Annotated in this window: 58 protein-coding genes (1 of these 58 running past the window's edge); 42 read left to right on the forward strand and 16 right to left on the reverse strand. The window is 63.7% G+C overall.

Features of this window, described 5'->3' with window-relative positions:
• The 14 genes from A7X65_RS02225 to A7X65_RS02290 all read right to left on the reverse strand — a co-directional run.
• Positions 1–814 carry the beginning of a hypothetical protein gene (locus A7X65_RS02225; RefSeq protein ID WP_156527595.1) on the reverse strand. The gene continues 1157 nt to the left of window position 1, outside the view, so only the first 814 of its 1971 coding nucleotides appear in the window; the start codon lies at positions 812–814; its stop codon lies off the left edge, out of view.
• 316 nt (positions 815–1130) lie between these two features.
• Positions 1131–1718 (reverse strand): WbuC family cupin fold metalloprotein, encoded by a 588-nt coding sequence (locus A7X65_RS02230; RefSeq protein WP_063682726.1) that lies wholly within the window; start codon positions 1716–1718, stop codon positions 1131–1133.
• Positions 1696–2361 carry a class I SAM-dependent methyltransferase gene (locus A7X65_RS02235; RefSeq protein WP_063682727.1) on the reverse strand — a complete coding sequence of 222 codons (666 nt, stop codon included), beginning with the start codon at positions 2359–2361 and terminating at the stop codon, positions 1696–1698. Before A7X65_RS02235 ends, A7X65_RS02230 begins: the two co-directional genes overlap by 23 nt.
• 25 nt (positions 2362–2386) lie before the next feature.
• Positions 2387–2779: an LIC12192 family sporadic carbohydrate cluster protein gene (locus A7X65_RS02240; RefSeq protein WP_063682728.1), complete on the reverse strand. Its 393-nt coding sequence runs from the start codon at positions 2777–2779 to the stop codon at positions 2387–2389.
• Positions 2772–3578 carry a sporadic carbohydrate cluster 2OG-Fe(II) oxygenase gene (locus A7X65_RS02245; RefSeq protein ID WP_063682729.1) on the reverse strand — a complete coding sequence of 269 codons (807 nt, stop codon included), beginning with the start codon at positions 3576–3578 and terminating at the stop codon, positions 2772–2774. Before A7X65_RS02245 ends, A7X65_RS02240 begins: the two co-directional genes overlap by 8 nt.
• On the reverse strand, positions 3575–4693 hold the full coding sequence (locus A7X65_RS02250; protein WP_063682730.1) for a DegT/DnrJ/EryC1/StrS family aminotransferase: 1119 nt from the start codon (positions 4691–4693) through the stop codon (positions 3575–3577). Before A7X65_RS02250 ends, A7X65_RS02245 begins: the two co-directional genes overlap by 4 nt.
• The gene (locus A7X65_RS02255) at positions 4683–5789 is read right to left on the reverse strand and encodes a DegT/DnrJ/EryC1/StrS family aminotransferase (RefSeq protein WP_063682731.1); all 1107 of its coding nucleotides are present in this window, start codon (positions 5787–5789) and stop codon (positions 4683–4685) included. The genes A7X65_RS02250 and A7X65_RS02255 overlap by 11 nt, the downstream gene beginning before the upstream one ends.
• An 8-nt stretch (positions 5790–5797) precedes the next feature.
• The gene (locus A7X65_RS02260) at positions 5798–6757 is read right to left on the reverse strand and encodes a transketolase family protein (RefSeq protein WP_063682732.1); all 960 of its coding nucleotides are present in this window, start codon (positions 6755–6757) and stop codon (positions 5798–5800) included.
• 10 nt (positions 6758–6767) lie between these two features.
• Positions 6768–7616 (reverse strand): transketolase, encoded by an 849-nt coding sequence (locus A7X65_RS02265; protein ID WP_082884807.1) that lies wholly within the window; start codon positions 7614–7616, stop codon positions 6768–6770.
• On the reverse strand, positions 7591–8628 hold the full coding sequence (locus tag A7X65_RS02270; protein WP_063682733.1) for an aminoglycoside phosphotransferase family protein: 1038 nt from the start codon (positions 8626–8628) through the stop codon (positions 7591–7593). Before A7X65_RS02270 ends, A7X65_RS02265 begins: the two co-directional genes overlap by 26 nt.
• Positions 8625–9236 carry an HAD family hydrolase gene (locus A7X65_RS02275; RefSeq protein ID WP_245323215.1) on the reverse strand — a complete coding sequence of 204 codons (612 nt, stop codon included), beginning with the start codon at positions 9234–9236 and terminating at the stop codon, positions 8625–8627. The genes A7X65_RS02270 and A7X65_RS02275 overlap by 4 nt, the downstream gene beginning before the upstream one ends.
• A gap of 5 nt (positions 9237–9241) precedes the next feature.
• Positions 9242–10243 (reverse strand): NAD-dependent epimerase/dehydratase family protein, encoded by a 1002-nt coding sequence (locus A7X65_RS02280; protein ID WP_063682735.1) that lies wholly within the window; start codon positions 10241–10243, stop codon positions 9242–9244.
• Between the two features lie 27 nt (positions 10244–10270).
• On the reverse strand, positions 10271–11836 hold the full coding sequence (locus tag A7X65_RS02285; protein WP_063682736.1) for a PfkB family carbohydrate kinase: 1566 nt from the start codon (positions 11834–11836) through the stop codon (positions 10271–10273).
• 83 nt (positions 11837–11919) lie between these two features.
• Positions 11920–12945 carry an SDR family oxidoreductase gene (locus tag A7X65_RS02290; protein WP_063684764.1) on the reverse strand — a complete coding sequence of 342 codons (1026 nt, stop codon included), beginning with the start codon at positions 12943–12945 and terminating at the stop codon, positions 11920–11922.
• Between the two features lie 14 nt (positions 12946–12959).
• Between A7X65_RS02290 and A7X65_RS02295 the strand changes: the two genes are divergently transcribed.
• The 8 genes from A7X65_RS02295 (at position 12960) to A7X65_RS02330 (ending at position 19489) form a co-directional block, all read left to right on the forward strand.
• Positions 12960–13697: an SIS domain-containing protein gene (locus A7X65_RS02295; RefSeq protein ID WP_245323216.1), complete on the forward strand. Its 738-nt coding sequence runs from the start codon at positions 12960–12962 to the stop codon at positions 13695–13697.
• 11 nt (positions 13698–13708) lie between these two features.
• A complete protein-coding gene (locus A7X65_RS02300) occupies positions 13709–14731 on the forward strand; it encodes a lysylphosphatidylglycerol synthase transmembrane domain-containing protein (protein ID WP_063682738.1) in 1023 nt (340 codons plus the stop codon).
• A gap of 85 nt (positions 14732–14816) precedes the next feature.
• Entirely contained in the window at positions 14817–16085 is a 1269-nt protein-coding gene (locus A7X65_RS02305) for a class I SAM-dependent methyltransferase (RefSeq protein ID WP_063682739.1), read from the forward strand.
• Between the two features lie 356 nt (positions 16086–16441).
• Complete coding sequence (gene secE, locus A7X65_RS02310; RefSeq protein ID WP_063682740.1) at positions 16442–16633, forward strand: preprotein translocase subunit SecE; 192 nt, start codon at positions 16442–16444, stop codon at positions 16631–16633.
• A complete protein-coding gene (gene nusG / locus A7X65_RS02315) occupies positions 16633–17187 on the forward strand; it encodes a transcription termination/antitermination protein NusG (protein WP_007602985.1) in 555 nt (184 codons plus the stop codon). The genes secE and nusG overlap by 1 nt, the downstream gene beginning before the upstream one ends.
• Before the next feature lie 133 nt (positions 17188–17320).
• Complete coding sequence (gene rplK / locus A7X65_RS02320) at positions 17321–17749, forward strand: 50S ribosomal protein L11 (protein ID WP_008136439.1); 429 nt, start codon at positions 17321–17323, stop codon at positions 17747–17749.
• 6 nt (positions 17750–17755) lie between these two features.
• Positions 17756–18448, forward strand: a complete 693-nt coding sequence (rplA, locus tag A7X65_RS02325; protein ID WP_063682741.1) for a 50S ribosomal protein L1 — start codon at positions 17756–17758, stop codon at positions 18446–18448.
• Between the two features lie 90 nt (positions 18449–18538).
• Complete coding sequence (locus tag A7X65_RS02330; protein WP_063682742.1) at positions 18539–19489, forward strand: 2-hydroxyacid dehydrogenase; 951 nt, start codon at positions 18539–18541, stop codon at positions 19487–19489.
• Here A7X65_RS02330 and A7X65_RS02335 read toward each other — a convergent pair.
• Positions 19486–21129: a hypothetical protein gene (locus A7X65_RS02335; protein WP_063682743.1), complete on the reverse strand. Its 1644-nt coding sequence runs from the start codon at positions 21127–21129 to the stop codon at positions 19486–19488. The genes A7X65_RS02330 and A7X65_RS02335 overlap by 4 nt on opposite strands.
• 711 nt (positions 21130–21840) lie before the next feature.
• On the opposite strand from A7X65_RS02335, the gene rplJ reads away from it, so the two are divergent.
• From rplJ to A7X65_RS02365, 6 genes are all read left to right on the forward strand, one after another.
• Positions 21841–22359: a 50S ribosomal protein L10 gene (gene rplJ, locus A7X65_RS02340; protein WP_063684765.1), complete on the forward strand. Its 519-nt coding sequence runs from the start codon at positions 21841–21843 to the stop codon at positions 22357–22359.
• Positions 22360–22413: 54 nt separating this feature from the next.
• Positions 22414–22791 carry a 50S ribosomal protein L7/L12 gene (rplL, locus tag A7X65_RS02345; protein WP_063682744.1) on the forward strand — a complete coding sequence of 126 codons (378 nt, stop codon included), beginning with the start codon at positions 22414–22416 and terminating at the stop codon, positions 22789–22791.
• Between the two features lie 484 nt (positions 22792–23275).
• Entirely contained in the window at positions 23276–27394 is a 4119-nt protein-coding gene (gene rpoB / locus A7X65_RS02350) for a DNA-directed RNA polymerase subunit beta (protein WP_063682745.1), read from the forward strand.
• 128 nt (positions 27395–27522) lie between these two features.
• Positions 27523–31719 (forward strand): DNA-directed RNA polymerase subunit beta', encoded by a 4197-nt coding sequence (gene rpoC / locus A7X65_RS02355; protein ID WP_063682746.1) that lies wholly within the window; start codon positions 27523–27525, stop codon positions 31717–31719.
• Positions 31720–31912: 193 nt separating this feature from the next.
• Positions 31913–33982 carry an FAD-dependent oxidoreductase gene (locus tag A7X65_RS02360; protein ID WP_063682747.1) on the forward strand — a complete coding sequence of 690 codons (2070 nt, stop codon included), beginning with the start codon at positions 31913–31915 and terminating at the stop codon, positions 33980–33982.
• Between the two features lie 133 nt (positions 33983–34115).
• Positions 34116–36149, forward strand: coding sequence for an ABC transporter ATP-binding protein (locus tag A7X65_RS02365; RefSeq protein ID WP_063682748.1), 2034 nt, complete (start codon positions 34116–34118; stop codon positions 36147–36149).
• Here the strand turns inward: A7X65_RS02365 and A7X65_RS02370 are convergent.
• Positions 36062–37315 (reverse strand): FAD-dependent oxidoreductase, encoded by a 1254-nt coding sequence (locus A7X65_RS02370; RefSeq protein WP_063682749.1) that lies wholly within the window; start codon positions 37313–37315, stop codon positions 36062–36064. The genes A7X65_RS02365 and A7X65_RS02370 overlap by 88 nt on opposite strands.
• 671 nt (positions 37316–37986) lie before the next feature.
• Between A7X65_RS02370 and rpsL the strand changes: the two genes are divergently transcribed.
• The 28 genes from rpsL to A7X65_RS02510 all read left to right on the forward strand — a co-directional run bounded on the left by rpsL (position 37987) and on the right by A7X65_RS02510 (position 55440).
• On the forward strand, positions 37987–38358 hold the full coding sequence (rpsL, locus tag A7X65_RS02375; RefSeq protein ID WP_007603006.1) for a 30S ribosomal protein S12: 372 nt from the start codon (positions 37987–37989) through the stop codon (positions 38356–38358).
• Between the two features lie 15 nt (positions 38359–38373).
• On the forward strand, positions 38374–38844 hold the full coding sequence (gene rpsG, locus A7X65_RS02380) for a 30S ribosomal protein S7 (protein ID WP_008136420.1): 471 nt from the start codon (positions 38374–38376) through the stop codon (positions 38842–38844).
• A gap of 30 nt (positions 38845–38874) precedes the next feature.
• Positions 38875–40947 carry an elongation factor G gene (gene fusA, locus A7X65_RS02385; protein WP_063682750.1) on the forward strand — a complete coding sequence of 691 codons (2073 nt, stop codon included), beginning with the start codon at positions 38875–38877 and terminating at the stop codon, positions 40945–40947.
• A 40-nt stretch (positions 40948–40987) separates the two neighbouring features.
• A complete protein-coding gene (gene tuf / locus A7X65_RS02390; protein ID WP_008136415.1) occupies positions 40988–42178 on the forward strand; it encodes an elongation factor Tu in 1191 nt (396 codons plus the stop codon).
• Positions 42179–42259: 81 nt separating this feature from the next.
• Positions 42260–42568 (forward strand): 30S ribosomal protein S10, encoded by a 309-nt coding sequence (gene rpsJ, locus A7X65_RS02395; protein ID WP_002712302.1) that lies wholly within the window; start codon positions 42260–42262, stop codon positions 42566–42568.
• 51 nt (positions 42569–42619) lie between these two features.
• A complete protein-coding gene (gene rplC / locus A7X65_RS02400) occupies positions 42620–43333 on the forward strand; it encodes a 50S ribosomal protein L3 (protein ID WP_063682751.1) in 714 nt (237 codons plus the stop codon).
• 1 nt (position 43334) lies between these two features.
• Positions 43335–43955 (forward strand): 50S ribosomal protein L4, encoded by a 621-nt coding sequence (gene rplD / locus A7X65_RS02405; RefSeq protein ID WP_011088150.1) that lies wholly within the window; start codon positions 43335–43337, stop codon positions 43953–43955.
• Positions 43952–44254: a 50S ribosomal protein L23 gene (locus tag A7X65_RS02410; RefSeq protein ID WP_027564406.1), complete on the forward strand. Its 303-nt coding sequence runs from the start codon at positions 43952–43954 to the stop codon at positions 44252–44254. The genes rplD and A7X65_RS02410 overlap by 4 nt, the downstream gene beginning before the upstream one ends.
• Before the next feature lie 12 nt (positions 44255–44266).
• Complete coding sequence (rplB, locus tag A7X65_RS02415; RefSeq protein ID WP_063682752.1) at positions 44267–45100, forward strand: 50S ribosomal protein L2; 834 nt, start codon at positions 44267–44269, stop codon at positions 45098–45100.
• Positions 45101–45112: 12 nt separating this feature from the next.
• Positions 45113–45391: a 30S ribosomal protein S19 gene (rpsS, locus tag A7X65_RS02420; RefSeq protein ID WP_008136357.1), complete on the forward strand. Its 279-nt coding sequence runs from the start codon at positions 45113–45115 to the stop codon at positions 45389–45391.
• A gap of 10 nt (positions 45392–45401) precedes the next feature.
• A complete protein-coding gene (gene rplV / locus A7X65_RS02425) occupies positions 45402–45788 on the forward strand; it encodes a 50S ribosomal protein L22 (protein WP_024342451.1) in 387 nt (128 codons plus the stop codon).
• A gap of 18 nt (positions 45789–45806) precedes the next feature.
• Positions 45807–46532, forward strand: coding sequence for a 30S ribosomal protein S3 (rpsC, locus tag A7X65_RS02430; RefSeq protein ID WP_063682753.1), 726 nt, complete (start codon positions 45807–45809; stop codon positions 46530–46532).
• 30 nt (positions 46533–46562) lie between these two features.
• Positions 46563–46976, forward strand: a complete 414-nt coding sequence (rplP, locus tag A7X65_RS02435; protein WP_018647247.1) for a 50S ribosomal protein L16 — start codon at positions 46563–46565, stop codon at positions 46974–46976.
• A 5-nt stretch (positions 46977–46981) separates the two neighbouring features.
• Positions 46982–47188 (forward strand): 50S ribosomal protein L29, encoded by a 207-nt coding sequence (gene rpmC, locus A7X65_RS02440; protein WP_011088144.1) that lies wholly within the window; start codon positions 46982–46984, stop codon positions 47186–47188.
• A gap of 13 nt (positions 47189–47201) precedes the next feature.
• A complete protein-coding gene (gene rpsQ, locus A7X65_RS02445) occupies positions 47202–47450 on the forward strand; it encodes a 30S ribosomal protein S17 (RefSeq protein ID WP_008136346.1) in 249 nt (82 codons plus the stop codon).
• 84 nt (positions 47451–47534) lie between these two features.
• A complete protein-coding gene (gene rplN, locus A7X65_RS02450; protein WP_063682754.1) occupies positions 47535–47903 on the forward strand; it encodes a 50S ribosomal protein L14 in 369 nt (122 codons plus the stop codon).
• On the forward strand, positions 47903–48217 hold the full coding sequence (rplX, locus tag A7X65_RS02455) for a 50S ribosomal protein L24 (protein ID WP_007603031.1): 315 nt from the start codon (positions 47903–47905) through the stop codon (positions 48215–48217). The genes rplN and rplX overlap by 1 nt, the downstream gene beginning before the upstream one ends.
• Positions 48210–48767 carry a 50S ribosomal protein L5 gene (rplE, locus tag A7X65_RS02460; RefSeq protein WP_011088141.1) on the forward strand — a complete coding sequence of 186 codons (558 nt, stop codon included), beginning with the start codon at positions 48210–48212 and terminating at the stop codon, positions 48765–48767. Before rplX ends, rplE begins: the two co-directional genes overlap by 8 nt.
• Positions 48768–48813: 46 nt before the next feature.
• On the forward strand, positions 48814–49119 hold the full coding sequence (gene rpsN / locus A7X65_RS02465) for a 30S ribosomal protein S14 (RefSeq protein WP_018647251.1): 306 nt from the start codon (positions 48814–48816) through the stop codon (positions 49117–49119).
• Positions 49120–49133: 14 nt separating this feature from the next.
• The gene (gene rpsH, locus A7X65_RS02470; protein ID WP_027554158.1) at positions 49134–49532 is read left to right on the forward strand and encodes a 30S ribosomal protein S8; all 399 of its coding nucleotides are present in this window, start codon (positions 49134–49136) and stop codon (positions 49530–49532) included.
• A 16-nt stretch (positions 49533–49548) separates the two neighbouring features.
• Positions 49549–50082, forward strand: coding sequence for a 50S ribosomal protein L6 (gene rplF, locus A7X65_RS02475; protein WP_063682755.1), 534 nt, complete (start codon positions 49549–49551; stop codon positions 50080–50082).
• An 11-nt stretch (positions 50083–50093) separates the two neighbouring features.
• Positions 50094–50456 carry a 50S ribosomal protein L18 gene (rplR, locus tag A7X65_RS02480; protein WP_063682756.1) on the forward strand — a complete coding sequence of 121 codons (363 nt, stop codon included), beginning with the start codon at positions 50094–50096 and terminating at the stop codon, positions 50454–50456.
• A gap of 44 nt (positions 50457–50500) precedes the next feature.
• Positions 50501–51094, forward strand: a complete 594-nt coding sequence (gene rpsE, locus A7X65_RS02485; protein WP_008136332.1) for a 30S ribosomal protein S5 — start codon at positions 50501–50503, stop codon at positions 51092–51094.
• A 22-nt stretch (positions 51095–51116) separates the two neighbouring features.
• On the forward strand, positions 51117–51311 hold the full coding sequence (gene rpmD, locus A7X65_RS02490; RefSeq protein ID WP_063682757.1) for a 50S ribosomal protein L30: 195 nt from the start codon (positions 51117–51119) through the stop codon (positions 51309–51311).
• 75 nt (positions 51312–51386) lie between these two features.
• The gene (gene rplO, locus A7X65_RS02495) at positions 51387–51872 is read left to right on the forward strand and encodes a 50S ribosomal protein L15 (RefSeq protein ID WP_018322273.1); all 486 of its coding nucleotides are present in this window, start codon (positions 51387–51389) and stop codon (positions 51870–51872) included.
• Positions 51873–52022: 150 nt separating this feature from the next.
• On the forward strand, positions 52023–53354 hold the full coding sequence (gene secY, locus A7X65_RS02500) for a preprotein translocase subunit SecY (RefSeq protein ID WP_063682758.1): 1332 nt from the start codon (positions 52023–52025) through the stop codon (positions 53352–53354).
• Positions 53355–53365: 11 nt separating this feature from the next.
• The gene (locus tag A7X65_RS02505) at positions 53366–54577 is read left to right on the forward strand and encodes a preprotein translocase subunit SecY (RefSeq protein WP_063682759.1); all 1212 of its coding nucleotides are present in this window, start codon (positions 53366–53368) and stop codon (positions 54575–54577) included.
• Positions 54574–55440, forward strand: a complete 867-nt coding sequence (locus A7X65_RS02510; protein ID WP_063682760.1) for an adenylate kinase — start codon at positions 54574–54576, stop codon at positions 55438–55440. The genes A7X65_RS02505 and A7X65_RS02510 overlap by 4 nt, the downstream gene beginning before the upstream one ends.
• Positions 55441–55516: the final 76 nt, after the last annotated feature.

A 55516-nucleotide genomic window follows, 5' to 3' on the forward strand; every position in this document is an offset into this window, starting at 1 on the left:
AGAAGGCCAGCACTGCGAGGGCTGTGACGACTCCTATCGCGGCGAGCCTCGACCTGATGAGATAGGTCAGGAGAAAGTAGGCCTGGATATATGTCGCCAGCGTGATCGCGATGTTGAGTCCGACTGCTCGCATAGCAGCCGACTTCCAGCCACTCCCCATGATGAGATGAAAGAACCAGCCGAGTGCCGGACCATAGTGCGAATGGTAGTCCAATCCTGGGACGAGGCCATGCGCGTAATTGTAGAGCGCAGGCCCGATGAAATAGCTAACCTTGTGCGACTCGTCCCTCACGACCGATGTCACACGTTCGAGATCGGAGGGTATCAGCAACAGGACGAGAAATGCGACCGCAAGCAAATCGACCATTCTCACCGTGAAGGGAAAATTGGTAGAGGCTTTTACGGGAGGGAAATAGTTATTGGCCCCTCGATTGATTCCGACCGTGACAGCGGCCATCGTCAGAAGGATCAACGCGTATCTGAAGCTGCCGTAATCGTTGGCGGCGTAGAGTGCAAGGTAGACCAGGGCCGCCGTGATCGTGCTCAGTGTGAGCGAGCCTGACGATTGGCGAGTCACATACAGTGCGGCCGCGGCCGCAATCGGTGCGGAGAGGAAGAAGGCTCCGTAGAACGCTTTCTTGCACACGTCGCAGTTTTTCTGCGCAGCGGACAGATCAAAGCCGTCGTCGAAATTCCATTGAAACGCCGGAAGGTGATTCTTCAACAGCAGCAACGCCACGTAGGCGACGGCACAGCCAAGGAGGCTGGCCACAACTGCTCTGGCGGCGACCGAGTATTCCTTCGTGTATTGCACTAGGAGGCCCCGTGGCCTTCAACAATCAAAATACAGAAGGAAACCGCCCCAACGGAGGCAAAAAATCTCACGCTTTCTGAAATCACGCCCCGTCCCCAATTGCCCTCAACGCAACTACTTGGATTGTATTCTACCACCCCAGCGTTCATCGAGCAATCTCGCGGTCCCGAAGGTTGCTTCCTGGTCTCGCGTGTCCGGGGGGGCGGTGCGCATACGCGATGCCGAGCAAGTTTTGCGCCCACTACACAGAGCGCACGGTCCCGTCGTCGCTAAAGGCCACGCGCGCGAACAGCATATCCGCAGCGTCGATCGTATCCTATTCAAAGCCTCGCCCGGTCAGATGCCCGGCGGCAAGCGCACCCATCCTCGCCACGTAGTCCTGGACCGCGGCAGCGTCGCTGCCATCGGGCGCCCAGTCGGGAAAGGCCGTGCGGGCCGGATCGAACGGGCCGGCGGTGGTTTCGTGAAACACCAGCCATTCCGAGGTGATCAGGATCGAGTGGAAGACCTTTTCCGGCATGCGATAATAGCAGCGCTTGCCCTGGCCGTAGGGCGCCATCTCGAGCACATCGCGAATGCTGCCGCCATCCTCGAAGATCACCACCTGCGCGGTGCCCTCGATCACGTGAAACGATTCAGGTTTGCCGAGATGCTTGTGGGGCCGGACATAGGCCTCGCGGTGATGCACGATGAGCATCTCGTGCAGGCCGGAGGAGGGATCGGGATGCGTGCACAGGCGGCTGCGCAGGCGCGGGTTGCCGGCGGCGATCCGCTTCAGCTCGCCGATCGTGGCATCGTCCGCGGTGACGATGGCGTCGTCGGAATAGTAGACTTCCGGATTCTGCGCACGGAGCGAAGTGGCCGTGCGCGAACCCGCCGTCTCATTCGAAGAAGATGAACCCATGGTCGCCCCGATAGCCGCATTTGTCATAGATCCAGGCCCATGTCCGCGGGCCGTGGAAGCTCAGGCAGGTGAGCTGCCAGTAGAGGAGGTTCGCTTTCTCGCGCTCGGTGCGGAACGATTCCACCATCAGGTATTTCGAGGTGCCGCGTCCGACGCGCTCGATCTCGCCCACCGCGCGGAAGACATCCTCGAGCGGAAGGTTGTGCAACACGCCGAGCGACACCACGAGATCGAAGCTGTGGTCGGGGTAGGGGAGCTCGACGGCGCTGCCGACCTTCAGCTGCGGCCGCACCTCCTCCTTGGCGTTGGCGATGCCGTAGTCGGAGATGTCGATGCCGGCGATGGTGAGATCAGGCACGAGCTGGGTGAACTCGTAGAGCAAATACCCTTTGCCGCAGCCGACATCGAGCACGCTCATGCCGGGCTTGATGCCATAGCGGTCGATCAGGGTCTGGGCGAGCGGGCGCCACCGTCCGTCATAGCGATAGCCGCCATAGCCGTAGCGCCGGTCGCCGTCCCAGTAGTCGCGTCCCCATTGCCGCGCAACGGTCGCCGACTCCGCCTTGTCATGCTCGACCACGCGCTGAACATAGTTCCGCTTGGTCGAAGCGTGCATCGGCTGGAGCAGGTTGACCTCGGCCATGGTCGTTAACCGGAGTGCGGTATCGTCACAGGATGGTCGCGTATTTGTTGACGAGCAGGATGTCCTCGACGGCCTGGATGTCCTTCTGCGAGGACAGCGTGATTTCCTCGACAGCGGCGTGCAGGTCGCAGCCCTCGCGCAGCACGCGGTCGTAGATCTCCCGTCGCCGTGCCTCGTCGGGCGGCAGCATGAAGATGCTGTAGAGGATCAGGCCATTCAGGCGGGGCAATTCGTCAAGGATGTCCTCGAGCACCATGTAGCTGCCCGGCATGATGTGCTCGACGGCGCTGAGCAGATATTGCAGGTTCTTGCGCCGCGCATAGTCGCGGATCACGATGTTCTGGACGTGCTGCGGGGTGCGGCTGCCGTTCAGCGGCCGGGCGCCGATATAGCCGCGATGGCCGGCTTGCTCAGCCATGGAAGCCTCCCGGCAGCTTGTATTGCATGCCGACGCGCGTCGCCGGACGCAGCAGGATCGGCTCGAAGAACTCGCCGAAGCGCTTGTCCGCGTAGGGCGACATGATGCTCTTGAACCGGCAGTTCATGCTCCAGCGCGTGCCGGGCTCCTCGTTGACGCGATTGCCGTGCATCAGGGTCTGGTTGAACAGCATCACGTGACCGTAGGGAATCTCGATGAAGGTCGCGTGCGGCTTGATCGTCTTGTACAGCTCCTCGGCGCTGCGCAAGTCGGCCATCTTGTCCTGCATGTCGCCGTTCAGCGACGGCGGCAGCAGATACATCGCCTTGGTGCGGTGGACGTCCACCAGCGGCACCCACACCACGACCTCGAACGGCGAGTCGCCCGACCAAACGTCGGAATGGGTGGCGAGCAGCGAGGAATCGTCGCCGGGCATCTGGATGCTGAGGTTGACGCGGCGCTGCATGCAGAGCTCGTTGCCGACGATGGTTTCGATCGTCGAGCGAGCGAGGCGGAAATAGGTCGGTCGGAACCACGGCTCGGCGTTGAGGCCATTGAAGACGTGCAGTCGCAGGCCGTTGAGATCGTCGACGCTCACGCGGGTATGGATGCCGTCGAGCATCGCATAGGGATCGTTGCTGTGCGGCAGCTTCAGATAGTCGGCGGCGAGTTCAGCGGCGCGCCGCTGGATCCGGTCGAGCCCGGCGCGGTCGTCGGCCGGCGTGGTGACGAAGCCGTTGTCGATGAAGCGCTGCGCCAGCGCCTGCTCATCGGCCTGGAGGAAGTCCGTATCCGTCATGCGAAGTACTCCCGCGCGGTCGCGCAGATATAGCTGATGTCGGCGGCCGAGAGGAACTGGTTGATGGGAAGCGTGAGGATCTGGTCCGCCTGCCGTTCGGTGACCGGAAACGCGCCGCGCCCGTGACCGAGATGCGCGGCGGCCGGCTGGAGGTGGATCGGGACCGGATAGTGGATCGCGGTCTCGACGCCCTTGTCGGCAAGATATTTCTGGAAGTCGTTGCGACGATCGGTCTGCACGACGAAGGTGTGGAAGGTGTTGAACTCGATGTTGCGGCAGGGCGGAATGAACAGCGGGAGCCCTGCGAGCTCGGCGCGATATTGCGCGGCGTTGCGCCGCCGGCGCTCGATCACCGAGGGCAGATTGCGCAGGCGAATGCGCAGCACGTCGGCCTGCAGCGTGTCGAGCCGCGACACGAGGCCCCATTCCTGGACGTCGCTGCGGTTGATCAGGCCATGATTGCGCAGGCGGCGAATGCGCGCGGCCATCTCGGCATCGGCGGTGACGAGGAAGCCGGCATCGCCCGCGGCATTGAGATTCTTCAGGGGATGCGCGGAGAAGCAGCCGAATGTTCCCATGGTGCCGCTCATGCGCCCGTCATAGGTCGAGCCGACGGCCTGGGCGCTGTCCTCGATCACGGCGAGGGCGTGCTTGCTCGCGAGCGCCATCAGCGGGTTCATGTCGGCCATGCGGCCGGTCAGGTGCACCGGCATGATCGCCTTGGTGCGCGGGGTAATTGCGGCCTCGACTGCGGCGGGATCGATGTTCTGGTCCGGCAGCACGTCGGCAAACACCGGCGTCGCGCCGACCGCGATGATCGCGGCGGTCGATGCCACGAACGAATTCGGCGGGGTGATGACCTCGTCGCCGGGACCGATATCGAGCGCGCGCAAAGCGAGGATCAGCGCGTCGGTGCCTGAGTTCAGCGTCACGACGTGCGGCGAGCCGAGATAGGCGGACAGCTCTTCCTCGAGCTTGCCGACCGCGGCACCGCCGATGAAGTCGCCGCGGGAGAACACGCCCTCGACCGCCTGCATGATCTCGGTGCGCTCTTCCTCGAATTGTGCGGGAAGATTGACGTACCCGATGCGGCGGCGGCCGGTGTCAGCGTCCATGGCAGAACTTCCTGACGGTCTCGATGACGCGATCCTGCTGCGCGCGCGTCAGGTGCTGGTCGACGGGGAAGCTGATGACTTCCTTGGCGTGGCGATCGGTGACCGGGAAAGTGCCCGGCGCGTAACCGAGATGCTTGAGGCCTTCCTGCTGATACAGCGGGATCGGGTAGTGGATCTTGGCCTCGATGCCGTTGTCCAGGCAGTACTTGTAGAGCTCGTCGCGACGCTCGGCGAACACCATGTAGAGGTGATAGACGTGCTTCACGTTGGGACGGCGCGTCGGAACGCGCAGGCCCGGCAGGCCGGCGAGGCCCGCATCGTAATAGGCCGCGTTCTCGATCCGGCGCCGCGTGATCTCGCCGGTCTGGCCGATCAGCCAGTTGCCGACGACGGCCTGCAGTGAATCGAGCCGCGAATTGCAGCCGAGGATCGAGATCTCGTCGCGATTCTTCATGCCGTGGTTGCGGATCAGGCGGAGCTTCTCGTTCATGCCGTCGTCGTTGGTGACGACGACGCCGGCATCGCCCCAGACGTTGAGGTTCTTGAGCGGATGCAGCGAGAAGCCGGCCGCGATGCCGTGGGTGCCGGAGCGCTTGCCGGCGAACTCCGACAGAATGCCCTGGCAGGCGTCCTCGACGACGGGAAGGTTGTGGCGCTGGGCGATCGGCATCAGCTTGCCCATGTCGGTGACCTCGCCGGTCAACTGTACCGGCATGATCGCCTTGGTCTTCTTGGTGATGGCGGCCTCGACCTGGTCGACATTCATGCAGAAGGAGTCGTCGCAGTCGACCAGCACGGGCGTCGCCCCGGTCTCCGCGATCGCGCCGACGGTGGCGATGAAGGTGTTGGCGGCGGTGATGACCTCGTCGCCATGGCCGATGCCAAGCGCCTTGAGCGGCAGCTTGAGCGCATCGGTGCCTGATCCGACGCCGATGGCGTGACGCACGCCGATCAGCTCGGCGAAACGCTTCTCGAATTCGGCGACGGGCTTGCCAAGGGTGAAATCACCGGTCGCGACCAGTCGGCCGATCTCGGCGAGGATCGGGGCGGGATCGGAGAATTGCTCGAGCAGGTAGGAATATCGAACGTCGTACATGGGGCCCGTCAGGTGGAATGGAGTTGAGGAGAGGCGGTGCGCGACGCCGCGAGCGCGTGCTCGATCGAGGTCGCAATGGCGTTGGCGGAGAGCCCGTGCTTCTTCAGCAGCGAGTCCTGCGAGCCGTAATTGTGCATGAAGCGGTCCGGCAGCGACAGCCGAAGCATCGCGGGCAGGCCGGAGCCGAGCTTGTCGATCAGCGTTTCGGCGACCGCACTGCCGAGCCCACCGGAAGGGACGTGCTCCTCGAGCGTCACCAGGAGGCGCGTCGCGCGCACCGCCTGCAGCAGCGCCTCGGTGTCGAGCGGCTTGACCGTATGCATGTGCAGGATGCCGGCACGGATGCCTTGCGCGGCCAGCAGGTCGGCCGCAGCGAGGGCGCGCTGGAGCATGATGCCGGTGGTGACCATCACGACGTCGCCGGGCGGCCGCATCAGGATGGCCTTGCCGATCTCGAAGCCGTGCTCGGCCTTGGAGACGACGGCATCGCCGCCCTTGCCGAGCCGGATATAGATCGGGCCCTTCCAGTCCAGCGTCTGCTCCATCATGCGCGCCGCTTCGTCGGCATCGCACGGGCAGATCACCGTCATGTTGGGCAGCGCCCGCATGATGGCGATGTCCTCGATCGCCTGGTGGGTGGGGCCGAGCGGCGCATAAACGAGGCCGCCGCCATTGGCGATCAGCCGCACCGGCAGATTGTGCAGGCACAGATCCACGGCCACCTGCTCGTAGCAGCGCCGGGTGAGGAAGGTCGCGATGGTGTTCACGTAAGGAACAAAACCTTCCATCGCGAGGCCGGCCGACATGCCGATGATGTGCGCTTCCGAAATGCCCTCAATCAGGTGGCGCTTCGGAAACTCCTTGCTCATGTTGCGCAAGGTGCCGGCGCCGGGATCGGAGCCGATGTAGAGCACACGCTCGTCGCGCGCGGCGAGCTTGTGGACCATGTTCATCGCGGTGTTGCGCATGGGGAGCCGATCAAAAATCGCCGACAGCGACGCGGATGGCGTCGAGCTCGCTGTCGGACAGCTTGTTCTTGTGATGCCAATCGGCGTTGGACTCCGCAGCCGGAAGACCCTTGCCCTTGACGGTATGGCAGATGATTGCGGTGGGCTTGCCGGCGACGGGCGGGATCTGCTTGAGCACGGTGCGCAGGGCGCCGACGTCGTGGCCGTTCACCTCCTGCACGGCGAAGCCGAAGCTGCGCCACTTGTCCGCAAGCGGCTCCAGCGGCAGCACGTAGTCGGTCGGCCCGTAGCTCTGCAGCTTGTTGTAGTCGATCATCGCGACCAGATTGTCGAGCCCGTGCTTGGCTGCGCCCATCGCAGCTTCCCACACCGATCCCTCGTTGATCTCGCCGTCGCCGAGCAGGACGAAGGTCCGGTAGCTGCGCTCGCGCATACGCGCGGCAAGCGCGAGGCCGACACCGATCGACAGGCCGTGCCCGAGCGCGCCGGTCGACGCCTCGACCCCCGGCACCATGCCGTATTCGGGATGCCCGCCGAGGATGCTGTCGGTCCCGCAGAAGCCGTCCAGTTCCGACAATGGGAAGAAACCGCGATCGGCCAGGAGCGCATAGAGCGCGAGGCAACCATGTCCCTTGCTGAGGATGGCGCGGTCGCGATTCGGATCGCGCGGGTTCTTCGGATCGATCCGCAGCACGTCGTCATAGAGGACGCGGACCATCTCGATCAGCGACAGGGCAGGGCCGACATGGCCGCGTCCCGCGGAGCGGACAGAACCGAGGACCAGGCGACGCAGGTAGAGACTGCGCTCGTCCAGCGTGCAGGTGAGGGCGGCTTCAGCGTGGGGTGAGGTCTGGATCACGTTGGCAAATCGTTTGATGGAGCCGGCGGGCTTTGTCGAGCTGACCGGCAAGGCGGACCGTCAGATCTCCTCCTTGCGCAGCCAGGGCGCGCCGGGAGCGGCTTTCCGGCAAATAAGCATTCAGGACAATCAGGCACCAAATCGCCCCAAACAGAGGATACAGTACGTCTCGGCGGACCGCAAACGCGTCATCCCTAGCCGAGAAGGCTTGCGTGAGGCGTTCGATCAGGCGATTCGCGTCGTTTGCGGGTAGATCGCTACCCGGGTGGATCGCGGTGTCGGACAGGAGTTTGACCGGATCGTCCCAGCCGAAATATTCGAAGTCGATGAAGCGCAGGCGGCTGTCTTCGCCGCGCAGGGCGTTGTGCAGTCCGAAGTCGGACGGGCTCAGCGCGCGATGTGCGGGCGCAAGGTCCGCCGCGGGATCCCGGCCCAGTTCCGCGTAGCGTCGGCGGAGCTGCCGGATGGCGATGTCAGTGCTGGGAACCAGGCTGCCGTCGATAAATGCGCGCAAGTCCGGATGATCGTTGGAGGCCCGCCGCAGCCCGTCCAGGCGCTGCTCGTACTGGGCGATCGCCTCCTCGGGCGAGAAGATGGCGGCCGAAGCGTTCCGCAAGGTCTGCGCGCCCTCGGCATCGCGCAGCTTCTGCAGTTCGATCAGGAAGTCGGCGAGCTGATCCGCATCGCCGGCTTGCGGGCGCAGCACCGCCGCCTCGCCGTCGAACCATTGATACAGCGCGCAGTTCGCATCGACGTCCTTCGCGATCGGCCGCGGTGTCGATGTGATGCCATGGCCCGACAGAAACGAGAGCGCGTCGTATTCCTGACCCAGGCGATCGCGCCCGTCGGAGGGATAATGCTTGAGAGCAAGGGGCGGCCCCTCGGCCATCTCCAGCCGAAACACCCTGTTGTTGCTGCCGGACCGTGCCGGCTGGGCAGCCGTGACCCGCGTGCCGGCAAGGCGGCTGCCGATCGCGATCGCATCCGGCGTGCTGATGTCGGGCTCGCTCATGCCGCAAAGACCTCGCGGCGGATATCGGCCCATGTCGCGATCGGTTCGCAGTGCTCGGGGTGAGGGGACTGCGACCGCGTGAACAGGATCGCGCGCGTCGTCTTCGGGAAATGCGGCTGCTCGAACACATCGACGAGGTCGTCGATGAAGATGTCGAGGTCCAGACTTGCGAGCCGCTCGACCTTTGCCGCCAGCGTGGCTTCGAAATAGACGTCGCCGAGCGAGATCGCCGCATCGGCCGCATCGATCAGGCCCGCACCGCGCAGCCAGCCGCGCGCGGCATCGCGCAGATCGACGCGGTCCGGGTCCTGATGGCCGAACTGGGTCTTGTGGCTGACGATGCAGACGCTGGCGCCGGCCTGCCGGCAGGCGGCGAGGAATTCGCGAACGCCGGGATAGATCTCGGCGCCGCCGATACCTTTGCCGTAGACGAAGCCCTGAAGCCCCTGCCAGGCCAGTTCTCCGCCCGGGCGGGACCGCAGATAGTCCCGCACGTCGGTTTTCAGTCCAGCCCATCCCTCGGGCAGCAGGGCACGCTGGCGCGCGACATCGGCAAAGACCTTGTCGTAGCAGATGATCGTGTTGTCGAAATCGATGCCGATCCGCACGCCGCTCACTTCAGGCTGATGTTCTGCATCATCTTGATGTTGAAGTACCGGGGATTGTTGAGCGAGTCCGGCAGGCGACCGGACTTGAAGGCGTCCACCAGGCCGGAGACGGCCTGCTCGATCGTGTGCGTCGGCGCGAAGCCGAGCTCGCGGCGGATCTTCTCCGAGGAGACGTGGTAGGAGCGCAGATCGTCGGTCGGCTCGACCGCCACGTCGACGTTGTTGCCGACCACCGATTTGACGATGTCGGCGATCTTCATCAGCGAGTGGTTCTCGTAGCCGATATTGTAGGTCTTGCCGTCGATCTTCGCGTCATCCTGCTGAAGCAGGAACAGATAGGCCGCCGACATGTCCTGGATGTGCAGGTTGGGCCGCTTCTGAGATCCGCCGAACACGCGGATGCGGCCGGTGTTGACCGCAAGGTTGGTCAGGATGTTGACGACGACGTCGAGCCGCTGCCGCGGTGCGTAGCCGCAGACGGTGGCGGGGCGCACGGTGCAGGTGACGAAGCCGGAGGCGGCCTCGTCGGCAAGGTCCGTCTCGCACATTGCCTTGAATTTCGAATAGTCGGTCAGCGGCTCGCAGGACAGCTCCTCGGTCACCTCGGCTTCGTCCTTGATGCCGTAGACGCTGGAGGAGGACGCATAGATGAAGCGCTTGATGCCGGCCTTCTTCGCCGCGCGCACCATTGGCCGGAAGCAGTCGTAGTTGATCGACTTGCCGAGCCCCGGGTCGAGCTCGAACGAGGGGTCGTTGGAAATGCAGGCGAGGTGGATCACCGCGTTGTTGCCGCGCAGGGCCTCGTTGATCGCGGCCTCGTCGCGAATGTCGCCCTTGATCAGGCGAAGGTTGGGATTGTCACGAACGGTATTGAAGACGTCGTCGCCATACATGAAGAGGTCGAGCACGGTGACCTTGTGGCCGGCCGCGAGCAACTGGGGAACCAGCACGCTGCCGACATAGCCGGCGCCACCGGTGACCATCACGTTCCATTTCTGATCAATCACTGTCGTTCTCCAGATTTTTCGGTCGCGCTACTTCAACAACGCGGTGACAAACTTGACCAGCGGCGCCTTCTCGACCGAGCTGCGGTGGCCGACGATGCCGACCTTGATGGCGCCGGCTGCGTTACCGATGAAGGCGACGTCCTCGATGTTGCCGCCGGCCGCCACCAGCGGCGCCGTGATGGTCAGGAAGGCGTCGCCGGCGCCGACGGTGTCGACGACGGTCTTGGTGAAGGCGGGCACGCGCGCCACGCCGGTCTTGGCCGAGAAGGGGTAGCAGCCGAAGGAGCCGTGCGTGATGATCATGTTGTCGCAATCGATCTTGGCGTGCAGGCCGTTCTCGATCACGGAGGCGATGTCGTTGAACTTGTCGGTGGCGGCCAGCCGCGCTTCTGGCGCGTCGATGCAGATGTAGTCGGCGCGCGGATATTTCGTGACCAGATTGTAGCCGTGGTTGCCGCTGTTGCTCTGGGCGTTGACGGCCAGGAACTTGGAGTTCGCGATCAGCGTGTCGATCGTGCTGGATGCGATCATGCCGTGACCGAAATCGGTGACGATGACCACGTCCGCGCCGCGCACGCGCTCGGCGGTCACGCGGTCGATCTCATTGCGCGCGGCCTCGTCGAGCGGCGTGTCGTCCATCGTGTAGACTTCGAACAGCTTGTGCAGGTAGCCCATCTCGACGTAGCGCAGCTTGCGGGTGGTCGGACGGCCCTGAATGCGGATCGGCGTCAGCGTGACGTTCGGGCGGACATGCGCGCGAATGAACTCTTCGGGGTAGTCGTTGCCGCCGAGCGTCGTGACGATCTCGACCGACTTGCAGAAGCTCGCGACGTGATTGGCCGCGGCGATGACGCCGCCGGCAAACTGCTCGCCGTTCTTGAACAGGGTCGCGACGATGTTTTCCTTCGAGGCCTTCCCGAGCGCCGTGACGTACTGGTACTCGTCGATGATCGTATCCCCGACCAGCACGACGTGCATGTTCTGGATCTTGTCGATCAGGTTCAGCAGGCGTTCGGCGCCGCCGCCCTCGCGCACCTTCTGCAGGTAGTCGCGCAGAGGGGGATCGTAGATGTCGAAATAGCGGTTCAGCAGGTTCGACGAGCTGAAGGTCACGTCGCGCGTGAAGACGATACGTCCGCCATGACGCTCGACGGCATCGCGCTCGGTGGCGATCTTGCCGGTGACGTCGTCTTCGGGGTTTTCGTAGTCCGAGCCCTTCACATAGATGTCGGGGCGCACGGTATCGAGGACCGGCTCGGCGCTGGAGGTCCGGTTGATGCCGACGAAGTCGACCGTGCCGAGTGCTGCGAGCATCTCGGCGCGCATGTTCTCCGGAAAGATCGGCCGGCCGGGACCCTTGTTGACGAAACGGTCGGCGGTGATGGTCACGATGACCACGTCCCCCTCGTTGCGCGCAGCCAGAATGTGCCGGACGTGACCCAGATGCACGAGATCGAACACGCCGTGGCAAAGCGCGACGGTGCGGCCCTCGGCCTGAGCAGCCCGCGCGATCGCGCCGAGCTCATCCAGCGACTTGATCTTCTCGTGCGGTGCCGGATGGACCGCTGCCTTGTCTGTCGGAGTATGACCCATGTTAATTACCCAAAGTGCCGGCCGGCATCAGCCGGACGGTCCGAAATTGATCGATTCGCGGCAACGATACCCGGCGAACCTGTTCAATAGCTTGCCTTCGGCGTGCCGGACGCCGCATCCTTGTCGTCGCCGAGATACTTGAACCAGTCCTTGGTGGCATCGGCGATCTTGTCGACCGTCCACAGCGGAGCGTCCTTGTACTGGTCCATCGACTTCAGCATCGTCGCGACGCCGTCCTCGAACTTCACCTTCGGGGCCCAGTTCAGGACCCGCTTGATCTTGGTGATGTCGGCGTAGGTGCAGTCGGGCTCGCCGGGACGCTTGGGAATGTGGACCTTGTCGCCGCCGAGCAGCTCGACCAGCCGGTTGACGCTGTAGGTGTTGTCCGAGCCGACGTTGAAGATCTCGTGCGAGACGTCGGACTGCGCGGCCGTGACGAAGGCGTCGGCGACATCGCTGACGAAGGTGAAATCGCGGGTCTGCTCGCCGTCGCCGACCACCGTGAACGGCTTGCCGGCAAGCTTCTGCGCCATGAACACGCCGAACACGGCGCCGTAGGTGCCCGTGGTGCGATGACGCGGTCCGTAGACGTTGAACAGGCGCAGCGCGATCGCAGGCAGCTTGTAAACCTGGCACCAATGCATGACGCACTGCTCGCCGAGATTCTTGGTCAGCGCGTAGGGATACATCGGCCGGATCTCGGCGCTCTCCGCCGTCGGATAGGCATCGGGAATGCCGTAGCAGGACGACGACGCCGCATAGACGAACCGGCGGACGCCCGCATGCCGCGCGGCCTCGAGCACGTTGACGGTGCCGTCGACATTGGCGCGGTGATACGGGATCGGCGATTCGATCGAGGGAACGATGTCGGCGAGCGCGGCGAGATGAAAGACCCAGTCGACACCGTGGAAATACGGGCGGATCTGCTCAAGGTCGGTGACGTCGGCGCGCACGACCTTCAAGCGATTCGAATTGGCATGCGCGGACAGATTTTCGGGACGGCCAATGACGAAATTGTCGAGCGCAATCACCTCATGTCCGTCGTCGAGGAGACGATCGACAAGGTGGCTTCCAATGAATCCGGCGCCGCCAGTAACGATGCATTTCATGGGGAACATCCGTGATGCGAATGCCCAGCGAAACAGGCTCGCCAATGTTGAGTGAAACCCGAAGCCGGTTACCAGCCACGCGCAAGTTTGGCAAGTATTATACCTTTGCAATCCCTAGTAATAGCCGGTATCACACGCCCACATTGCAGCCGAGCCGCGAGCCCATGCCCACCGAGTCCGTTGATCCCGATCACAAGGCTTTCCTCGTCGATTACATGGGGCGGCTTCATCGCGCGACGGCTGTCGACGACGCTGTCTTCGCCCAGATATCGGCCACCCGCGCGGCCTGGTTGCGCGCGCGCGAGCAGGGCGGCCGCGTCATCTTCATCGGCAACGGCGGCTCGGCGGGCATCGCCTCTCATCTGGCGATCGACCTGGCGAAGAACGCGTCGGTGCCCGCGCTGTGCTTCAGCGATGCAAGCATGATGTCGTGCCTTGCCAACGATTACGGCTTCGAGGACTGGATTGCGCATGCGGTGCGGCTGAGCGCGCGTGCCGGCGACTGTCTCGTCGCGATCAGCTCGTCGGGGCGGTCGAAGAACATCATCAACGCGGTAGCGCAGGCGCGGACGATGAAGCTCGGCGTGATCACGCTGTCGGGCATGAATGCGGAAAATCCGCTGCGCAATCTCGGCGACGTCAATTTCTGGGTGGACAGCCGCAGCTACAACATCGTCGAGACCACGCACCAATTCTGGATGATGGCCGCGATCGACCTCGTCATCGGTCGCGCGGAATATCCGGCATCCTGAGGCAGGCATCGATGCAGTCGCGGTTCAAGCAGGCGGCCCTGTTCTCGGTGAAGCTGCTGCTGTCGATCGCCGTGCTCGTCTACATCGCACGCGGTCTCGATCTGAACCGGTTGCGCAGCCATCTCGTTTCCGTCGATCCCTCCCTGTTCATTCTCGCGCTGGCGCTGATCTTCCTTCAGACCTTCGCGCTCAACGGCCGGTGGGAGCTGATCATGCGCGCGCTCGGCGTGTCGCTGGACTGGCTCGCCGGCTGGCGGATCCTGATGATCAGCCTCTGGTTCAACCAGGTATTGCCGTCGTCGGTGGGCGGCGACGCCGTCCGGATGTGGATGCTGCGCCAGCGCGGCGTGCAGTGGCCCGAGGCGGTCAAGGGCGTTGCGGCCGACCGCTTCACGGCGTTGATCGGGCTGATCGTGCTGATGGTGGCGGGATTTCCGTTCCTGATGTCGCGTGTCTCCAACGAGGCCGCGATTCTGGCGATCGGCGCGCTGACGTTGGCGGGCGTCGCCGGGACCGTGGTCCTGCTGACGCTTGATCGCCTGCCCAAGCGCCTCATCGCGTTTCCCGCGATCGCAAGCTTCGTCCGCTTCGGCACGCTGGTCAGGTTTCTGCTGCTCCGATCCGAGCATCGCGGCTTGCTGTTCGGATCGGCGCTCTTCATCCATCTCGTGACGGCGACAGCCTGCTATGCCCTGGCGCGCGGCGTGGGGGCGCAACTCTCCGTCGTGGACGCCGGCATCCTGATTCCGCCGGTGGTTCTCCTGACGGCGGTTCCGATCTCGATCAGCGGCTGGGGTGTTCGCGAGGGCGCCATGGTCGCCTGTCTCGGCCTCGCCGGCATTCCTTCCGAGGAAGCGCTGTCGGTCTCGATTCTGCTTGGTGGCGTTAGCGTGATCATCGGTCTGGCTGGCGGCGTGATCTGGCTGGCAAGTCCGGAGCGCGGTTCCTATTCGGCGGACAAGGCGGCAAAAGCTGCGGAAGAATCGCCGAATTACGGGCGGGCAAAGGCCGAGGAGGTATCGAGCCACCCTTGACACTCTTGAACCATTGCCGTCGATCTGATCTTCACAGGGCGGGTTCGACCCGCTCGCACGCACATCTCCGTTTTCCGGTCCCCTGATGCAAAACCTGTTCTACGTCCGCCATACCTGCCGTCTCTGCCATTCCGACAAGCAGGAGCTGGTCGTTCCGATGGCCGGCATGCCCATCGGCACGCCGAACTTCCAGGTGCCGAACGCCAGCGTCGACGATCCGGTGTTCCGGGCCGCGGTGCCGATGGCGCTGCACCTGTGCAGGGATTGCGGCCACCTTCAGATCCTCCATGTCGGCAATCCCGAGGTTCAGTACCGCAACTACGTCTACACGACCTCGCTCTCGCTCGGTCTGCGCGAGCACTTCGCCGGTTATGCCAACGACGTCGTCAGCCGCTTCGGGATCGCGCCGGGCTCGCTGGTCGTCGAGCTCGGCAGCAACGATGGATCGCTGCTCGGCTACTTCAAGGAGCGCGGCATGCGGGTGCTGGGCGTCGATCCCGCCGTCGACATTGCGCGGCGCGCGACGGAGGCGGGGATCGAGACCATCGGCGATTTCTTCACCGACGTGATCGGTCACCGCATCCTTCAGAGCCATGGCGCGGCCAGCGTCGTGATCGCCAACAACATGATCGCCAATGTCGACAATCTCGATCCGCTGGTGATCGGCGTTCGCGACGTGCTGGCGCCGGACGGATTGTTCGTGTTCGAGACGCAGTATGGCGTCGACGTCACCGAGAAGAACCTTCTCGACACCGTCTATCACGAGCATCTGTCGTATTTTAACATCAAGCCGTTGATCCGTTTCTTTGCCCGGCTGGGCATGGAGCTGATCGACGTCCAGCACATCTGGACGAAGGGCGGCTCGATCCGCGTCACGGTGCAGCGCGCCGGCGGCCCCAAGAAGCCGTCCGCGGAAGTCGCGCGCTTCGTCGCCGAGGAGGACCGGCTCGGTGTCGATCAGCCGGCTTATTACGCCCCGTATGTGAAGAGAATCGCCGACATCCGCGACGAACTGATTGCGATGGCGGATGCCGCCCATGCGCGCGGTCAGTCGGTGGCCGGCTACGGCGTCTCGGTCGGTACCACGACGCTGCTGCCGCAGTTCGGTCTGGAGAACAAGATCGACTTCCTCGTGGATGACGATCCCAAGAAGGGGAACGTGATGGCCGGCCCGGGATACGACATCCCGATCCTGCCGCCGGCCGCCCTTTACGAGCGCAAGCCGGCCTTCGTCGTCGTCTTCGCCTGGCGCTATGTCGACCCGATCCGGGCCAAGCACGCCCGTTATTTTGCCGAGGGCGGAAAGTTCGTGGTGCCGCTGCCCGGCGTTTCCATCGTCGACCGGGCCGACTGATAGGGCCGGGCCGGCAGACGGGCGCCCGGTCGTGGGCGTTCCGCCGGATACCGGCCGGGCCCAGGACCTGTGCGGGGTGATAAGCCCTTGATCCGCATGGGCTCTGCAGGGCCGCCCGGAGGAGGGCGGTCTGCTCGCCCGGGCTGCCACGACCTTGACCTTTGGTCCCATCCGCAGTAGATACCCCGCACTCGCAGCCGGCCCGTTAGACGCGGATCTCCGGCGCGGCTTTTAAATCCCCGAACAATCGAGCCCGGTTTCCGGCTCATCCTTCGAGACAGAGGGCTGGGCCAACGGCGGCTGTTCGGATCCCTGAAATTCATTTGCGTCTATCGACGGACGCTGGACCCTAGGCGATGGCAGTCAGCCCGTTCAAGTTCTTGCAGGAAGTGCGCTCGGAGACCGCCAAGGTCACCTGGCCGACCCGTCGCGAGACCACGATCACCACCATTATGGTGTTCGTCATGGTCGCGGTCGCCTCGGTGTTCTTCTTCGCCGCCGACCAGATCATCCGCGTCCTCATCACCTTCCTTCTGGGCATCCACTGATGGCTACAGCAACCGCTCAACTGTCCGACAAGCGCTGGTACATCGTCCACGCCTACTCGAACTTCGAGAAGAAGGTCGCCGAATCGATCCGCGAGCAGGCCAAGCAGCGCGGGCTCGAGGAGCTGTTCGAGCTGGTGCTGGTTCCGACCGAGAAGGTCACGGAAGTGCGCCGCGGCCGCAAGATCGACGCCGAGCGGAAGTTCTTCCCGGGCTACGTGCTGGTGAAGATGAAGCTGACCGACGAGGCGTTCCATCTGATCAAGAACACGCCGAAGGTGACGGGCTTCCTCGGCGCGGAAAACAAGCCGATGCCGATCTCGGAAGCCGAGGCGATGCGCATCCTGCATCAGGTGCAGGAGGGCGTGGAACGGCCGAAGGCGTCGGTGTCGTTCGAGATCGGCGAGAACGTGCGCGTGGCCGACGGCCCGTTCGCCTCGTTCTCGGGTGTGGTCGAGGAAATCGACGAGGCGCGCTCGCGCGTGAAGGTCGCGGTGTCGATCTTCGGCCGTGCCACGCCGGTCGAGCTGGAATTCGGTCAGGTCGAGAAAGTCTGACCGGACGAGGCGTGAGGCTTTCGGGCCTCGCGCGACAAGAGGCCGTGGGAGGACGAGGGCGGTTGCCAGCCGCACATCGGTCCCGACCACGAACCTGAAACCGCCGGCCCTGCCGGCACAACAGGAGTGATACATGGCAAAGAAAGTGACCGGATACCTGAAGCTTCAGGTCCCGGCCGGTGCGGCGAATCCTTCGCCCCCGATCGGTCCCGCGCTCGGTCAGCGCGGTCTCAACATCATGGAGTTCTGCAAGGCGTTCAACGCGCAGACCCAGAAGGAAGAGAAGAACACCCCGATTCCCGTCGTGATCACGATCTACGCCGATCGTTCGTTCACGTTCGAGATGAAGACCCCTCCGATGTCCTTCTTCCTCAAGCAGGCTGCCAAGATCCAGTCCGGCTCGAAGGCGCCGGGCCGTGACAAGGCCGGCAAGGTGACCAAGGCGCAGGTGCGCGAGATCGCCGAGAAGAAGATGAAGGATCTCAATTGCGACACCATCGAATCGGCCATGAAGATGGTCGAGGGCTCTGCCCGCTCGATGGGTCTGGAAGTGGCGGGGTAAGCGGTCATGGCAATCGGAAAGCGTTTGAACAAAGCCCGCGAAGGTGTTGACCGCGAAAAGCTTTACCCGCTCGCGGACGCCATCAAGATGGTCAAGGAACGCGCCAAGGCGAAGTTCGACGAGACCATCGAGGTCGCGATCAATCTCGGCGTCGATCCGCGTCACGCCGACCAGATGGTTCGCGGCGTCGTGACCCTGCCGAACGGCACCGGCCGTACGCTCCGCGTCGGCGTGTTCGCCCGTGGCGCCAAGGCTGACGAAGCCAAGGCCGCAGGTGCTGACGTCGTCGGCGCCGAGGACCTGGTCGAGAAGGTGCAGAACGGCGCGATCGATTTCGACCGCTGCATCGCCACCCCCGACATGATGCCGCTGGTCGGCCGTCTCGGTAAGGTGCTCGGCCCGCGCGGCCTGATGCCGAACCCGAAGATCGGCACCGTGACCATGGACGTCACCGGTGCGGTGAAGGGCGCCAAGGGCGGCTCGGTCGAGTTCCGCGTCGAGAAGGCCGGCATCCTGCAGGCCGGCGTCGGCAAGGCCTCGTTCTCCGAGGAGAAGCTGGTCGAGAACATCAAGGCTCTGGCCGATGCCGTCTCGAAGGCGAAGCCGGCCGGTTCCAAGGGCACCTACATCCAGCGCGTTGCGGTGTCCTCGACGATGGGCCCCGGCGTGAAGGTCGAGCCGGGCACCATTCTCGGCTGAGGTTTGGAAATTGCATGAGGCGAGGGGCGGAATCGGGCGACCGATTCCGCCCCTCGTCGTTTGTGGCGGCACTCACCGGAAACAAGAACAATGGCTGACAAGGTCCTGATCTTTTCGCGCTTTCCCAAGACGATGATGGCGCGTTTCGCCGAACGGTTCGAGCTGCTCGACACCGGTGGCAAGCCGGCGCATGAAATGTTTCCGACAGAGGAGCTCGGCGGCATCCGCGCGCTGCTCACCGCAGGCGGTTCGCCGCTCGGCGCGGAAGCGATGGACCAGTTTCCAAAGCTCGGCGCCATCGTCTGCTACGGCACGGGCTACGACGGCGTCGACCTGAAGGCTGCCGCCGCACGCAACATCGCGGTCGGCCACAGCCCCGGCGCCAATGCGGCGTCCGTCGCCGACATCGCGATGACCCTGATGCTGGCGACGACCCGGCGGATCCTGGTCGCCGACCAATATGTCCGCAGCGGCGATTGGGCCGCCTCGAAGCAATCGCCGATGATGCGCCCGCAGGCCGGCATGCCCGGCCGCCGCATCGGCGTCTACGGCATGGGCGAGATCGGCCGCAAGATCGCGGCGCGCTGCGCCGCGTTCGAGAGTGAGGTCGGCTATTTCAGCCGCACCAGATACGATCTGCCCTATCAATATTTCCCGACCCTGGAGGCGCTCGCCGACTGGTGCAGTGTGCTGATGATCGCGGTGCGGGCAGGGGCCGAGACCCAGCACGTCGTCAATGCCGATATCCTGGGGCGCCTCGGCGCCGACGGCTATGTCGTCAACATTTCGCGGGGCTCCGTCATCGACCAGAATGCGCTGGTCGCGGCGCTGACCGACAAGACCATCGCCGGCGCCGGCCTCGACGTCTTCGAGAAGGAACCGCACGCGCCCGACGCCCTGACCGCGCTCCCCAACGTCGTGTTCGCCCCCCATATCGGCGGCCACACCCTGGAATCGCACGTCGCCATGCAGAACTGCGTGCTGGCGAACCTGACCGCGTTCTTCGAGGGCAAGCCGCTGCCTTACGCGGTCAAATCCTAGCGGGCGCGATCGAAGCGAAATTTTTCCTGCAACTCGCGCCGTAGCTTGTCGTCTTTCACCAAGGCAATGCGCGCCGCCGCGCGTTCGCGAAGCATCCGGGTCATGGGCGTCAGGGCGGGATAAGGGCTGCTCCAGCCCGCGGCTTGCAGGAACTGCTCGAGTCGCGCATCGGGCGCGCGATCGAGCTGCTGAGCAAGGAACCCGCGCTCCTCCTCATTGCGAATGAGGTAGACCCGTTTGAACGCCAGCACGCGGCTGACGAAGGCATCGCTGGCGTCATCGCGTATCACACGAAAACGCTGGCGCTGTTCCTCCACATATTGATCTGATTGATAGGCCGTCTTGTTGGCGAGGCGCAGCGCCAGCTCATATTCCCACGTCTTCAGGTCGCCTCGTTCCGCGAAGATCCGCGCGGCCTGATCCCCGACGCCTGGAAATTTCTCAGCATCCCAAGGGAACGGCAGCATGACGTCGTTGTAATCGAAGCCGACGGCGGGGTCCTGCATCCGCGTGACGATCAGGTCGACGAATTTGCGCTGCCGGCCGGGGTCGAGCTTGTACCAGAATTTCTGCAGAGCTTCGCGGACGTTGCTGGGAAAGCTCGACAGCTCGATGAATGACGCCATCACGCCGAGCAGTTCGTCGTCGATGCCGCCCTTGGCCTGCACCGTCAGGGCGATGTCGAGCGCGGCGGTGCGGGTCGGCCCCCTCGAAATCTCGACAGCGCGGCGGATCAACTCGGCAGTGCTGAGATCGGGTGTCTTCGGCGGTGCGGCCCAGTCGATGCCGTAGACGGCAGCCGCGAGGTCTTCGCCGGTGAAGGTGGGGCCTCCGATCCAGACCATTTGCGATGGACCGCCCGAAAATCCCTCCCACAGCGACAATGTCGGGTCCGGCAGGTTGGGCTGCCCGAACAGGGGAGCATAGCTGAGCACGAGGCGACGGCCAGAGTGCCAGGTCGCAGCCACGTGTTCTTCTCCGTTCTGCCGGACATTGAGCGTGCCGACGGTGCAGCAGCCGACCATCGGGTAATAGGGCCTGGGCTTCATGCGAACCACGAGGCCGTCAGGGATGGCGTCGATCGTCGCTGTCTTCAGGCATTCGCCGATGCGCCCTGCGCGTTGCAGGAGTTCCGAGTTGCGCAGCTCGTCGCCGGTGCAATCCTTGGCTGCGGCAAGCTCGGTCATCCGGATGGGGCCGATATGGCCTTTCTCGTCGTCAGTGGCGTGGACGTAGCGATCGACCAAGCCGTCGGCGAGCAGCGTGATCTGACCGCAGCAACCCCGGACCCCGTGGGTCACCAAGGTGACGGTACGAATGGACATTAATTCGGCCGGGATCGTGCGGACGGCGAGGGCGGGGTCGGTGGTCGCTTCGACGTGATAGCGGCTCCAGACTGATGCGCCGAACCAGATTGCGAAGAACACCGGGGGTGCGGCGATCAGGCCGGGATGTTTCCGGAGCGCGCCATACATCATCATGCCCAGGACCGCGATCATCCAGACAACGTTGAGGCCGCCCACGATGATGTGCATGAGAAAGGCGAGGGCCATCACCGGAAACGAACTGGTTCCCAACGCCCCGAAGATGGCAGCCAGGATCATCAGACCGATGATTAGGGTGACGACGTGCCGGGTCATGCTCGATTCGAATCTGGTCCCTGGACGGGAAGGGGCTCAACCTGTAGCTGAGAGACCTTGCCTGATCCGTAAGGCGTGTATTCTGATGAGGCCTTGTGCGAAAAGGCTTCGCTAACCTTCGGCCGGATCGTGCCTTTTGCGCGGGTTCAAGCCCCGTCGGCAATGGATTGGAACTGGTGTGAATTTTGCTCTTGGCAAGCAGGCAGAGAGCGGTTAAAGAACCGCCTCCGGACGTGCCGGCCTCGGCTGGCGCGTTCGTGCATGCATTCCGAAAACCCGACAGACAGGAGATCATTCCTTTTCAGGACGTCCGCGAGGATTTGCCGGAAAAGGAAGGAAAATCCGTCGGTTGGCTGGGATGCGGGCAGGGGTCGGGCGGTTCGCCGACTGACCTCGTCCTGTCCAAGACTGCAGGCGCCCGCGGGAAATCTCGATTTCTCAACGGCTTAATCGCATGGCCTGCATAGACGGGTGAAGACCGGATTTCACTTCGTACCCAGCTTTAAGGGCTGGCTCTGCGAAGCGGGTCTGGTTCGGACCTCGACACGCCGTGGGCTCTGATGGGCTCCCGGAGGGCAGGCTTTGAATTGTCGTCTCGCCCGGCGCGTGTCCTGGGGGTTTTGACCCCGAGGTTCAGGTTTTGGGTGGGGCGATGGGTGCAACCCGGCGGTCCCGCTTCTCGCGATGACCGCCAACCGGAAAGAGCTTGCTGTGGAACGAGCGGCAAAAAAGGAAGCGGTCGAACAGCTCAACGGGGTCTTCAAGACCACGAGCGTCGCGGTCGTTGCCCAATATTCCGGCCTCACCGTCGCCCAGATGCAGAAGCTGCGCCAGCAGATGAAGCAGGCGGGTGCATCGGTGAAGGTCTCGAAGAACCGTCTCGCCAAAATTGCTCTTGAAGGCACTGACGTCGTTGCCATCGGCCCCATGCTGAAGGGACCGACCGTGATCGCCACTTCGAACGATCCGGTAGCGGCGCCAAAGGTCGCCGTCGAATTCGCCAAGGCGAACGAAAAGTTCGTCATCATTGGCGGCTCGATGGGAAAGACCGTCCTGAATGTCGACAGCGTGAAGGCGCTTGCCTCGCTGCCGTCGCTTGATGAACTGCGCGGCAAGATCGTCGGCCTGCTTGTGGCCCCGGCGACCAAGCTCGCTCAGCTCGCCAACGCGCCCGCGGGCAAGCTCGCGCGCGTCATCCAGGCTCATGCCTCAAAGGGCGAAGCGGCCTGACGCCCTTCGCAAAACTCAAACCCGAACCAGACTTACACGTAAGGAAACTGAACAATGGCTGACTTGCAGAAGATCGTTGACGACCTCTCGAGCCTCACCGTGCTCGAAGCTGCCGAACTCGCGAAGCTCCTCGAAGAGAAGTGGGGCGTTTCGGCTGCCGCGGCTGTCGCCGTGGCCGGCCCGGCTGGCGGTGGTGCTGCCGCTGCTCCGGCGGAAGAGAAGACCGAGTTCACGGTCGTTCTCGCCTCGGCTGGCGACAAGAAGATCGAGGTCATCAAGGAAGTCCGCGCCATCACCGGTCTCGGCCTGAAGGAAGCAAAGGACCTCGTCGAGGGTGCTCCGAAGCCGCTGAAGGAAGGCGTGAACAAGGACGAAGCCGACAAGATCAAGGCCCAGCTCGAGAAGGCTGGCGCCAAGGTCGAGCTCAAGTAAGCACTGCTTACTGGCGGGGATCCCGGGCGGGCATCGGCTCGGCCCGGGATCCTGGTCCGCCCTCAAGAAGGGTGGTCCGGATGCAAAAGGCGTGCGACGGAACGAGCCGACGCGGGCCGAACACGAAAATGTGTGGGGATTTGCGGGTTTAACCCTCGAATCTGCACTATTGTCGCCCCATATCGGGTCGGCAGCACGAAAGCGCGGTGGGCAGGGGAGCCGGATTTCCCTGTAAGCCGTTGGGAGAGCAGGCTATTTCGGGCTTTTGCAGTCCGTGAAGACGATCGTTGTGACGGGCGGGCGCGCGCTAGCGCCCCGCGCGTCGTTTTGCGTTTTGAAGGTCTGAAGAACAGATTCAGGACATTCCCGCCTGAACCTGAGTTTTCCGACCCCCAAAACGGGTTCGAAAAATTCAACCCGGGGAGCGGCGGCAGCCGCGTTCCGGACGGCGCGCCCAGAGCGGGCGACGAAATGAGAGGCCACGATGGCGCAGCAGACATTCACCGGTCGCAAACGCGTTCGCAAGTTCTTCGGACACATCAAGGAAGTCGCCGAGATGCCGAACCTCATCGAGGTTCAGAAGGCGTCCTATGACCAGTTCCTGATGGTCGACGAACCCCAGGGTGGGCGCCTCGACGAGGGTCTGCAGGCGGTGTTCCGCTCGGTGTTCCCGATCTCGGACTTCTCGGGCACCTCGATGCTGGAATTCGTCCGCTACGAGTTCGAGCAGCCGAAATACGACGTCGACGAGTGCCGCCAGCGCGGCATGACCTTCGCTGCGCCGCTGAAGGTGACGCTGCGCCTCATCGTGTTCGATATCGACGAGGAAACCGGCGCGAAGTCGGTCAAGGACATCAAGGAGCAGGACGTCTACATGGGCGACATCCCGCTCATGACGATGAACGGCACCTTCATCGTTAACGGCACCGAGCGCGTCATCGTCTCGCAGATGCACCGTTCGCCGGGCGTGTTCTTCGACCACGACAAGGGCAAGACGCACTCCTCGGGCAAGCTGCTGTTCGCTGCCCGCGTGATCCCGTATCGCGGCTCCTGGCTCGACATCGAGTTCGACGCCAAGGACATCGTCTATGCGCGTATCGACCGTCGCCGCAAGATTCCGGTGACGTCGCTGATGTTCGCCCTCGGCCTCGACGGCGAGGCGATCCTGTCCACGTTCTACAAGAAGATTCTCTACAAGCGGACCAAGGAAGGCTGGCGCGTTCCGTTCGACGCCAACCGCTTCCGCGGCTACTCGACCGTCAACGACCTGATCGATGCCGATACCGGCAAGGTCGTGCTCGAGGCCGGCAAGAAGCTCACCGTCCGTGCCGCCCGCCAGCTCCAGGAGAAGGGGCTGAAGGCGCTGCGTCTGTCGGATGAGGAGCTCGTCGGCAACTACCTCGCCGAGGACCTCGTCAATCCCAAGACCGGCGAGATCCACGCCGAGGCCGGTGAGGAAATCACCGACAAGAACATGAAGGCGCTCAACGAGCACGGCTACAAGGAGCTGCCGCTGCTCGACATCGACCACGTCAATGTCGGCCCCTACATCCGCAACACGCTCTCGGCGGACAAGAACATGACGCGTGAAGACGCGCTGTTCGACATCTACCGCGTGATGCGTCCGGGCGAGCCGCCGACGCTGGATTCGGCGCAGGCGATGTTCCAGTCGCTGTTCTTCGACGCCGAGCGTTACGACCTCTCCGCGGTCGGCCGCGTCAAGATGAACATGCGCCTCGACCTCGATGCGCCCGACACCCAGCGCACGCTGCGCAAGGAAGACATCCTCTCCGTCATCAAGACGCTGGTGGACCTGCGCGACGGCAAGGGCGAGATCGACGACATCGACCATCTCGGCAACCGCCGTGTGCGCTCGGTCGGCGAGCTCATGGAGAACCAGTACCGCATCGGCCTCCTGCGCATGGAGCGCGCGATCAAGGAGCGCATGTCCTCGGTCGACATCGACACGGTCATGCCGCAGGACCTGATCAACGCGAAGCCCGCGGCTGCCGCCGTGCGCGAGTTCTTCGGCTCCTCGCAGCTCTCGCAGTTCATGGACCAGACCAACCCGCTCTCGGAGATCACCCACAAGCGCCGCCTCTCGGCGCTTGGACCGGGCGGTCTGACCCGCGAGCGCGCCGGCTTCGAAGTCCGCGACGTGCATCCGACCCATTACGGTCGTATCTGCCCGATCGAGACGCCGGAAGGTCCGAACATCGGCCTGATCAACTCGCTCGCGACCTTCGCGCGCGTGAACAAGTACGGCTTCGTCGAGACGCCGTACCGCAAGGTCAAGGACGGTCGCGTCACCGACGAGGTCGTGTACCTCTCGGCGATGGAAGAGGGCCGCTACACGGTCGCGCAGGCCAACGTGCCGCTCGACCCGAAGGGCCGCTTCACCGAAGACCTCGTGGTCTGCCGTCACGCCGGCGAAGTCTTGCCGGTGACGCCGGACAAGGTCGACTACATGGACGTGTCGCCGAAGCAGCTCGTCTCGGTCGCCGCGGCGCTGATCCCGTTCCTCGAGAACGACGACGCCAACCGCGCGCTGATGGGCTCGAACATGCAGCGCCAGGCGGTGCCGCTGGTTCGCGCCGAGGCGCCGTTCGTCGGTACCGGCATGGAGGGCGTCGTTGCCCGTGACTCGGGCGCTGCGATCGCGGCGCGCCGTTCGGGCGTGATCGACCAGATCGACGCGACCCGCGTCGTCATCCGCGCCACGGAAGATCTCGATCCGACCAAGTCGGGCGTCGATATCTACCGTCTGATGAAGTACCAGCGCTCCAACCAGTCGACCTGCATCAACCAGCGTCCGCTGGTGAAGGTTGGCGACATCGTCAAGAAGGGCGACATCATCGCCGACGGTCCCTCGACCGATCTCGGCGAGCTCGCGCTCGGCCGGAACGTGCTCGTCGCGTTCATGCCGTGGAACGGCTACAACTTCGAAGACTCGATCCTGCTCTCCGAGCGGATCGTGAAGGAAGACGTCTTCACCTCGATCCACATCGAGGAGTTCGAGGTGATGGCCCGCGACACCAAGCTCGGACCTGAGGAAATCACCCGCGACATTCCGAACGTTTCGGAAGAAGCGCTGAAGAACCTCGACGAAGCCGGTATCGTCTACATCGGTGCGGAAGTGCGCGCCGGCGACATCCTGGTCGGCAAGATCACGCCGAAGGGCGAGAGCCCGATGACGCCGGAAGAGAAGCTCCTGCGCGCCATCTTCGGCGAGAAGGCCTCCGACGTTCGCGACACCTCGCTGCGCGTTCCTCCGGGCGTGCAGGGCACGATCGTGGAAGTGCGCGTGTTCAACCGTCACGGCGTCGACAAGGACGAGCGTGCGCTGGCGATCGAGCGGGAAGAGATCGAGCGTCTGGCCAAGGACCGCGACGACGAGCAGGCGATCCTGGACCGCAACGTCTACAACCGTCTTGCCGAGCTGCTCGAAGGGCGGCAGGGCATTGCCGGTCCGAAGGGCTTCAAGAAGGACACCAAGATCACCCGTGCGGTGCTCGAGGAGTACCCGAAGTCGCAGTGGTGGCTGTTCGCCTCGCCGAACGACAAGCTGATGGCCGAGATCGAGGCCATGCGGAAGCAGTACGACGAGTCGAAGAAGGGCCTCGAACAGCGCTTCCTCGACAAGGTCGAGAAGCTGCAGCGTGGCGACGAGCTGCCGCCCGGCGTGATGAAGATGGTCAAGGTCTTCGTCGCGGTGAAGCGCAAGATCCAGCCCGGCGACAAGATGGCCGGCCGCCACGGCAACAAGGGCGTGGTGTCGAAGATCGTGCCGATCGAGGACATGCCGTTCCTCGAGGACGGTACGCACGCCGACATCGTGCTCAATCCGCTGGGCGTGCCCTCGCGCATGAACGTCGGACAGATCCTCGAGACCCATCTCGGCTGGGCCTGCGCCGGCCTCGGCAAGCGTATCGGCCAGACGGTCGATGCCTACCTGTCGAAGCAGGACATCAAGCCGCTGAAGGAAACCTTGAAGAAGGTCTACGGCGAGGACGAGACCATCAAGTCGCTCAACGACAATGAGCTGCTCGAGCTCGGCCACAACCTCAGCCGCGGCGTGCCGATCGCAACCCCTGTGTTCGACGGTGCCAAGGAAGCCGACATCGAGGAGATGCTGAAGCTTGCCGGTCTCGACGCTTCGGGTCAGTCGACCGTCTATGACGGCCGCACCGGCGATGCGTTCGATCGTAAGGTGACGGTGGGCTACATCTACATGCTCAAGCTGCACCATCTCGTGGACGACAAGATCCACGCGCGTTCGATCGGCCCGTACTCGCTCGTGACCCAGCAGCCGCTGGGTGGCAAGGCGCAGTTCGGCGGTCAGCGCTTCGGCGAAATGGAAGTGTGGGCGCTCGAGGCTTACGGCGCGGCGTACACGCTCCAGGAAATGCTGACGGTGAAGTCGGACGACGTCGCCGGCCGCACCAAGGTGTACGAGGCGATCGTGCGCGGCGACGACACGTTCGAGGCCGGTATTCCGGAATCGTTCAACGTGCTGGTCAAGGAAATGCGCTCGCTCGGCCTCAACGTCGACCTGCACAACTCCAAGGTGGGACCGGCGCCGACGTCGGAAGCGGCCGAGTAATTCGACCTTTCATGCCCGGCCTTCGCGGCCGGGCATTGGCGCCCCTCCCGATGCCTTGAGGGCAGGGCGCCCCGCTAGATGATTTTCGAATTTGCGGCCGGAGGCGACCGGTCCGCGAGGAGAAGACGATGAACCAAGAAATTATGAATCTCTTCAATCCGACGACGCCGGCTCAGGTCTTCGACCAGATCCGCATCTCGATCGCGTCCCCGGAGAAGATTCTGTCCTGGTCCTACGGCGAGATCAAGAAGCCGGAGACCATCAACTACCGTACCTTCAAGCCCGAGCGCGACGGCCTGTTCTGCGCCCGCATCTTCGGGCCGATCAAGGACTACGAGTGCTTGTGCGGCAAGTACAAGCGCATGAAGTACAAGGGCATCATCTGCGAGAAGTGCTCGGTCGAGGTCACGCTGTCGCGCGTCCGGCGCGAGCGCATGGGCCATATCGAGCTCGCAGCCCCCGTCGCCCACATCTGGTTCCTGAAGTCGCTGCCCTCGCGCATCGGCCTCCTGCTGGACATGACGCTGAAGGATCTCGAGCGGATCCTCTACTTCGAATATTACGTCGTGCTCGAGCCGGGCCTCACCGCGCTGAAGGACCGTCAGCTGCTGTCGGAAGACGAGTACCTGAAGGCGCAGGACGAGTACGGCCAGGACAGCTTCACCGCCATGATCGGCGCCGAGGCGATCCGCGAGCTGCTCAAGGGCATGGACCTCGAGAAGCTCGAGGCCAGCTTGCGCGTCGAGATGCAGGAGACCGACTCCGACATCAAGCACAAGAAGCTCGCCAAGCGCCTGAAGATCGTCGAAGCGTTCCGCCACTCCGGCAACAAGCCGGAATGGATGATCATGACCGTGGTTCCGGTGATTCCGCCGGACCTGCGTCCGCTGGTGCCGCTCGACGGCGGCCGCTTCGCGACCTCGGACCTCAACGACCTCTACCGCCGCGTCATCAACCGCAACAACCGCTTGAAGCGGCTGATGGAGCTGCGCGCGCCCGACATCATCATCCGCAACGAGAAGCGCATGCTTCAGGAAGCGGTCGATGCGCTGTTCGACAACGGCCGCCGCGGCCGCGTCATCACGGGTGCCAACAAGCGCCCGCTGAAGTCGCTCGCCGACATGCTCAAGGGCAAGCAGGGCCGGTTCCGTCAGAACCTGCTCGGCAAGCGCGTCGACTATTCGGGCCGTTCGGTGATCGTGGTCGGTCCCGAGCTGCGCCTGCATCAGTGCGGCCTGCCGAAGAAGATGGCGCTCGAGCTGTTCAAGCCGTTCATCTACTCCCGGCTTGACGCCAAGGGCCTGTCCACCACGGTGAAGCAGGCCAAGAAGCTGGTCGAGAAGGAGCGGCCCGAGGTCTGGGACATCCTGGACGAGGTCATCCGCGAGCATCCGGTGCTGCTGAACCGCGCGCCGACGCTGCATCGCCTCGGCATCCAGGCGTTCGAGCCCGTGCTGATCGAAGGCAAGGCGATCCAGCTTCACCCGCTGGTCTGCTCGGCGTTCAACGCCGACTTCGACGGCGACCAGATGGCCGTGCACGTCCCGCTGTCGCTCGAAGCGCAGCTGGAAGCGCGCGTCCTGATGATGTCGACCAACAACATCCTGCATCCCGCGAACGGCCAGCCGATCATCGTGCCGTCGCAGGACATCGTGCTCGGTCTCTACTACGTCTCGATCATGCGCGAAGGCCTGCCCGGTGAGGGCAAGATCTTCGGCGAGATGGCCGAGCTCGAGCACGCCCTGCACGCGAAGGTCATCCACCTCCACACCAAGATCAAGTACCGGTGGCAGGGCATGGATGAGACCGGCAAGGTCTCGACGCGCTGGATCGAGACCACCGCCGGCCGTGTCATGCTCGGCAACCTGCTGCCGAAGAACCCGCGGATCACGTACGAGATCATCAACAAGCTGATGACCAAGCGCGAGATCTCGGGCGTCATCGACCAGGTCTACCGTCACTGCGGTCAGAAGGAGACGGTGATCTTCTGCGACCGCATCATGGCGCTCGGCTTCTACAACGCGTTCAAGGCCGGTATCTCGTTCGGCAAGGACGACATGGTCGTGCCGCACGGCAAGTGGAAGATCGTCGACACCACCCGTACGCTGGCGAAGGATTTCGAGCAGCAGTACAACGACGGCCTGATCACCCATGGCGAGAAGTACAACAAGGTCGTCGACGCCTGGTCGAAGGCCACGGAAGAAATCGCCAAGGCGATGATGAAGGAGATCTCCGCCACCAAGAAGACGGCGAGCGGAGCCGATGCCGACATCAACTCGATCTACATGATGGCTCACTCCGGTGCCCGCGGTTCGCCGGCCCAGATGCGCCAGCTCGCCGGCATGCGCGGCCTGATGGCCAAGCCGTCGGGTGAGATCATCGAGACGCCGATCATCTCGAACTTCAAGGAAGGCCTCTCGGTTCTCGAGTACTTCAACTCGACCCACGGCGCCCGTAAGGGCCTCGCGGATACCGCGTTGAAGACCGCGAACTCGGGCTACCTGACCCGTCGTCTGGTCGACGTGGCGCAGGACTGCATCATCACGCAGTCGGACTGCGGCACCAAGCTCGGCATCAAGATGCGCGCCATCGTCGATGCCGGCACCGTGGTGGCTTCGCTCGGCTCGCGCATCCTCGGACGCACGGCCTGCGAGGACATCCGCGACAGCTCCGGCAAGGTGATCATCAAGCGCGACACGCTGATGGAAGAGAGCCATCTGGACGCCATCCAGCAGGGTGGTGTGCAGGAGGTGAAGATCCGCTCGGCGCTGACCTGCGAACTCGTCAACGGCATCTGCGGCAAGTGCTACGGCCGCGACCTCGCCCGCGGCACGCCGGTCAACCACGGTGAAGCCGTCGGCGTCATCGCGGCGCAGTCGATCGGCGAGCCGGGCACCCAGCTCACCATGCGCACCTTCCACATCGGCGGTGCGGCGCAGCTCAACGAGCAGTCCTTCGTCGAAGCCAACTTCGACGGCAAGATCGTGATCCGGAACAAGGCCATCGCCCGCAACAGCGAAGGTCACCTGATCGCGATGGTGCGCAACATGGTGGTGGCGATCGTCGATGCCGACGGCACCGAGCGTGCGACGCACCGCGTCCAGTACGGTTCGCGCCTGCACGTCGACGAAGGCGACATGGTCAAGCGCGGCCAGCGCGTCGTCGAGTGGGATCCCTACACCCGTCCGCTCCTCACCGAAGTCGAAGGTACGATCGGCTTCGAGGATCTGGTCGAGGGGCAGTCGATCTCGGAAACGCTCGACGAAGCGACCGGTATCGCCAAGCGCGTGGTCATCGACTGGCGCTCGACCCGCGGCGGCTCGGACCTGCGTCCGGCCATCGTGGTCAAGGGCAAGGACGGCAAGGTGCTCAAGCTCGCCCGTGGCGGCGATGCCCGCTACATGCTGTCGGTCGACGCCATTCTCTCGGTCGACGTCGGAGCCAAGGTCAACCCGGGTGACATTCTCGCCCGTGTCTCGACCGAAAGCGCCAAGACGCGTGACATCACCGGCGGTCTGCCGCGGGTGGCGGAACTGTTCGAGGCACGGCGTCCGAAGGATGCGGCGATCATCGCCGAGATCGCGGGCACCATCCGGTTCGGACGCGACTACAAGAACAAGCGTCGCATCTCGATCGAGCCGATGGACAAGACCGAGGAGCCGCGCGAGTACCTGATCCCGAAGGGCAAGCACATCCACCTTCAGGACGGCGACGTCGTCGAAAAGGGCGACTTCATCGTCGAAGGAAACCCGGCGCCGCACGACATCCTTGCGGTCAAGGGCATCGAGGAGCTCGCGGCCTACCTGGTCAACGAAATCCAGGAGGTCTACCGGCTCCAGGGCGTGCTCATCAACGACAAGCACATCGAGGTGATTGTCCGTCAGATGCTCCAGAAGGTGGAAGTCACCGACCAGGGCGACACGGACATGATCTCCGGCGAGCAGGTCGACAAGATCGAGTTCGACGCGCTGAACGAGAAGGCCAAGGAAGAGGGCAAGAAGCCCGCCACGGGAACGCCGGTTCTGCTCGGCATCACCAAGGCGAGCCTGCAGACCCGCTCGTTCTTCTCGGCGGCCTCGTTCCAGGAGACCACCCGCGTCCTCACGGAAGCGGCGGTCAACGGCAAGATCGATCCGCTCGAAGGCCTCAAGGAGAACGTCATCGTCGGCCGGCTGATCCCGGCAGGCACCGGCGCCTCCATGGCCAAGATCCGCGAAGTCGCGATGAAGCGCGACAAGCTGATCCTGGACGAGCGCGAGAAGCAGGCGTCCGTCGTGCCGCCCGCGCCGGAAGCGGAGCTTCCTGCGCTGCCGCCCGCGGAATGATCGTTCATCCGTAGGAATACCGAGGACAATGAAAAGGCCGGCGCAAGCCGGCCTTTTTGCTGCTTTGTTTGCTTGTTGCGATGCAGGATCGACCTTTGTTCATCTTTCCTTCAGGCGCAAAAGCGCTTCTGCTAGGAGAGCTTAGACCGGTGGATCCCGTGACGGGGGCAGGGCCGGAGACCACGGAACGGATATGCTTGATCTCGCAATCGTAGGCGGCGGCCCCGGCGGGCTGATGAGCGCCTGGTATCTGAAGCGCAAGCTCGGCGACCTCTGCCGCGTCACCATCTATGAGGCGTCGGACCGGCTCGGCGGCAAGATCGTCACCCGCAAATTCGATTCCGCGCCCGCGATGTACGAGGCCGGCGTTGCCGAGATCTACGACTACTCGATGACGGGTCCGGATCCGCTGCGCGAGCTGATCCAGCATTTCGGCCTGCAGACGATTCCGATGGACGCCGAGCAGGTGCAGTTCGGCGGCGAGCTGCTCAACGACGTGCCCGGCATGCGCCGCAAATACGGCGCCAAGACCGCGGCCGCGATCGAGGCCTTCCGCAAGCGCTGTGCCGAGGTGATGTCGCCGATCGAGTATTACGAGGGCGTCGGCGCGCACGACAACGAGAATCCCTGGGCCTACAAGACCGCCGAGCAGGTGCTCGACGAGGAGGTCGAGGACGAGACCGCAAAGCGCTTCTTCAAGGTGATGGCGCGCTCGGACATCGCGACCGAGAGCCACAACACCAACGGCCTCAACGCGCTCAAGAACTACCTGATGGACGTCGACGGCTATATCGGCCTCTATTCCATCCAGAACGGCAACGAGCAGCTGATCGAGTGCCTGCAGTCGGAAGTGAACGCCGACATTCAGCTCAATCATCGCGTGCTCACCGTCGGCAAGGCGCCGACCGGCCGCTATCAGCTCAAGATGATGAACGGCAAGGGGCCGGAGACGCGCGACTTCGATCTCGTGCTGGTCTGCCTGCCGCATTCCTGGCTCGCCACCATGGGGTGGGAGGGCGAGCAGCTGCGCAAGTCGATGGTCAAGCACGTCTCGTATTTCGACCGTCCGGCGCACTATCTGCGCGTCTCGATCCTGTTCGACTCCCCGTTCTGGGGCGAGAAGATTCCGGGCGCCTGGTTCATGTCGGAAGCCTTCGGCGGTTGCTGCGTCTACAACGAGGGCGCGCGCCACGACGTCGGCAAGCACGGCGTCCTGAACTGGCTCATTCCCGGCTCCGACGCGCTGGCCTTCGCCAATCTGTCGGACCAGGAGCTGATCGACGCCGCGCTGAAATCGCTGCCGGCCTCGCTCGGTGATGCCCGCGCGCATTTCATGGAAGGCAAGATCCATCGCTGGCTGTCCTCGGTGAACGCTATACCGGGCGGTCTGCCCGTGCGCGACGTCATGACCAATCACCGGCCCGAGCCGAAGGAACATCCCGGCATCGTGGTGGTCGGCGACTACCTGTTCGACTCCACGCTGAACGGCCTGCTCGACTCCTCGGACGCTGCGACCGACATCATCCTCACCGAGATGATGCGCCTGCGCCGCGAGCGCGCGCAGGACAATGGTGAGCCGATCTCGGACAAGATCGACCGCGACTATTTCGACAACTATCGCGGCCTCGGCCCTTACAGCGAAGTGTGGCAGCACTTCACCGATCCCGATTACCTGACAAAGCTGATCGGCATCGTCTGGGGCAAGGCGAAGGGCTCGAAGCTCCTGGTCGCCGGCTCGGCCAGCGGTGAGCTGGTTGGCGCGCTGCGCGATCGCGGCATCGATGCCTGGGGCATCGAGAACAACCGCGCGATCCACGCCAAGACGCCGAAGGCGCTGAAGAAGTACAACAAGCTCGGCTCCATCACCGACATGCCGTTCAAGGACGGCGCGTTCGACTTCGTGTTCGAGACCAGTCTCTGCCACGTTTCCCCGAAGCAGGTGGTGCGCGCGATCCGCGAGCTCAACCGCGTGGTCAAGACCGGCCTCGTGTTCGGCTCGATCACCTCGGACATGGCTTCTGTCGTGATCGACCGCTACGACCTCTTGCGCGGGGTCAAGAAGCTCGGCACCTGGTGGGAATGGTCCGAGCTGTTCTTCGGCAACGGCTTCGATCTGTCGATGCACCGCAAGGACTGCGCCGATGCGCTCTGGGAGGCGACGCTCGCCGCGGGCAAGGGCCCGGGCGAGTGGTACGCCGACGCGGACAGCCTGCGCTATTCGTTCTTCGACAAGGTCGAGGACGAGGACGAGGACGACGACTAGTCCTTAAGGCCGGGTGAATTCGCCAATTGCTTTGCCGAATGCGTCGTGATCGCATAGAATCGGTGTGATAGCGGTTTTCCGCTGTTTCCTGCTTTCTCTGCGGTCATGCCGGCCGTCAGCATCGGTTGGTTTCATGGCGTCCAAGCCCCTCCCGCCCGACAAACAGAAGCTCGCCGCGGAAGAAGCGGCCGAGCTCGAAGACAAGCTCACCCCCGCCAAGCCGGACCTCGAAGACGACGAGGCCGACGACGACGAGGAGGATGACGAGCTGGAGCTTGATGACGACGATGAGGACGAGGACCTCGTCGTCTTTACCGCGCGCGAGGCCGCCGGCGCACTCGCGACCATCCTGGGTTTCGTCAAACCCGTCCTCGCCAATTACAAGCGGATGCTGTCGTTCGTGGCGTTCGGCGTCATCGTCGAGACGCTGTTCAACGTCATCATGCCGCTCAGCCTGAAGTACCTGATCGACGACGCGCTCGGCGAGGAGGACTTCCAGGCGCTGTACAAGATCCTCGGCGTGCTCGCGGTCGCCGGCATCTTCACCTCGATCGTCGCTGTCTGGTACGAGCGCTGGGATGCGAGGCTGGCCGCCTGCGTCATCTCCGACGTTCGCAAGCGCCTGTTCGAGCACGTCCAGAACCTGCCGGCGTCCTATTTCGGTCGCACCAAGCGCGGCGAGATCCTGTCGCGCTTCTCGGTCGACCTCTCGGCGTTCGAAGGCTCGGTCAAGACCTTCGCCAACAGCGCGGCGCTGCCGTTCCTGGAATTGATCGCCGGCATCATCCTGATGATATTCCTGAACTGGCAGCTCGCCGCGGTCGCGCTGCTGGTGTTCCCAATCACGCTGATCGGCCCGCGCATCCTCACCCCGAAGGCGGTGCAGGCCAATTACGAGCAGAAGCAGAACGAAGCCGCGCTGCTCGGCATGGTGCAGGAGAACATCGGCGCGCAGGCCGTGATCAAGGCGTTCAGCCTGCAGCGCAAGATGTTCGGCTTCTTCACCTTCCGCAACGACGAGACCCGCAACAAGATCGCCTCGGCCGCGTTCCTGTCGACCATGGTGGAGCGGACGGTCACGATCTCGGTCCTGATGCTGCATTTGGTGGTGCTCGCGATCGGCGCGTATCTGGCGACCAAGGGCCAGATCACGATCGGCACCTTCGTCACCTTCGAGAGCGCGTTCTGGGAAGTCTCCTACAACATCGCCCACGTGATGCATTTCATCCCGGTGTCGATCTCCTCGGCCGCCGCGATCCGCCACATCCAGGAGCTGCTCGACGAGCCGACACGCGGCGCCGATCGCCCCGGCGCACCCGACCTGCCGCGCATCACCCACGACATCACGTTCGATCGCGTGACGTTCCAGTACGAGGGCAGCCAGACACCGGTGTTGGACAATCTCAGCCTCAAGCTGAACGTCGGCAAGAGCATCGCCATCGTCGGCCCCTCGGGCTCGGGCAAGAGCACGCTGCTCAACCTGATCCTGCGGCTCTACGTGCCCGACGAGGGGCGCGTCACCATCGACGGTGTCGACGTCCGCAAGGTGACGCTGGATTCGCTGCGGCGGAGCATGGCCGTGGTGTTCCAGGAGAACATGCTGTTCAACATGTCGATCCGCGAGAACATCCGGCTCGGCAAGGAAGGCGCGACCGACGCGGAGGTGGAGGAGGCGGCCAAGAAGGCCGAGATCCACCGCTACATCATGAGCCTGCCGCAGCGTTACGACACGCCGGTCGGCGAACGCGGCGACACGCTCTCGGGCGGCCAGCGCCAGCGCATCGCGATCGCGCGTGCGATCATCCGCAATCCCTCGGTTCTGCTGCTGGATGAAGCCACCTCGGCGCTGGACCAGACCACGGAAGCCGCGATCAACCGAACGCTGCTAAAGGTCGCCAAGGGCCGCACCATGATCTGGTCCACCCACCGCCTGACCTCAGTGGTCGAGATGGACGAGATCATCGTGATCTCGGGGGGCAGGGCGATCGAGCGCGGCTCGCATGCCGAGCTGCTCGCCCTGAACGGCACCTATCGCAAGCTGTGGAACGACCAGATCCACCAGCCGCACGGCGCGGCGGCTCAGGCCGACGACGACAGCGACGATGCCGACGAGGACGAAGACGACCTCGAGGATGATGAGGACGAGGACGACGACGAGGAGGAGTGACCGAGGAAGTTCGGCTCCAGGTCGAAAGCGCCTCCAAGCGGTCTCAACCATCCCTGAACCGACCAGGCGATGAAGCGTGCCCAGCGCTGCGCCGTCCAGTAAGGGCTCGTCCCGGTCGTAACCGAGCGGAAGTCGAACGCCTTCGCCGCCGACCATTCGTCGCAGGCCCGCTTGACCGGATCGGCGTAGAACGCGGCGATCTTGGCTGCGTCCATCCCGTCCGAGGACAGCCATTGCGGGATGTAGACGTTGCAGAGCCGCTCGACGTCGGTGAAGACCTTGTCGCAGCCGGTGCCGGCGACGGGGCAGGAGGTCGAGAAGGCATCGCCCACCAGCACGAGGCCCGGCTGGCCGCTCGCCTCGTTCACATAGAGATCGACCGGGCGAATCTTCAGCTCGCCGGGAATGTCGAACGGGCCGGTGATGCGCTTGAGCCGGGGCAGGGCGGCATGCAGCGTCTCGGCCGGGGCGCGGCGCAGCTCGCGCAGCCAGGGATCGTCGAAGCTGCGATAGACGAACAAATTGGCGCGCATGCGCGGGCCGATCGGAAACAGCGTGATGTAGGGGATACGATCGCCCGGCCGCTCCGAGAAATAGGTCAGCGCCGGGAAGCCGAATGCATCCCGCCCGGCCGGGACCACGTCGAACCCGATCGAGATCGAATGGCAGGCGCTAACGACCTTTCGCGCGATGCCGAGCTGGTGGCGCAGGCCGACATTGAGGCCGTTGGCGAGCACGACCAGGCGGGCGGAGACGGTCTCGTCATTGGAGAGGGTGATCCGCTGCCGCTCCGGGCCGGTCTCGACCGCGATGGCCTTGGCGCAGATGCGCTCGATACCCCCCGGGATTTCGTCGCGGACGGCGTTGACGAGGGAATCGTAGAGGATGTTGAACTGCCGGCTCGGCGACCGGTCGAGCAGATGGCCGAATCGCGCGATCCAGTTCTCGCCGGAATAGGTCGCGCGCCGCAGCACCGATTCTGCGATTCCGGTCTTCAGGAATCGGCCGACCTGCACCTCGCCGCTGAGTTTTTCGACTCGAAAGTCCGCCGGATAGCTCTCATGCGGATCGATCAGCACAGCCGAAATACCGGCCCGGCCGAGCATCGCGGCGGCGGTCGAGCCGGACAATCCCCCGCCGATGATGGCAATGTCGGTGTAGCGCATGATGCAAATCTCTGCCGAAGGCGGCAGATTGACGCATCAACAGGAAAAAAAGCCTTAGCAAGGGTTATAAAAGTATATTTTGCCCGGGTATAAATAGGTCGCTGGGGTAGCGGAACCGGGCAGGGATCGCCATATCGGGTTGGCGCGGTGAGAGCGGTAAACCTCGATTTCGACAGGCGCGGGAAGCGTTTTGTGACTGTCGTTTCACCTTGACTTGACCGATTCTCACTTATAGAAAGCGCCTCACTTACGACAGGCGGTGAGCATCGCCAGCGTCGGAACGGGCCACCCGTCAGATCCTCCGGGATCGTTTTAAAGCGGGCACCAACCTCGACGAATGCCGCTCAAACGCTGTCGATCATAGCTAGGCAATGCCAGTGCGATTCTAGGTCTCTTGAGCTCGTTCTCTTGAGGTCGAATTCGGATGCATGACCTCAGTGCGCGAGCCGCGGCGATTTCGCTGATCGGCTTCAATACTGCGGTCCTCTGTGGCGTCGAAGCGCTTTCTGCTCCCTGATGGAGCGGATGGCGCAATTCCGCTTTGTGTGGATTGTTCCGCGCGAGGCGGCCCCGTCGAGTGGGTGGCTCGAACAGAATTTGCGGTCCCGGTAACGGGCTGCGGCAAGACAGCAGGCCCGTGAGGGGCTGCGATAACAAAGGGTAAGGCCAGGATGCCGACGATCAACCAGCTGATCGCTCAACCGCGGGAAGTGCAGAAGTCGCGCAAGAAGGTGCCGGCGCTGCAGCAGTCGCCTCAGAAGCGTGGTGTTTGCACCCGCGTCTACACCACGACCCCGAAGAAGCCGAACTCGGCGCTTCGTAAGGTCGCCAAGGTGCGCCTGACCAACGGCTTCGAGGTGATCGGCTACATCCCCGGCGAGGGCCATAACCTCCAGGAGCACTCGGTGGTCATGATCCGCGGCGGCCGCGTCAAGGACTTGCCCGGCGTGCGCTACCACATCCTCCGCGGCGTTCTGGATACCCAGGGCGTCAAGAACCGTAAGCAGCGTCGTTCGAAGTACGGCGCCAAGCGTCCGAAGTAAGCGGGAACCAAGCCTATGTCTCGTCGCCACTCAGCGGAAAAGCGCGAAGTTCTCCCGGATCCGAAGTTCGGGAACATCATCGTCACCAAGTTCATGAACTCGGTGATGTACGCCGGCAAGAAGTCGGTTGCGGAAGGCATCGTCTACGGTGCGTTCGGCATCATCGAATCCAAGACCAAGCAGAACCCGCTCGGCGTGTTCGAGCAGGCACTCGAGAACGTCATGCCGACGATCGAAGTGCGCTCCCGCCGCGTCGGTGGCGCGACCTACCAGGTTCCGGTCGAGGTTCGTTCGACCCGCCGTCAGGCTCTGGGCATTCGCTGGCTGATCTCGGCCGCGCGCGAGCGCAACGAGAAGACCATGACCGAGCGCCTCTCGGCCGAGCTCCTCGACGCCTCGAACAACCGTGGCAACGCCGTCAAGAAGCGTGAAGACGTGCACCGGATGGCGGAAGCCAACCGCGCCTTCTCGCACTATCGCTGGTAACGGCGACACACGGAATTTAAGGAACAGCCCATGCCTCGCGTTCATGCCATAGAGAACTACCGCAATTTCGGTATCATGGCGCATATCGATGCCGGCAAGACCACGACCACCGAGCGCATCCTCTATTACACCGGCAAGAGCCACAAGATCGGCGAAGTGCACGAAGGTGCCGCGACGATGGACTGGATGGAGCAGGAGCAGGAGCGTGGCATCACGATCACCTCGGCTGCGACCACCGCGTTCTGGGCCGGCAAGCGCCTGAACATCATCGACACCCCCGGCCACGTCGACTTCACCATCGAAGTCGAGCGTTCGCTGCGCGTGCTCGACGGCGCCGTCTGCGTGCTCGACTCCAACCAGGGTGTCGAACCCCAGACCGAGACGGTCTGGCGCCAGGGCGACAAGTACAAGGTTCCGCGCATCGTCTTCGCCAACAAGATGGACAAGACCGGCGCCGACTTCTTCAAGTGCCTGGCCGACATCGTCGACCGCCTCGGCGCCAAGCCGATCGCGATCCAGCTTCCGATCGGTGCCGAGAACAACTTCAAGGGTCTCGTCGACCTCGTGAAGATGCAGGGCATCATCTGGAACGACGAGTCGCTCGGCGCGAAGTTCGACTATGTCGACATCCCGGAAGATCTGGTCGAGCAGGCCAAGGAATACCGCGAGAAGATGGTGGAAGCCGCCGTCGAGCTCGACGACGACGCCATGGCCGCCTACCTCGACGGCAAGGAGCCGGATGAAGAGACGCTGAAGCGGTTGATCCGCAAGGCGGTGCTGACCGGCGCGTTCTATCCCGTGCTGTGCGGTTCGGCCTTCAAGAACAAGGGCGTGCAGCCGCTGCTCGACGCCGTCGTCGACTATCTGCCGTCGCCGATCGACGTGCCTGCGATCAAGGGTACCGACGATCTCGGCAACGAAGTCGTGCGCAAGGCGGACGACAAGGAGCCGCTGGCTCTGCTCGCGTTCAAGATCATGGACGATCCGTTCGTCGGCACCATCACCTTCTGCCGCATCTACTCCGGCGTTCTCCAGAGCGGCACCGGCGTCGTGAACTCGACCCGCGAGAAGAAGGAGCGCATCGGGCGCATGCTGCTGATGCATGCGAACAACCGCGAAGACATCAAGGAAGCCTATGCCGGCGACATCGTCGCGCTGGCCGGCCTGAAGGAAGCGCGCACCGGTGACACGCTGTGCGATCCCGACAAGCAGGTGATCCTGGAGAAGATGGAATTCCCCGAGCCGGTCATCGAGATCGCGATCGAGCCGAAGTCCAAGGCCGACCAGGAAAAGCTGGGCGTGGCGCTGGCCAAGCTCGCCGCGGAGGATCCGTCCTTCCGCGTCTCGACCGACCAGGAGTCCGGCCAGACCATCCTCAAGGGCATGGGCGAACTCCATCTCGACATCAAGGTCGACATCCTCAAGCGCACCTACAAGGTCGACGCCAACATCGGCGCGCCGCAGGTTGCGTTCCGTGAGCGCGTCACCAAGAAGGCCGAGGTCAAGTACACCCACAAGAAGCAGACCGGCGGTACCGGTCAGTTCGCGGAAGTGTCGATCGTGGTCGAGCCGAACGAGCCCGGCAAGGGCTACGAGTTCGAGTCCAAGATCGTCGGCGGTGCGGTTCCGAAGGAATACATCCCCGGCGTCGAAAAGGGCCTCAACAGCGTGATGAGCTCTGGCGTGGTCGCGGGCTTCCCCGTGGTCGACGTCAAGGTCTCGCTGGTCGACGGTAAGTATCACGACGTCGACTCGTCGGCGCTCGCCTTCGAAATCGCATCGCGCGCGGCATTCCGCGAGGCGCTGACGAAGGGCAAGTCCGTCCTGCTCGAGCCGATCATGAAGGTCGAAGTGGTGACCCCGGAAGACTACACCGGCTCGGTCATCGGCGACCTGAACTCCCGGCGCGGTCAGATCCAGGGTCAGGACATGCGCGGCAACGCCAACGTCATCAACGCGATGGTGCCGCTCATGAACATGTTCGGTTACGTGAACAACCTGCGCTCGATGAGCCAGGGTCGCGCGACCTTCACCATGCAGTTCGACCACTACGCAGAAGCGCCGGCCAACGTGTCGGCAGAAGTCCAGAAGAAGTTTGCCTGATTGTCGTCGGTTGAAAGCTGACGATTGAACGGAGAGTCAAATGGCCAAAGCAAAGTTTGAACGTAACAAGCCGCACTGCAACATCGGCACCATCGGTCACGTCGACCATGGCAAGACGTCGCTGACCGCGGCGATCACCAAGGTTCTCGCCGAAGCCGGCGGTGCGACGTTCACCGCGTACGACCAGATCGACAAGGCGCCGGAAGAGAAGGCCCGCGGCATCACCATTTCGACCGCGCACGTCGAGTACGAGACGCCGAACCGCCACTACGCGCACGTCGACTGCCCCGGCCACGCCGACTACGTGAAGAACATGATCACCGGCGCTGCCCAGATGGACGGCGCGATCCTGGTCGTGTCGGCCGCTGACGGCCCGATGCCGCAGACCCGCGAGCACATCCTGCTCGCCCGCCAGGTCGGCGTGCCCGCGCTCGTCGTGTTCCTCAACAAGTGCGACATGGTCGACGATCCGGAACTGCTCGAGCTCGTCGAGCTCGAAGTCCGCGAGCTGCTCTCGAAGTACGACTTCCCGGGCGACAAGATCCCGATCATCAAGGGTTCGGCTCTGGCCGCTCTCGAAGATTCCGACAAGAAGCTCGGCCACGACGCCATCCTCGAGCTGATGAAGAACGTCGACGAGTACATCCCGCAGCCGGAGCGTCCGATCGACCAGCCGTTCCTGATGCCGGTTGAAGACGTGTTCTCGATCTCGGGCCGCGGCACCGTCGTGACCGGCCGTGTCGAGCGCGGCATCGTCAAGGTCGGCGAGGAAATCGAGATCGTCGGTCTCCGCGCCACCCAGAAGACGACCGTCACCGGCGTCGAAATGTTCCGCAAGCTGCTCGATCAGGGCCAGGCCGGCGACAACATCGGTGCGCTGCTCCGCGGCACCAAGCGCGAAGACGTCGAGCGCGGCCAGGTGCTGTGCAAGCCGGGTTCGGTCAAGCCGCACACCAAGTTCAAGGCTGAGGCTTACATCCTCACCAAGGAAGAGGGCGGTCGCCACACCCCGTTCTTCACCAACTACCGTCCGCAGTTCTACTTCCGCACCACCGACGTGACCGGTGTCGTGCACCTGCCGGAAGGCACCGAGATGGTGATGCCGGGCGACAACATCGCGATGGAAGTGCACCTGATCGTGCCGATCGCGATGGAAGAGAAGCTCCGCTTCGCGATCCGCGAAGGCGGCCGCACCGTCGGCGCCGGCGTCGTCGCCTCGATCATCGAGTAATTACGAGAAAAGGGACGGCGAGTAGCGAATGGTGACATTCGCTATTCGCTATTCGCCACCCACTGAAGAGAGACCACGGCAATGAACGGCCAAAACATTCGTATCCGTCTCAAGGCGTTCGACCATCGTATCCTCGATACGTCGACCCGTGAGATCGTGAACACGGCGAAGCGCACCGGCGCGCAGGTCCGCGGACCCATTCCGCTGCCCACCCGCATCGAGAAGTTCACCGTCAACCGTTCGCCCCACGTCGACAAGAAGAGCCGCGAACAGTTCGAGATGCGCACCCACAAGCGCCTGCTCGACATCGTCGATCCGACCCCGCAGACCGTCGATGCTTTGATGAAGCTCGACCTGGCCGCCGGTGTCGACGTCGAGATCAAGCTCTAAGATTTTGGATCCCGTTCGCGAAAGCGGACAAAGAGAACAGGAAGCAAGCCGATGCGCTCCGGAGTGATCGCACAAAAGGTCGGGATGACGCGGGTCTTTACGGAGGCCGGCGAACATATCCCCGTGACCGTGCTGAAGCTCGGCAATTGCCAGGTCGTAGGCCACCGCACTGAAGAGAAGAACGGTTACGTCGCGCTCCAGCTCGGTTCGGGCAGCCGCAAGACCGTTTACATGCCCAAGGCCGAGCGCGGCCAGTTCGCGGTCGCCAAGGTCGAGCCGAAGCGCCGGGTCGAGGAGTTCCGCGTCACCGCGGACGCCATGATCCCGGTCGGCGCCGAGATCCAGGCCGACCACTTCGTCGTCGGCCAGTTCGTCGACGTCACCGGCACCTCGGTCGGTAAGGGCTTCGCCGGCGGTATGAAGCGCTGGAACTTCGGCGGTCTGCGCGCCACGCACGGTGTGTCGATCTCGCACCGTTCGATCGGTTCGACCGGTGGCCGTCAGGACCCCGGCAAGACCTGGAAGAACAAGAAGATGCCCGGCCACATGGGTGTCGACCGCATCACCACGCTCAACCTCCGCGTCGTTCAGCTCGACGTCGAGCGCGGCCTGATCCTCGTCGAAGGCGCCGTTCCCGGCTCCAAGGGCGGCTGGATCCGCGTGCGTGACGCCGTCAAGAAGCCGCTGCCGAAGGACGCTCCGAAGCCCGGCAAGTTCAAGGTTGCTGGCGACGCTGACGCCGCTCCGGCTGCGCAGGAGGCGTGAGATGGAACTGAAGGTCACCACCCTCGAAGGTAAGGAAGCCGGCTCCGTCCAGCTCTCCGACGCCATTTTCGGTCTCGAGCCGCGCCAGGACATCATTGCACGCTGCGTGCAGTGGCAGCTCAACAAGCGTCAGGCCGGCACCCACAAGGCCAAGGGCCGCGCCGAGATCTGGCGTACCGGCAAGAAGATGTACAAGCAGAAGGGCACCGGCGGTGCTCGTCACGGCTCGGCCCGCGTGCCGCAGTTCCGTGGCGGTGGCCGTGCCTTCGGCCCGGTGGTGCGTTCGCACGCCACCGACCTGCCGAAGAAGGTCCGCGCGCTCGCTCTCAAGCACGCTCTCTCGGCGAAGGCCAAGGACGGCGATCTGCTCGTGATCGACAAGGCGGCTCTGGAAGCCGCCAAGACCAAGGCGCTGCTCGGTCACTTCTCGGGTCTGGGGCTCACCAACGCGCTGATCATCGACGGTGCCGAGCTCAACAACGGCTTCGCCGCTGCAGCCCGCAACATCCCGAACATGGACGTGCTGCCGATCCAGGGCATCAACGTCTATGACATCCTGCGCCGTCAGAAGCTCGTTCTGACCAAGGCCGCCATCGATGCGCTGGAGGCGCGCTTCAAATGAGCAAGAACATCGAGCCTCGCCACTACGACGTGATCCTGTCGCCGGTCGTGACCGAAAAGGCCACGATCGCCTCGGAGCACAACAAGGTGCTGTTCAAGGTGGCCGCCAAGGCGACCAAGCCGCAGATCAAGGAAGCGATCGAGAAGCTGTTCGACGTCAAGGTCAAGAGCGTCAACACGCTGGTCCGCAAGGGCAAGACCAAGGTCTTCCGCGGCAATCTCGGCTCGCAGTCGAACTCCAAGCGCGCGATCGTGACCCTCGAAGAGGGTCATCGGATCGACGTGACCACCGGTCTGTAAGGTCGTACGACGATGGCACTGAAGACATTCAATCCCACGACGCCGGGCCAGCGCCAGCTGGTCATGGTCGATCGTTCGGCCCTGTACAAGGGCAAGCCGGTCAAGGCGCTCACCGAGGGCAAGCACTCCTCGGGCGGCCGCAACAACACCGGCCGCATCACCGTGCGTTTCCGTGGCGGCGGTCACAAGCAGACCCTGCGCATCGTCGACTTCAAGCGCGACAGGGTCGATGCGCCCGCGACGGTCGAGCGGCTGGAATATGATCCGAACCGCACCGCGTTCATCGCGCTGATCAAGTATCAGGACGGCGAGCAGGCCTATATCCTGGCGCCGCAGCGCCTGGCCGTGGGCGACACCATTGTCGCCGGCAACTACGTCGACGTGAAGCCGGGCAACGTCATGCCGCTCGGCAACATGCCGGTCGGCACGATCATCCACAACATCGAGGTCAAGATCGGGAAGGGCGGCCAGCTCGCTCGTTCCGCTGGCACCTATGCTCAGCTCGTCGGCCGCGACCAGGACTACGTGATCATCCGCCTGAACTCGGGCGAGCAGCGTCTGGTGCACGGCCGTTGCCGCGGCACGATCGGCGCGGTGTCGAATCCGGATCACATGAACACCTCGATCGGCAAGGCCGGCCGTAACCGTTGGCTGGGCCGCAAGCCGCACAACCGCGGTGTTTCGATGAACCCGATCGACCATCCGCACGGCGGTGGTGAAGGTCGTACCTCGGGCGGCCGCCACCCGGTCACCCCGTGGGGCAAGCCGACCAAGGGCAAGAAGACCCGCTCCAACAAGTCGACCAACAAATTCATTCTCCTAAGCCGCCACAAGCGGAAGAAGTAAGGAACGACGGACATGGTTCGTTCAGTCTGGAAAGGCCCGTTCGTCGAGGGTTCTCTGCTCAAGAAGGCAGATGCTGCCCGCGCGTCCGGCCGTCACGACGTCATCAAGATCTGGAGCCGTCGCTCGACGATCCTGCCGCAGTTCGTCGGCCTGACCTTCGGCGTTTACAACGGTCAGAAGCACGTGCCGGTGGCCGTCAACGAGGAAATGGTCGGTCACAAGTTCGGCGAGTTCTCGCCGACCCGGACCTTCCATGGCCACTCCGGCGACAAGAAAGCCAAGAAGGCTTGAGGATTAAACGATGAGCAAACCTAAGCGCGAACGGAGCCTCGCCGAGAACGAGGCCAAGGCGGTCGCCCGGATGCTGCGGGTGAGCCCGCAGAAGCTCAACCTGGTCGCCCAGCTCATTCGCGGCCGGAAGGCGTCTGCCGCGCTCGCCGACCTGCAGTTTTCGCGCAAGCGGATCGCGGTTGACGTGAAGAAGTGCCTGGAATCGGCTATTGCCAACGCCGAGAACAACCACGACCTCGACGTCGACGATCTCGTCGTGGCGCAGGCCTTCGTCGGCAACGGCCTCGTGATGAAGCGCTTTGCCGCCCGCGGCCGTGGCCGCTCGGGCCGGGTCTACAAACCATTTTCGCAGCTGACGATCATCGTTCGTCAGGTCGAAGCCGAAGCAGCGGCTTAAGGGACGCAGGAGAACACGATGGGTCAAAAGATCAATCCGATCGGTCTGCGTCTCGGCATCAACCGGACCTGGGATTCCCGCTGGTTCGCTGGCAAGCAGGAATACGGCAAGCTGCTGCACGAGGACGTCAAGATCCGTGAGATCCTGCACAAGGAGCTCAAGCAGGCGGCCGTCGCCCGCATCGTGATCGAGCGTCCGCACAAGAAGTGCCGCGTCACCATCCACTCGGCTCGTCCGGGCGTGGTGATCGGCAAGAAGGGCGCCGACATCGACAAGCTGCGCAAGCGCGTCGCGGACATCACCTCGTCCGACGTCGTCATCAACATCGTCGAGATCCGCAAGCCGGAGCTCGATGCGACGCTGGTGGCGGAATCGATCGCCCAGCAGCTGGAGCGCCGCGTGGCGTTCCGCCGTGCCATGAAGCGCGCCGTGCAGTCGGCGATGCGTCTCGGCGCGGAAGGCATCCGTATCAACTGCTCGGGTCGTCTGGGCGGTGCGGAAATCGCGCGCATGGAGTGGTATCGCGAAGGTCGCGTGCCGCTGCACACGCTGCGCGCCGACATCGACTACGGCGTTGCGACCGCGTTCACGACCTTCGGCACCTGCGGCGTCAAGGTCTGGATCTTCAAGGGCGAGATCCTCGAGCACGATCCGATGGCCCAGGACAAGAGAATGGCCGAAGGCGAGACCAGCGGCGGTGGTGATCGCGGTGGCCGTGGGCGCCGTGACAACGCTGCGGCCTGATCCGCACTGAGAATTTGAGGGCTTAAAGCCATGATGCAACCTAAGAAAACGAAGTTCCGGAAGGCGCATAAGGGCCGCATCCACGGCGTTGCGTCTTCGGGCGCGACGTTGGCGTTCGGCCAGTACGGCCTGAAGGCGACCGAGCCTGAGCGCGTCACCGCGCGCCAGATCGAAGCCGCTCGCCGCGCGCTGACCCGCCACATGAAGCGCGCCGGCCGCGTCTGGATCCGCGTGTTCCCCGACGTTCCGGTGTCGAAGAAGCCGGCCGAAGTCCGCATGGGCTCCGGCAAGGGCTCGCCGGAATTGTGGGTGGCGCGCGTCAAGCCGGGCCGGGTGCTGTTCGAGATCGACGGCGTCAACACCCAGACCGCGCGCGAGGCGCTGACCCTGGCGGCCGCCAAGCTGCCGATCAAGACGCGCTTCGTCGAGCGCATTGCGGAGTAATGGCCATGGCCCAGATGAAGATCGAAGACATCCGCGCGATGAGCCCCGACCAGCAGGATGACGCCATCCTGAACCTGAAGAAGGAGCGCTTCAACCTGCGCTTCCAGCGCGCCACCGGGCAGCTCGAGAACACCTCGCGCCTGCGCGAGGCTCGCCGCGACATCGCCCGGATCAAGACCGTCGCCGCGCAGACGCGCGCGAAGAAGAAGTAAGGGGCTTACGAAGATGCCGAAACGTACTTTGCAAGGCGTGGTCGTCAGCGACAAGACTGCCAAGACCGTCGTGGTGCGCGTTGACCGCCGCTTCACGCATCCGATCTACAAGAAGACGATCCGCCGTTCGAAGAACTACCACGCGCACGACGAGGACAACCAGTTCAAGCCGGGTGACATGGTGTGGATCGAGGAATCGAAGCCGATTTCGAAGTTGAAGCGCTGGGTCGTGATCCGGGGCGAACACAAGAAAAGCGCCTGATCTGTTGGCTTTAGCCGACTGACTTCAGGGAAATGTTGAGCGCCGGCTGGGCTGGCGCAAAGAGAAAGAGGACGAGGTGCATCAATGATTCAGATGCAGACCAACCTCGACGTGGCCGACAATTCTGGCGCACGCCGTGTCATGTGTATCAAGGTGCTCGGAGGCTCCAAGCGCCGCTACGCCACGATCGGCGACGTCATCGTCGTCTCGATCAAGGAAGCGATTCCGCGTGGCAAGGTGAAGAAGGGCGACGTGATGAAGGCCGTCGTGGTGCGCGTCCGCAAGGACATCCGCCGCGCCGACGGTTCGGTCATCCGCTTCGACCGCAACGCCGCCGTTCTGATCAACAACCAGTCCGAGCCGGTCGGCACCCGTATCTTCGGGCCCGTGCCGCGCGAGCTGCGTGCGAAGAACCACATGAAGATCATTTCGCTCGCGCCGGAGGTGCTGTGATGGCTGCGAAGATCCGCAAGGGCGACAAGGTCGTCGTGCTGACCGGCCGCGACAAGGGCCGCACCGGCGAAGTGTTCGAGGTTCGTCCCGACGCCGGCACCGCGCTGGTGCGCGGCATCAACATGGTCAAGCGTCACCAGAAGCAGACGCAGGCCCAGGAGGGCGGCATCATCTCGAAGGAGTCGCCGATCCAACTGTCCAACATCGCGTATGTCGGCAAGGACGGAAAGCCGACCCGCGTCGGATTCAAGATTCTGGCGGACGGCAAGAAGGTCCGCATCGCCAAGAGCTCGGGAGCTGAGATCGATGGCTGAGGCCGCTTACACCCCGCGCCTGCGCGCGGAATACGATGCGAAGATCCGCACCGCCATGACCGAGAAGTTTGGTTATGAGAACGTGATGCAGGTTCCGCGCCTGGACAAGGTCGTGCTGAACATGGGCGTTGGCGACAGCGTCAACGACCGCAAGAAGGCCGAGACCGCCGCTGCCGAGCTGACCCAGATCGCCGGCCAGAAGGCGATCGTGACCTACTCGCGTATCGCGATCGCGACCTTCAAGCTGCGTGAGAACCAGCCGATCGGCTGCAAGGTCACGCTGCGCAAGGCCCGCATGTACGAGTTCATCGATCGCCTGGTGACGGTCGCTCTGCCGCGTGTCCGCGACTTCCGCGGCCTGAACCCGAAGAGCTTTGACGGCCGCGGCAACTACTCGCTCGGCATCAAGGAGCACATCATTTTCCCCGAGATCGACTTCGACAAGGTCACGGAAGCCCGCGGTATGGACATCACCGTCTGCACCACGGCCAAGACCGACGAAGAGGCGAGGGCCTTGTTGACCGCTTTCAATTTCCCGTTCCGGCAGTGAGACGCTGACCTAAAGCCTCTCAAACGCGGATACCCAGGAGCCAAGCATGGCAAAGAAGAGTTCAGTCGAGAAGAACAACCGGCGCAAGCGGATGGTGAAGAACGCCGCCGCCAAGCGCGAGCGGTTGAAGGCGATCATCGCCGACAAGAAGCTGCCGATGGAAGAGCGTTTCGCTGCGACGCTGAAGCTGGCCGAAATGCCGCGCAACTCGTCGGCGACCCGCATCCGCCTGCGTTGCGAGCTGTCGGGCCGCCCGCGCTCGAACTATCGCAAGAACAAGCTGTCCCGTATCGCGCTGCGCGACCTTGGCTCCAAGGGCATGGTCCCGGGCCTCGTGAAGTCCAGCTGGTAAGGAGGGTCGTTTAGATGTCTACGCACGATCCAATCAGCGATCTGATCACCCGCATCCGCAACGCGCAGATGCGCTCCAAGACCAAGGTCTCCACGCCTGGTTCGAAGATGCGCGAGAACGTGCTCGAGGTGCTGAAGACCGAGGGCTACATCCGCGGTTACGCCACGCTCGAGCACTCCTCGGGCCGCAGCGAGATCGAGATCGAGCTGAAGTATTTCGACGGCGAGCCCGTCATCCGCGAGATCGAACGTGTCTCCAAGCCCGGGCGTCGCGTCTACGCCTCGGTGAAGAACCTGCCGCGGGTCAACAACGGGCTCGGCATTTCGGTGTTGTCGACGCCGAAGGGGATCATGGCCGACCACAGCGCGCGCGACGCGAATGTGGGCGGTGAAGTCCTCTTCACGGTGTTCTGAGAAGGATTTTTCATCCATGTCACGAGTTGGCAAAAGGCCTGTGGCGGTTCCGTCGGGTGTGACCGCGACCGTCGATGGGCAGACCGTCAAGATGAAGGGGCCGAAGGGCCAGCTTCAGTTCGTCGTCCACGACGACGTCGAGGTGAAGCTCGAGAACGGCCAGGTCAAGGTCAAGCCGCGCGCCGAGACCAACCGCGCGCGCGCCCTGTACGGTACCGCTCGCGCCCAGGTCGCGAATCTGGTCGAAGGCGTCACCAAGGGCTTTGAGAAGAAGCTCGAAATCACCGGCGTCGGTTACCGCGCCGCGATGCAGGGCAAGAACCTGCAGCTCGCGCTCGGTTACAGCCACGACGTGATCTATACGATCCCGGAAGGGATCACGATCACCGTGCCGAAGCCCACCGAGATCACGGTCACCGGCAGCGACATCCAGCGCGTCGGCCAGGTCGCCGCCGAGATCCGCGCCTACCGTCCGCCGGAGCCCTACAAGGGCAAGGGCGTGAAGTATGTGGGCGAATTCATCTTCCGCAAGGAAGGCAAGAAGAAGTAACGGAGCCGGTCATGTCCAAAGCCAAGGTTACGAATGCCCGGCGCAAGCGGAGTGTGCGGCTGAAGCTGCGCCGCTCCGGTGGTGGCCGTCCCCGTCTGTCGGTGTTCCGCTCGTCCAAGCACATCTACGCCCAGGTCATCGACGACCTGAAGGGCGAGACGCTGGCCTCTGCTTCCTCGCTCGAGAAGTTGATGCGCGACGGCGGCAAGACCGGCGCCGACATCGATGCGGCGAAGGCGGTCGGCAAGCTGCTGGCCGAGCGCGCCGCCGAGAAGGGCGTCAAGGAAGTCGTGTTCGATCGCGGCAGCTACCTCTACCACGGGCGCGTCAAGGCTCTCGCCGACGCGGCACGTGAGAGCGGGCTGAGCTTCTAACAGAATTTGAGGATTGAGGCGTAAGCCTCTGAAGGATTGGAAAAATGGCAGAACGCGAACAACGTGGTGGACGCGATCAACGCGGCGGCGGACGCGAACGCAAGGAGCGCGAGGAGCGCGACAGCGAGTTCGTCGACAAGCTCGTCCACATCAACCGCGTGGCCAAGGTCGTCAAGGGCGGCAAGCGCTTCGGTTTCGCAGCGCTGGTCGTGATCGGCGACCAGAAGGGCCGCGCCGGCTTCGGTCACGGCAAGGCGCGCGAAGTGCCTGAGGCGATCCGCAAGGCAACCGAGTCCGCCAAGCGCAACCTGACCCGCGTCTCGCTGCGCGAGGGCCGCACGCTCCATCACGACATCGCCGGCCGTCATGGCGCGGGCCGTGTCTACCTGCGTGCAGCTCCTGCCGGTACCGGCATCATCGCCGGCGGCCCGATGCGCGCCGTGTTCGAGACGCTCGGCGTCCAGGACGTGGTTGCGAAGTCGATCGGCTCGTCGAACCCCTACAACATGGTTCGCGCGACCTTCGACGCGCTGAAGCATCAGGATTCGCCGCGTTCGGTCGCAGCCCGCCGCAACATCAAGGTGTCCACTCTGCAGTCGCGCCGTATCGGTGGCGATGCCGAGGCGGCTGCCGACTAACGAAGCTTTGGAGTAGACTCCCATGGCCAAGGCCAGCAAGACGATCAAGCTCGAGCAGATTGGCAGCGCGATCCGCCGCCATCACTCGCAGCGCTCGACGCTGATCGGGCTCAAGCTCAACAAGATCGGTCGCACCAGCGAACTGCAGGACACTCCGGCGGTCCGCGGCATGATCGAGAAGGTTCACCATCTCGTCCGCATCGTCGACGAGAAGTAAGTAACGGCGCGCGATCCCGGGAGCGGGTGACCTGCTTTCGGTGACGATCGTGCGCAAGACACAAGGAGAAGGGCGATGAAGCTCAGCGATATCGCCGACAACGCCGGCTCGCGCAAGAAGCGTATGCGCGTCGGCCGCGGCATCGGTTCGGGCAAGGGCAAGCAGTCCGGCCGCGGCGGCAAGGGTCAGACCGCGCGTTCGGGCGTGCGCATCAAGGGTTTCGAAGGCGGCCAGATGCCGATGCATCGCCGTCTGCCCAAGCGCGGCTTCAACAACATCTTCCGCGTCGAGTTCGCCGAGATCAATCTCGACCGGCTCCAGGAAGCGGTCGATGCCAAGAAGATCGACGCCGGCAGCGTCGTGAACGTCGAGGCCCTGGTGAAGGGCGGCGTGCTGCGCCGCGCCAAGGCCGGCCTGCGGCTGCTCGGCCGTGGCGAGCTCAAGTCCAAGCTCAACATCGAAGTGCATGGCGCCACCAAGACCGCGATCGCCGCGGTCGAGAAGGCCGGCGGTTCGGTGAAGATCCTCGCCCCTGCCAAGGAAGAAGGCGAGGCGGCGTAACAACTGCGTCATTGGCCCGCGGCTCGCGGGCCTTTACGCAGGCGGGACGTGGACTTATCGAAGCCGAGCCCCAGATAATGTCCGGCGTCCGCTAGTTAGTAGCCCGGCCGCGGGCATGACGGCGCAACAGGCGGCGGGAGAAAGTCCAAGATGGTCTCTGCAGCGGAACAACTGGCAGCCAATCTCAATTTCGGCGCGTTTGCCAAGGCCGACGAACTGAAGAAGCGCATCTGGTTCACCCTGGGTGCGCTGCTCGTTTATCGGCTCGGAACCTACATCCCGCTGCCGGGCATCGATCCCAACATCTGGGAGCAGGTGTTCAAGTCGCAGGCGGGCGGCATCCTCGGCATGTTCAACATGTTCGCTGGCGGCGGTATCCACCGCATGGCGATCTTCGCGCTGAACATCATGCCGTACATCTCGGCCTCGATCATCATCCAGCTCCTGACCACCGTCTCGCCGCAGCTCGAGGCGCTGAAGAAGGAAGGCGAGGCCGGCCGCAAGACGCTGAACCAGTACACCCGTTACCTCACGGTGATCCTGGCCGCGTTCCAGTCCTACGGTATCGCGGTGGGCCTCGAGGGCGCCGGCAACGTCGTCAGCGATCCCGGCATGTTCTTCCGCCTGTCCACGGCGATCACGCTGACCGGCGGCACCATGTTCCTGATGTGGCTGGGCGAGCAGATCACCTCGCGCGGCATCGGCAACGGCATCTCGCTGATCATTCTCTCCGGCATCGTCGCCGAGCTGCCCGCGGCGCTCGCCAACATGCTCGAGCTCGGCCGTCAGGGCGCGATGTCGACCGGCCTGATCCTGGTCGTCATCATCATGGCCGTCGCCGTGATCGCCTTCATCGTGTTCATGGAACGCGCCCAGCGCCGGCTGCTGATCCAGTATCCGAAGCGCCAGGTCGGCAACAAGATGTTCGAGGGCCAGTCCTCGCATCTGCCGCTTAAGCTCAACACCTCGGGCGTGATCCCCCCGATCTTCGCGTCCTCGCTGCTCCTGCTGCCGGCCACGGTTGCCAACTTCAACGCGGGCAGCGGTCCGGAATGGTTCCAGTGGATCACGACCCAGCTCGGCCACGGCCGTCCGCTGTTCCTGATCATGTATCTGGCGCTGATCGTGTTCTTCGCCTTCTTCTACACCGCGATCGTGTTCAACCCGACCGAGACCGCGGACAATCTGAAGAAGCATGGCGGCTTCATTCCGGGCATCCGTCCGGGCGAGCGCACCGCCGAATATATCGACTACGTGCTGTCGCGCATCACCGTGCTCGGCGCGATCTATCTTGCCATCGTCTGCTTGATCCCGGAGATCCTGATCTCGTACGCATCAGTGCCGTTCTACTTCGGCGGCACCTCGCTGCTGATCGTCGTGAGCGTCACCATGGATACCGTGGCGCAGGTGCAGGGCTATCTGCTGGCCCACCAGTACGAAGGCCTGATCCGCAAGTCGAAGCTGCGCGGCCGCCGCAGGTAAGCCCGCCGCAAATGACGACCGAGCTCGCGCGCCGCATCGCTATCACGATCGGCGCGCTTCTCATTTATAGGCTCGGCACGCAGATCCCGATCGCTGGATTGGATGTTTCGCGGCTCTCCTCGTTCCCCAGCCTGAACGGCCGCCTTTCGCTCTTTGCGCTCGGCCTCATTCCCTATTTGAGCGCGGCGATCTTGGTTCGGTTGCTGTCGGTGGTGTGGCGCGGCCTGAGTTCGCTGGAGCGATCGGGTGAGGGCGGCCGGCGAAAGGTCGCTCGTGCCACGCTTGTGCTGACGCTGGCCCTTGCGGCCTTTCAGGCCTACGGCATCGCCTCCACGCTCATTTCCTTTCCGGAGCTCGTCAGGAACCCCGACGGCTGGTTCTTAGTAACGGCGACGGCCTCGATGGTTGGTGGCGTCTTCGTGCTGGTGTGGATCAGTGAGCAGATCACCCGCTACGGCATCGGCAACGGCTTGGCGCTGATCCTGAGCGTCGGCATGCTCGTCTCCCTGCCGCGAGACGTCGCCGGCATCGTCGATGTTGTGCGGAGCGGAGCGGTCTCGGGCAATCTCGTGTTCATCCACGTCGTGTTCTGGGTCGTGACCGTCGCCGTGATCGTGCTCGTCGAAGGCGCGCGTCGAAATGTGCGGGTCGAGTTCGGCGCGCTCAATGTCGGCGCGCGGCAATTGCCGGCGCGCGATGCCGTGCTGCCGATCAAGCTCAACAGCGCCGGGTTCCTGATTCCCGTCACCGTTGCGCCGTGGGTCTTCTTTCTGCCGCTTGCCTTTGCGGGCCTTGTCCTGGGAAGCGATCATCCGCTGGTCGCGGCGGCCTACCAGCATCTCCAGCTCGGGCAGCCGGCGCACATGACCCTCGTGTCGATCGCCGTGTTCGCGCTCGCCTTCGTCTACACCGCCTATGTCGTCGATCCCGAATACACCGCCGAATCCCTGGCCCGGCATCACGGCGCAATTCCCGGTATCGCGCCCGGCGAAGCGACGGCCGCCCATCTCGATCGCGTGGTGTCATTGACGACGGTCGTCGGAGCCGTCTACCTGACTGCGTTGCAGTTGATTCCGGAGGTGTTCGACCTTTACGGGATCGGTCTGCCTTATAGTATGGTCGTCAATGGCGGTGCGGCGCTGGTTGTGGTTTGCACTGTCCTTGATATCAAAACACAGGTGCGCGACGTATCGCTCACCAATCCGGGGGGCGTACGCCGATGAGAATTATACTTCTGGGACCGCCGGGGTCGGGCAAGGGGACCCAGGCGCAGCTCTTGGTGCAGCGCTACGGCATCGTCCAGCTCTCGACCGGCGAGATGCTGCGCGCAGCCGTTGCGGCGGGAACGCCGGTCGGGCTGAAGGCCAAGGAGATCATGGCCAGCGGTGGCCTCGTGCCGGACGAGGTCGTGGTCGGAATCATCTCCGACCGGATCGACCAGCCGGACGCCAGGAACGGCTTCATCCTCGACGGCTTCCCGCGCACGGTGCCGCAGGCCGAGGCGCTCGATGAGCTGCTCCGGCACAAGCATCTCAAGCTCGACGCCGTGATCGAGCTCCGCGTCAACGAGAGCGCGCTGCTGAACCGGGTCGAGACCCGAGTCGCGCAGATGCGCGAACGCGGGGAGGAGGTCCGGGTGGATGACACGCCCGAGGTCCTGACCAAGCGCCTGGCCAGCTACCGCACCCAGACGGAGCCCCTGATTCACTACTATTCCGAGCGGAGGAAGCTCTCCACCATCGATGGCATGATGGCCATCGACGAGGTCACCCGCGCCGTCCACCGCCAGCTCCTGGCGCTCGGGGCGGTGGAACCCAAGACCCACGCCCGCAGCGCGGCCAAGTCGGCCCCGGCCAAGAAGGCCAAGGCAACGAAGACGGCGACCAAGAAGGCTGCCAAAAAGCCGGCGAAAGCGGCCAAAAAGGCTGCTAAACCGGCCAAAACCGCCAAAAAGGCGGCCAAGAAGGCCGTGAAGGGCGCCAAGAAGGCAGCCAAGAAAACGGTCAAAAAAGCCGCGAAAAAGACCGTCAAAAAAGGTTCGAAGAAGGGACCAAAAAAGGTCACGAAAAAGCGAGCCAAACGCTAGCAGCGGTTGACGAAAGCCCCTGGAATCCCCTAATAAGCCCCGCATCCAAGTCGGATAGTTTCAGACGATGCCGGGC

The sequence above is a fragment of the Bradyrhizobium stylosanthis genome, assembly GCF_001641335.1.
In the GTDB taxonomy this organism is placed as follows: domain Bacteria; phylum Pseudomonadota; class Alphaproteobacteria; order Rhizobiales; family Xanthobacteraceae; genus Bradyrhizobium; species Bradyrhizobium stylosanthis.

Excerpts from the sequence above, each read along its gene's own strand:
- A7X65_RS02230 (WP_063682726.1), bottom strand. The coding sequence starts at position 1,718 with ATGGGTTCATCTTCTTCGAATGAGACGGCGGGTTCGCGCACGGCCACT.
- A7X65_RS02235 (WP_063682727.1), bottom strand. The coding sequence starts at position 2,361 with ATGGCCGAGGTCAACCTGCTCCAGCCGATGCACGCTTCGACCAAGCGG.
- A7X65_RS02240 (WP_063682728.1), bottom strand. The coding sequence starts at position 2,779 with ATGGCTGAGCAAGCCGGCCATCGCGGCTATATCGGCGCCCGGCCGCTG.
- A7X65_RS02245 (WP_063682729.1), bottom strand. The coding sequence starts at position 3,578 with ATGACGGATACGGACTTCCTCCAGGCCGATGAGCAGGCGCTGGCGCAG.
- A7X65_RS02250 (WP_063682730.1), bottom strand. The coding sequence starts at position 4,693 with ATGGACGCTGACACCGGCCGCCGCCGCATCGGGTACGTCAATCTTCCC.
- A7X65_RS02255 (WP_063682731.1), bottom strand. The coding sequence starts at position 5,789 with ATGTACGACGTTCGATATTCCTACCTGCTCGAGCAATTCTCCGATCCC.
- A7X65_RS02260 (WP_063682732.1), bottom strand. The coding sequence starts at position 6,757 with ATGCGCAACACCGCGATGAACATGGTCCACAAGCTCGCCGCGCGCGAC.
- A7X65_RS02270 (WP_063682733.1), bottom strand. The coding sequence starts at position 8,628 with ATGAGCGAGCCCGACATCAGCACGCCGGATGCGATCGCGATCGGCAGC.
- A7X65_RS02285 (WP_063682736.1), bottom strand. The coding sequence starts at position 11,836 with ATGGGTCATACTCCGACAGACAAGGCAGCGGTCCATCCGGCACCGCAC.
- A7X65_RS02290 (WP_063684764.1), bottom strand. The coding sequence starts at position 12,945 with ATGAAATGCATCGTTACTGGCGGCGCCGGATTCATTGGAAGCCACCTT.
- A7X65_RS02295 (WP_245323216.1), top strand. The coding sequence starts at position 12,960 with ATGCGAATGCCCAGCGAAACAGGCTCGCCAATGTTGAGTGAAACCCGA.
- A7X65_RS02300 (WP_063682738.1), top strand. The coding sequence starts at position 13,709 with ATGCAGTCGCGGTTCAAGCAGGCGGCCCTGTTCTCGGTGAAGCTGCTG.
- A7X65_RS02305 (WP_063682739.1), top strand. The coding sequence starts at position 14,817 with ATGCAAAACCTGTTCTACGTCCGCCATACCTGCCGTCTCTGCCATTCC.
- secE (WP_063682740.1), top strand. The coding sequence starts at position 16,442 with ATGGCAGTCAGCCCGTTCAAGTTCTTGCAGGAAGTGCGCTCGGAGACC.
- nusG (WP_007602985.1), top strand. The coding sequence starts at position 16,633 with ATGGCTACAGCAACCGCTCAACTGTCCGACAAGCGCTGGTACATCGTC.
- rplK (WP_008136439.1), top strand. The coding sequence starts at position 17,321 with ATGGCAAAGAAAGTGACCGGATACCTGAAGCTTCAGGTCCCGGCCGGT.
- rplA (WP_063682741.1), top strand. The coding sequence starts at position 17,756 with ATGGCAATCGGAAAGCGTTTGAACAAAGCCCGCGAAGGTGTTGACCGC.
- A7X65_RS02330 (WP_063682742.1), top strand. The coding sequence starts at position 18,539 with ATGGCTGACAAGGTCCTGATCTTTTCGCGCTTTCCCAAGACGATGATG.
- A7X65_RS02335 (WP_063682743.1), bottom strand. The coding sequence starts at position 21,129 with ATGACCCGGCACGTCGTCACCCTAATCATCGGTCTGATGATCCTGGCT.
- rplL (WP_063682744.1), top strand. The coding sequence starts at position 22,414 with ATGGCTGACTTGCAGAAGATCGTTGACGACCTCTCGAGCCTCACCGTG.
- rpoB (WP_063682745.1), top strand. The coding sequence starts at position 23,276 with ATGGCGCAGCAGACATTCACCGGTCGCAAACGCGTTCGCAAGTTCTTC.
- rpoC (WP_063682746.1), top strand. The coding sequence starts at position 27,523 with ATGAACCAAGAAATTATGAATCTCTTCAATCCGACGACGCCGGCTCAG.
- A7X65_RS02360 (WP_063682747.1), top strand. The coding sequence starts at position 31,913 with ATGCTTGATCTCGCAATCGTAGGCGGCGGCCCCGGCGGGCTGATGAGC.
- A7X65_RS02365 (WP_063682748.1), top strand. The coding sequence starts at position 34,116 with ATGGCGTCCAAGCCCCTCCCGCCCGACAAACAGAAGCTCGCCGCGGAA.
- A7X65_RS02370 (WP_063682749.1), bottom strand. The coding sequence starts at position 37,315 with ATGCGCTACACCGACATTGCCATCATCGGCGGGGGATTGTCCGGCTCG.
- rpsL (WP_007603006.1), top strand. The coding sequence starts at position 37,987 with ATGCCGACGATCAACCAGCTGATCGCTCAACCGCGGGAAGTGCAGAAG.
- rpsG (WP_008136420.1), top strand. The coding sequence starts at position 38,374 with ATGTCTCGTCGCCACTCAGCGGAAAAGCGCGAAGTTCTCCCGGATCCG.
- fusA (WP_063682750.1), top strand. The coding sequence starts at position 38,875 with ATGCCTCGCGTTCATGCCATAGAGAACTACCGCAATTTCGGTATCATG.
- tuf (WP_008136415.1), top strand. The coding sequence starts at position 40,988 with ATGGCCAAAGCAAAGTTTGAACGTAACAAGCCGCACTGCAACATCGGC.
- rpsJ (WP_002712302.1), top strand. The coding sequence starts at position 42,260 with ATGAACGGCCAAAACATTCGTATCCGTCTCAAGGCGTTCGACCATCGT.
- rplC (WP_063682751.1), top strand. The coding sequence starts at position 42,620 with ATGCGCTCCGGAGTGATCGCACAAAAGGTCGGGATGACGCGGGTCTTT.
- rplD (WP_011088150.1), top strand. The coding sequence starts at position 43,335 with ATGGAACTGAAGGTCACCACCCTCGAAGGTAAGGAAGCCGGCTCCGTC.
- A7X65_RS02410 (WP_027564406.1), top strand. The coding sequence starts at position 43,952 with ATGAGCAAGAACATCGAGCCTCGCCACTACGACGTGATCCTGTCGCCG.
- rplB (WP_063682752.1), top strand. The coding sequence starts at position 44,267 with ATGGCACTGAAGACATTCAATCCCACGACGCCGGGCCAGCGCCAGCTG.
- rpsS (WP_008136357.1), top strand. The coding sequence starts at position 45,113 with ATGGTTCGTTCAGTCTGGAAAGGCCCGTTCGTCGAGGGTTCTCTGCTC.
- rplV (WP_024342451.1), top strand. The coding sequence starts at position 45,402 with ATGAGCAAACCTAAGCGCGAACGGAGCCTCGCCGAGAACGAGGCCAAG.
- rpsC (WP_063682753.1), top strand. The coding sequence starts at position 45,807 with ATGGGTCAAAAGATCAATCCGATCGGTCTGCGTCTCGGCATCAACCGG.
- rplP (WP_018647247.1), top strand. The coding sequence starts at position 46,563 with ATGATGCAACCTAAGAAAACGAAGTTCCGGAAGGCGCATAAGGGCCGC.
- rpmC (WP_011088144.1), top strand. The coding sequence starts at position 46,982 with ATGGCCCAGATGAAGATCGAAGACATCCGCGCGATGAGCCCCGACCAG.
- rpsQ (WP_008136346.1), top strand. The coding sequence starts at position 47,202 with ATGCCGAAACGTACTTTGCAAGGCGTGGTCGTCAGCGACAAGACTGCC.
- rplN (WP_063682754.1), top strand. The coding sequence starts at position 47,535 with ATGATTCAGATGCAGACCAACCTCGACGTGGCCGACAATTCTGGCGCA.
- rplX (WP_007603031.1), top strand. The coding sequence starts at position 47,903 with ATGGCTGCGAAGATCCGCAAGGGCGACAAGGTCGTCGTGCTGACCGGC.
- rplE (WP_011088141.1), top strand. The coding sequence starts at position 48,210 with ATGGCTGAGGCCGCTTACACCCCGCGCCTGCGCGCGGAATACGATGCG.
- rpsN (WP_018647251.1), top strand. The coding sequence starts at position 48,814 with ATGGCAAAGAAGAGTTCAGTCGAGAAGAACAACCGGCGCAAGCGGATG.
- rpsH (WP_027554158.1), top strand. The coding sequence starts at position 49,134 with ATGTCTACGCACGATCCAATCAGCGATCTGATCACCCGCATCCGCAAC.
- rplF (WP_063682755.1), top strand. The coding sequence starts at position 49,549 with ATGTCACGAGTTGGCAAAAGGCCTGTGGCGGTTCCGTCGGGTGTGACC.
- rplR (WP_063682756.1), top strand. The coding sequence starts at position 50,094 with ATGTCCAAAGCCAAGGTTACGAATGCCCGGCGCAAGCGGAGTGTGCGG.
- rpsE (WP_008136332.1), top strand. The coding sequence starts at position 50,501 with ATGGCAGAACGCGAACAACGTGGTGGACGCGATCAACGCGGCGGCGGA.
- rpmD (WP_063682757.1), top strand. The coding sequence starts at position 51,117 with ATGGCCAAGGCCAGCAAGACGATCAAGCTCGAGCAGATTGGCAGCGCG.
- rplO (WP_018322273.1), top strand. The coding sequence starts at position 51,387 with ATGAAGCTCAGCGATATCGCCGACAACGCCGGCTCGCGCAAGAAGCGT.
- secY (WP_063682758.1), top strand. The coding sequence starts at position 52,023 with ATGGTCTCTGCAGCGGAACAACTGGCAGCCAATCTCAATTTCGGCGCG.
- A7X65_RS02505 (WP_063682759.1), top strand. The coding sequence starts at position 53,366 with ATGACGACCGAGCTCGCGCGCCGCATCGCTATCACGATCGGCGCGCTT.
- A7X65_RS02510 (WP_063682760.1), top strand. The coding sequence starts at position 54,574 with ATGAGAATTATACTTCTGGGACCGCCGGGGTCGGGCAAGGGGACCCAG.